General features: G+C 55.8%; 51 protein-coding genes (1 of these 51 only partly in view). 15 read left to right on the top strand and 36 right to left on the bottom strand.

The window, feature by feature from the left end:
* Positions 1-588: 588 nt before the first annotated feature.
* The 14 genes from gspD to LAO21_15425 form a co-directional block, all read right to left on the bottom strand.
* Entirely contained in the window at positions 589-2,994 is a 2,406-nt protein-coding gene (gene gspD, locus LAO21_15490) for a type II secretion system secretin GspD (GenBank protein MBZ5554119.1), read from the bottom strand.
* A 157-nt stretch (positions 2,995-3,151) separates the two neighbouring features.
* Positions 3,152-3,856 (bottom strand): hypothetical protein, encoded by a 705-nt coding sequence (locus LAO21_15485; GenBank protein MBZ5554118.1) that lies wholly within the window; start codon positions 3,854-3,856, stop codon positions 3,152-3,154.
* A 267-nt stretch (positions 3,857-4,123) separates the two neighbouring features.
* Positions 4,124-4,726, bottom strand: a complete 603-nt coding sequence (gene pilO / locus LAO21_15480) for a type 4a pilus biogenesis protein PilO (GenBank protein ID MBZ5554117.1) — start codon at positions 4,724-4,726, stop codon at positions 4,124-4,126.
* Between the two features lie 40 nt (positions 4,727-4,766).
* Positions 4,767-6,248 (bottom strand): PilN domain-containing protein, encoded by a 1,482-nt coding sequence (locus LAO21_15475; protein ID MBZ5554116.1) that lies wholly within the window; start codon positions 6,246-6,248, stop codon positions 4,767-4,769.
* Between the two features lie 3 nt (positions 6,249-6,251).
* Complete coding sequence (locus LAO21_15470) at positions 6,252-7,199, bottom strand: general secretion pathway protein GspK (GenBank protein ID MBZ5554115.1); 948 nt, start codon at positions 7,197-7,199, stop codon at positions 6,252-6,254.
* Between the two features lie 77 nt (positions 7,200-7,276).
* Positions 7,277-8,092, bottom strand: coding sequence for a prepilin-type N-terminal cleavage/methylation domain-containing protein (locus LAO21_15465; protein ID MBZ5554114.1), 816 nt, complete (start codon positions 8,090-8,092; stop codon positions 7,277-7,279).
* Positions 8,093-8,112: 20 nt separating this feature from the next.
* Positions 8,113-8,568: a prepilin-type N-terminal cleavage/methylation domain-containing protein gene (locus LAO21_15460; GenBank protein MBZ5554113.1), complete on the bottom strand. Its 456-nt coding sequence runs from the start codon at positions 8,566-8,568 to the stop codon at positions 8,113-8,115.
* A 177-nt stretch (positions 8,569-8,745) separates the two neighbouring features.
* The gene (locus LAO21_15455; GenBank protein ID MBZ5554112.1) at positions 8,746-9,264 is read right to left on the bottom strand and encodes a GspH/FimT family pseudopilin; all 519 of its coding nucleotides are present in this window, start codon (positions 9,262-9,264) and stop codon (positions 8,746-8,748) included.
* A gap of 252 nt (positions 9,265-9,516) precedes the next feature.
* Entirely contained in the window at positions 9,517-9,951 is a 435-nt protein-coding gene (gene gspG, locus LAO21_15450) for a type II secretion system major pseudopilin GspG (protein ID MBZ5554111.1), read from the bottom strand.
* An 82-nt stretch (positions 9,952-10,033) separates the two neighbouring features.
* Complete coding sequence (locus LAO21_15445; protein ID MBZ5554110.1) at positions 10,034-11,248, bottom strand: type II secretion system F family protein; 1,215 nt, start codon at positions 11,246-11,248, stop codon at positions 10,034-10,036.
* Between the two features lie 351 nt (positions 11,249-11,599).
* Positions 11,600-13,300: a type II secretion system ATPase GspE gene (gspE, locus tag LAO21_15440; protein MBZ5554109.1), complete on the bottom strand. Its 1,701-nt coding sequence runs from the start codon at positions 13,298-13,300 to the stop codon at positions 11,600-11,602.
* 174 nt (positions 13,301-13,474) lie between these two features.
* The gene (locus tag LAO21_15435; GenBank protein ID MBZ5554108.1) at positions 13,475-14,038 is read right to left on the bottom strand and encodes a hypothetical protein; all 564 of its coding nucleotides are present in this window, start codon (positions 14,036-14,038) and stop codon (positions 13,475-13,477) included.
* 60 nt (positions 14,039-14,098) lie between these two features.
* A complete protein-coding gene (locus LAO21_15430; protein MBZ5554107.1) occupies positions 14,099-14,776 on the bottom strand; it encodes a zf-HC2 domain-containing protein in 678 nt (225 codons plus the stop codon).
* 77 nt (positions 14,777-14,853) lie between these two features.
* The gene (locus tag LAO21_15425) at positions 14,854-15,471 is read right to left on the bottom strand and encodes a sigma-70 family RNA polymerase sigma factor (protein MBZ5554106.1); all 618 of its coding nucleotides are present in this window, start codon (positions 15,469-15,471) and stop codon (positions 14,854-14,856) included.
* Between the two features lie 335 nt (positions 15,472-15,806).
* Between LAO21_15425 and LAO21_15420 the strand changes: the two genes are divergently transcribed.
* The 5 genes from LAO21_15420 to rfaE1 all read left to right on the top strand — a co-directional run bounded on the left by LAO21_15420 (position 15,807) and on the right by rfaE1 (position 22,200).
* A complete protein-coding gene (locus LAO21_15420; protein MBZ5554105.1) occupies positions 15,807-17,879 on the top strand; it encodes a hypothetical protein in 2,073 nt (690 codons plus the stop codon).
* 34 nt (positions 17,880-17,913) lie between these two features.
* Positions 17,914-19,518 (top strand): glycosyltransferase family 39 protein, encoded by a 1,605-nt coding sequence (locus LAO21_15415; protein ID MBZ5554104.1) that lies wholly within the window; start codon positions 17,914-17,916, stop codon positions 19,516-19,518.
* A gap of 188 nt (positions 19,519-19,706) precedes the next feature.
* Positions 19,707-19,880 (top strand): Trm112 family protein, encoded by a 174-nt coding sequence (locus LAO21_15410; GenBank protein ID MBZ5554103.1) that lies wholly within the window; start codon positions 19,707-19,709, stop codon positions 19,878-19,880.
* Entirely contained in the window at positions 19,867-21,003 is a 1,137-nt protein-coding gene (locus LAO21_15405; protein MBZ5554102.1) for a glycosyltransferase family 9 protein, read from the top strand. The genes LAO21_15410 and LAO21_15405 overlap by 14 nt, the downstream gene beginning before the upstream one ends.
* Before the next feature lie 213 nt (positions 21,004-21,216).
* On the top strand, positions 21,217-22,200 hold the full coding sequence (rfaE1, locus tag LAO21_15400; protein ID MBZ5554101.1) for a D-glycero-beta-D-manno-heptose-7-phosphate kinase: 984 nt from the start codon (positions 21,217-21,219) through the stop codon (positions 22,198-22,200).
* 47 nt (positions 22,201-22,247) lie between these two features.
* Here the strand turns inward: rfaE1 and LAO21_15395 are convergent, their stop codons facing one another.
* The 7 genes from LAO21_15395 to LAO21_15365 all read right to left on the bottom strand — a co-directional run bounded on the left by LAO21_15395 (position 22,248) and on the right by LAO21_15365 (position 30,370).
* A complete protein-coding gene (locus LAO21_15395) occupies positions 22,248-23,030 on the bottom strand; it encodes a hypothetical protein (GenBank protein ID MBZ5554100.1) in 783 nt (260 codons plus the stop codon).
* Positions 23,027-23,527: a shikimate kinase gene (locus LAO21_15390; protein MBZ5554099.1), complete on the bottom strand. Its 501-nt coding sequence runs from the start codon at positions 23,525-23,527 to the stop codon at positions 23,027-23,029. Before LAO21_15390 ends, LAO21_15395 begins: the two co-directional genes overlap by 4 nt.
* A 106-nt stretch (positions 23,528-23,633) precedes the next feature.
* Positions 23,634-24,509 (bottom strand): DUF4097 domain-containing protein, encoded by an 876-nt coding sequence (locus LAO21_15385; GenBank protein ID MBZ5554098.1) that lies wholly within the window; start codon positions 24,507-24,509, stop codon positions 23,634-23,636.
* A 10-nt stretch (positions 24,510-24,519) separates the two neighbouring features.
* On the bottom strand, positions 24,520-25,197 hold the full coding sequence (locus tag LAO21_15380) for a zf-HC2 domain-containing protein (protein ID MBZ5554097.1): 678 nt from the start codon (positions 25,195-25,197) through the stop codon (positions 24,520-24,522).
* Positions 25,198-25,324: 127 nt separating this feature from the next.
* The gene (locus LAO21_15375) at positions 25,325-25,927 is read right to left on the bottom strand and encodes an RNA polymerase sigma factor (protein ID MBZ5554096.1); all 603 of its coding nucleotides are present in this window, start codon (positions 25,925-25,927) and stop codon (positions 25,325-25,327) included.
* 210 nt (positions 25,928-26,137) lie between these two features.
* Entirely contained in the window at positions 26,138-28,375 is a 2,238-nt protein-coding gene (locus tag LAO21_15370) for a hypothetical protein (GenBank protein ID MBZ5554095.1), read from the bottom strand.
* 72 nt (positions 28,376-28,447) lie between these two features.
* Entirely contained in the window at positions 28,448-30,370 is a 1,923-nt protein-coding gene (locus tag LAO21_15365) for a hypothetical protein (protein MBZ5554094.1), read from the bottom strand.
* Between the two features lie 485 nt (positions 30,371-30,855).
* Here LAO21_15365 and feoB point away from each other — a divergent pair, with 485 nt between their 5' ends.
* Entirely contained in the window at positions 30,856-32,898 is a 2,043-nt protein-coding gene (gene feoB, locus LAO21_15360) for a ferrous iron transport protein B (GenBank protein MBZ5554093.1), read from the top strand.
* A 220-nt stretch (positions 32,899-33,118) separates the two neighbouring features.
* On the top strand, positions 33,119-33,769 hold the full coding sequence (locus LAO21_15355; protein MBZ5554092.1) for a metal-dependent transcriptional regulator: 651 nt from the start codon (positions 33,119-33,121) through the stop codon (positions 33,767-33,769).
* Positions 33,770-34,020: 251 nt separating this feature from the next.
* Here the strand turns inward: LAO21_15355 and tatA are convergent, their stop codons facing one another.
* A complete protein-coding gene (tatA, locus tag LAO21_15350; GenBank protein MBZ5554091.1) occupies positions 34,021-34,188 on the bottom strand; it encodes a twin-arginine translocase TatA/TatE family subunit in 168 nt (55 codons plus the stop codon).
* 72 nt (positions 34,189-34,260) lie between these two features.
* A complete protein-coding gene (locus tag LAO21_15345) occupies positions 34,261-35,190 on the bottom strand; it encodes an EamA family transporter (protein ID MBZ5554090.1) in 930 nt (309 codons plus the stop codon).
* Between the two features lie 536 nt (positions 35,191-35,726).
* Here LAO21_15345 and LAO21_15340 point away from each other — a divergent pair.
* From LAO21_15340 to LAO21_15315, 6 genes are all read left to right on the top strand, one after another.
* On the top strand, positions 35,727-36,152 hold the full coding sequence (locus LAO21_15340) for a nuclear transport factor 2 family protein (GenBank protein ID MBZ5554089.1): 426 nt from the start codon (positions 35,727-35,729) through the stop codon (positions 36,150-36,152).
* A gap of 193 nt (positions 36,153-36,345) precedes the next feature.
* A complete protein-coding gene (locus tag LAO21_15335) occupies positions 36,346-37,287 on the top strand; it encodes a cysteine synthase family protein (protein ID MBZ5554088.1) in 942 nt (313 codons plus the stop codon).
* A 124-nt stretch (positions 37,288-37,411) separates the two neighbouring features.
* Entirely contained in the window at positions 37,412-37,876 is a 465-nt protein-coding gene (locus tag LAO21_15330; protein MBZ5554087.1) for a M67 family metallopeptidase, read from the top strand.
* A 47-nt stretch (positions 37,877-37,923) separates the two neighbouring features.
* On the top strand, positions 37,924-39,393 hold the full coding sequence (gene moeB, locus LAO21_15325; GenBank protein MBZ5554086.1) for a molybdopterin-synthase adenylyltransferase MoeB: 1,470 nt from the start codon (positions 37,924-37,926) through the stop codon (positions 39,391-39,393).
* A 395-nt stretch (positions 39,394-39,788) separates the two neighbouring features.
* Positions 39,789-40,760 carry a tRNA epoxyqueuosine(34) reductase QueG gene (queG, locus tag LAO21_15320; GenBank protein MBZ5554085.1) on the top strand — a complete coding sequence of 324 codons (972 nt, stop codon included), beginning with the start codon at positions 39,789-39,791 and terminating at the stop codon, positions 40,758-40,760.
* Positions 40,761-40,792: 32 nt separating this feature from the next.
* A complete protein-coding gene (locus tag LAO21_15315; protein MBZ5554084.1) occupies positions 40,793-41,233 on the top strand; it encodes a hypothetical protein in 441 nt (146 codons plus the stop codon).
* A 6-nt stretch (positions 41,234-41,239) separates the two neighbouring features.
* On the opposite strand, the gene LAO21_15310 is transcribed toward LAO21_15315, so the two are convergent.
* From LAO21_15310 to LAO21_15275, 8 genes are all read right to left on the bottom strand, one after another.
* Positions 41,240-44,359 (bottom strand): LysM peptidoglycan-binding domain-containing protein, encoded by a 3,120-nt coding sequence (locus LAO21_15310; GenBank protein MBZ5554083.1) that lies wholly within the window; start codon positions 44,357-44,359, stop codon positions 41,240-41,242.
* 9 nt (positions 44,360-44,368) lie between these two features.
* Positions 44,369-45,250 (bottom strand): DUF916 domain-containing protein, encoded by an 882-nt coding sequence (locus tag LAO21_15305; GenBank protein ID MBZ5554082.1) that lies wholly within the window; start codon positions 45,248-45,250, stop codon positions 44,369-44,371.
* Between the two features lie 720 nt (positions 45,251-45,970).
* Entirely contained in the window at positions 45,971-46,483 is a 513-nt protein-coding gene (locus LAO21_15300) for a hypothetical protein (protein ID MBZ5554081.1), read from the bottom strand.
* A 94-nt stretch (positions 46,484-46,577) separates the two neighbouring features.
* Positions 46,578-47,090: a hypothetical protein gene (locus tag LAO21_15295; GenBank protein ID MBZ5554080.1), complete on the bottom strand. Its 513-nt coding sequence runs from the start codon at positions 47,088-47,090 to the stop codon at positions 46,578-46,580.
* A 46-nt stretch (positions 47,091-47,136) separates the two neighbouring features.
* Entirely contained in the window at positions 47,137-47,655 is a 519-nt protein-coding gene (locus LAO21_15290; GenBank protein MBZ5554079.1) for a hypothetical protein, read from the bottom strand.
* Between the two features lie 618 nt (positions 47,656-48,273).
* Complete coding sequence (locus LAO21_15285; GenBank protein MBZ5554078.1) at positions 48,274-48,825, bottom strand: hypothetical protein; 552 nt, start codon at positions 48,823-48,825, stop codon at positions 48,274-48,276.
* 109 nt (positions 48,826-48,934) lie between these two features.
* The gene (locus tag LAO21_15280; GenBank protein MBZ5554077.1) at positions 48,935-49,447 is read right to left on the bottom strand and encodes a hypothetical protein; all 513 of its coding nucleotides are present in this window, start codon (positions 49,445-49,447) and stop codon (positions 48,935-48,937) included.
* 76 nt (positions 49,448-49,523) lie between these two features.
* The gene (locus LAO21_15275; protein MBZ5554076.1) at positions 49,524-50,036 is read right to left on the bottom strand and encodes a hypothetical protein; all 513 of its coding nucleotides are present in this window, start codon (positions 50,034-50,036) and stop codon (positions 49,524-49,526) included.
* A gap of 626 nt (positions 50,037-50,662) precedes the next feature.
* On the opposite strand from LAO21_15275, the gene LAO21_15270 reads away from it, so the two are divergent.
* Both LAO21_15270 and LAO21_15265 read left to right on the top strand, forming a co-directional pair.
* Complete coding sequence (locus LAO21_15270; protein ID MBZ5554075.1) at positions 50,663-51,634, top strand: hypothetical protein; 972 nt, start codon at positions 50,663-50,665, stop codon at positions 51,632-51,634.
* A gap of 151 nt (positions 51,635-51,785) precedes the next feature.
* Entirely contained in the window at positions 51,786-52,643 is an 858-nt protein-coding gene (locus LAO21_15265) for an ABC transporter substrate-binding protein (protein ID MBZ5554074.1), read from the top strand.
* 250 nt (positions 52,644-52,893) lie between these two features.
* On the opposite strand, the gene LAO21_15260 is transcribed toward LAO21_15265, so the two are convergent.
* The 5 genes from LAO21_15260 to LAO21_15240 form a co-directional block, all read right to left on the bottom strand.
* A complete protein-coding gene (locus LAO21_15260) occupies positions 52,894-53,670 on the bottom strand; it encodes a thiazole synthase (GenBank protein MBZ5554073.1) in 777 nt (258 codons plus the stop codon).
* A gap of 221 nt (positions 53,671-53,891) precedes the next feature.
* The gene (locus tag LAO21_15255; protein MBZ5554072.1) at positions 53,892-55,073 is read right to left on the bottom strand and encodes a c-type cytochrome; all 1,182 of its coding nucleotides are present in this window, start codon (positions 55,071-55,073) and stop codon (positions 53,892-53,894) included.
* 141 nt (positions 55,074-55,214) lie between these two features.
* Positions 55,215-55,982: a LytTR family DNA-binding domain-containing protein gene (locus LAO21_15250; GenBank protein ID MBZ5554071.1), complete on the bottom strand. Its 768-nt coding sequence runs from the start codon at positions 55,980-55,982 to the stop codon at positions 55,215-55,217.
* The gene (locus LAO21_15245; protein ID MBZ5554070.1) at positions 55,957-57,108 is read right to left on the bottom strand and encodes a histidine kinase; all 1,152 of its coding nucleotides are present in this window, start codon (positions 57,106-57,108) and stop codon (positions 55,957-55,959) included. Before LAO21_15245 ends, LAO21_15250 begins: the two co-directional genes overlap by 26 nt.
* Before the next feature lie 121 nt (positions 57,109-57,229).
* On the bottom strand, positions 57,230-57,671 hold the 3' portion of the coding sequence (locus LAO21_15240; GenBank protein ID MBZ5554069.1) for a GNAT family N-acetyltransferase. The gene runs 92 nt beyond the window's last position; the window shows 442 of its 534 coding nt (coding positions 93-534); its start codon lies off the right edge, out of view; the stop codon is at positions 57,230-57,232.

Here is a 57,671-nt window from a genome sequence, read left to right as displayed (position 1 = left end):
TAAGATCGGCAGACGGATTAGATTTTACTCGAAGGGATTGATTGTTTCGCCCCAAGGTTTCGGGGGTATTGCCGGGACCGTAAAAAAGTTGAATTGCGCCGCTGATTCAGGAAATCGCCCCAAAGGCTTCCCAGGAGCGTTTAAGGGGTGCTGCTTGGCGCAATCAGCGTGGTATCACGCGCCAATTTCCGACGCCTCACCTCCTCTTGAACCAGAATCTGAACTGTCGTGCGAAAGATACCATCGATTCATCGCTACCCTGAGTCACAACTTCAAGAATTTTGTCAAAAATACCCGCTATAAAGTTGGACTCATGAACAACAGTGAGGTGAAGCCTCGAAATTCCCGCCGAATGTAACATCCTTCGTTTTCAGTTGTCAAGCGCTTTTCAGTGATTTGACAGCCTTTATCCGGCGGAACGACTGGTAAACCTACATTACACAATCAATGATTGAGACGGAAAGAATCTCATTTTTTGAGATTTTATTCAGGTGAGGGCGGAGTAAATCTCTATTCACCGCAAAAAACGCAGGAGGCGCTGAGGAAGGCTTTAGGGGCGCTCTGGCGGGTCGGGGCGCCCCTGCTCTATCATGGCTGAGTGGGGGGTGGCACGGGCGGCTTCACCTTATCCCAGGCAGCGTGATGCGCTCGATTCTTGCTTTGAATCTCGCTGGTCAAATTCTTCATTTCTTCTTTAAAAGAATCTGTGACGACCTTGGCCCGGTCCAGGGTCGTTACGACATGCGGTGTGATGAAAATGATCAATTCGCTGCGCTTATTCGTCCAATTCGTGCTTCCAAAAGCGCCCCCCACGATCGGGATATCGCCCAGGAGGGGAATCCGGGTGCGGGTGAGCTCTTTATCCTCAGTGATAATCCCCGCAATGGCCATGGTTTCTCCGTCTTTGATGACGAAAGTGGTGGAGGCCGAACTGCGGTTGATGGAGGGGGATATGTTGGTGACTCCGGCCGGCGGGGGCACCGGAGAACTCACCTCCTGGGTGACTCTCAGACCGACCAGGCCGCTGGCGTTGACATGGGGGGTCACCGACAGGATGACACCGGTGTCCACATTTTGCACGGTGTTAAAGACCACGTTGGTCGACCCCGGTGAAAAGCCCGACGAACTGAGGGTGGGGATGGACACACCGACCTGGATTCGGGCCTCCATATTATCGCTGACCAGGATGGAGGGCGCCGAGAGCGTCTTGGCACGCGTCCGATTCTCGCTCGCTGTGACCTTGGCGAAAAGCTCCCGGGCACTTGCATTCATGATCACCATGGAGCCGCTGAGGATCCCTCCCGTAAAGTCGGCGAGCGGTTTAGTGCCGCCCGGGGCAGTGCCCCGCTGTTGCAGGGAATATTCAATTCCCAATGAAAAATCGTGCGACAGGTCGACGCGAAAAATTTGTGCTTCGATCAACACCTGGAGCGGGAGAATGTCGATCTGGTGGAGTGTTTGTTCAATCAAGTCATAGTCTTGTGGGGTCGCTTGAATGATCAACATGTTGTTGGTATCGTCGGAAACAATCTTGATATTGCCTTGAAAACCATAGACTTCCCTTTCCTTCTGCTGAACCCTTTCCGGCGAATTCCCCTGCGCCAGGATGGTACTGGTGGACATTCCCGCTGTGAGAGAAGGCGTTGCAACGGCCGCAGGTTCCGGCCGACCTACCCCGGGCGCTTCCTTGGTAATGACCGAACCGTACAACTCGCTCAACATACCCCGGATCACGCCTGCCTTGGCATATTGCAAATGATAAACGTAGTTCCTTATCCCTGCGATCTGAGCGGGCTGGTCGAGCTTATCAATCCACTGTTCCACCACATCGAAGGTGGCCGGGTTGGGCGCCACCACCAGAACGGCATTGAGGCGGTCGAGTGGGACGAACCGGATGGCGGAGTCCTTGTCGCTCATCGCGTAAGCTGAAAAAATACTCTTCAAATCCTCGATGATTGACCGTGCCGAGTTGTTCTTCACAGTAAACATCTGGAGCCGCTGGTTCTGAAGGGCATCCGAGTCGAAGGTCCGAATTAAATCCAGCAGTCTCGACATGTTGCGGCTGGCGTCCGTGAGAATAAGGATGTTCCCGCGATCGTGGCTGACGATTGACCCGGCGTCCGAGAGAAATTCCTTGAGGAGCTTGCTCATGTCCGCGGCGGTAACAAACTGCATAGGGACGATCTCTGTCACCATTTCATCCCCTGCTGACAGCGGCTTGTCGCCCGGGTGCTCCATTCGAATCGGAATCTGATGTACCGACTTAAGGGGCACAATCTGCCATAAGTTGCCGGTTTGGATGGCCGTAGAGCCGTTAATGCGGAGCAATGTCTGGAGGATCTGCATCAAGTCCGCACTGGAGATATCGCCCATGGTTGTAATCGTCACGGATCCTTTTACACCCGGGTCAAGGACGTAGTTGAGATGGAGCAGGTTGGCGATCACCTGGACGACCTGAATCAGATCCGCGTTGTTGAAAACCAGCGAAGCACCCGTAATGGGGGGCGAGGAGGGGGTACGGGGTGCCGTTTGTGTTGGGGTCGTAGCAGGGGCCTGGGTGGAACCGGGTGTCAATGGGGGCGATACCGACTCAGGCCTCTTTTCTCCCGGAACAGGCTGTTGAGTCCCTCCGGTCTCTGGTTTCGGCTTTGACTGCGGCGATTGAGGAGCAGCAACCGCATCCCCAACGGGGGCCTTGGGAGATTGGTCCGCCAAAGGCTGCGCAGGTGAACCGGGCGGGGTCGGCGCCGCGGGTTCAGGTTTCACCCCAGGGGGTGTCTGCTCCGGCTCACCGGTGTCCTCCACCCAAACATCCCCAAAGAGGGTGTGGACCTTCTTCATCTTTTTCTTGGGGGGCTCTTCCTTCCCCGCTTTCTTTTCTTGAGCCGCTCCCTGGGCCGGAGGTTTCTGTTCCTGTTGAGATTGTGCCATTGCCGGGGAGAAGGCCAACCAAATAAAGCCCACCCAGAGTGCCATCCTGATCAAAGATTTCATGTGCACCATGTGACTCCTATGATTTCTGCATGATTCCTTCCCACAATTCGCACCGTGCCCTAAAGACCCACCGCCCCATTCAAGACCTTAAAGGTTCAAAATTGACGTTTGAACCCAAGACTTTGAACTTTAAACCTTGAACTTTGAACTTGCTCTTTCATTTCGTGTCCTCAGAGCACACCATCCCAAACAGGGTCTTCACCCAACGTCCCTTGCATGGACCTTGGCCAGCCGGGGGTTGTGCCTGGCCTGCATTGGCCGGGCCGGACGCTCCGTTGGAGGCAGCCCCCCCTTCTGAACCACTGACGGAAACAACTTTTCCTCCAGCCCCTGCGCCAACGACCGGTGTGACCGGGGCCGGAATGTTCTTGGGCTGCTCTTCCGTCGTCGTTTCCACTGTTTCAGTTCCCCACTGCATCTCCACCTTGTTGGCGAGAATCCTGGTCAGGGTATATTCCCCGATCTTGTCTCCCACCTTAAGCGATCGGAAATCCCGGGTCCCGGGCGACGACATCATGGCCAGTTTCGCGTCCTTCAAATTGATGACGCCGAACAAAACGGGTTTGGGAGGGCGCGTCTTGACCGTGTCTTCACGGGCGATTTGATCGTTGCGATCCGGGCTGAAAAGATTCCGGCTGGCAATGACCATGTAGTTCTTCCGGAGGGCGTCGGCTGATTTCTGTTTCTCTACGGCCTGCTTCATTGCCACGCTGGGCGCCACAATCCTGGAAACCTGGTAAGCCGCGGCATTGGCCAACCACTGCCGGCGGAGACTTACCCCTATCCACACGCACAGTGCGATCAGAAGCAGGTTGAGCAGAATGATGTATTTCATCGCCAGGATCTTTTTTAGGATTGTCATTGTTCTGCGCCTTGTTGGTAGGTAATAGGTGGTAGGTAATAGGTGATAGGGAATAGGTTACAGGTTATAGGGCCCACGCGTTTGGTCTCGAGTTATGAGCGAGGTCCAACGATATTCCAAAGGAGAACCACTCGCTTAGGTCTTGACCTCCAGCTTCTTTTCCCTACCTCCATTTGCATACCCTCTCTTGCCTATCACCTACCACCTCTCACCTATTACCTATTACCTACCACCTACCACCTATTACCTACCACCTATCCCCCATCCTCACTCGTGCCGAATCACCCCGGACACCACAATGGTGGCCGCAATCTGTTTCGACTTCTTCCACCCTTCACTCATGCTGCTATAACTCCACAGCCGCAAGTCGTCGTTCAGCACAAACATGGGCATCTCTTTAGCCGCCGTCAGGAACGCCGTCACCTCGTTGACGGTCCCCACGGCATCGAGCCGAACCGAAATCTTTTCATAATCCTTGCTCAGCTCCTTCTTCGGGAGGAAATCGCTGCGGTTAATCTGGAGCTGGGACTGTTTGGCAAGGTCATTGACGAGTCCCTGCAGTTGGGCCTGAGCGGCTGCCGTGGTGCGGGCGGTCAGGAGATGACTCTCCAACTCCGCAATTCTTTTTCGGGTGGTATCGAGGGATTGTTCCCGCGACTGCCGTTGGGCGATGACTTCTTTGTACCCCTGCAGGAGCCGGGTCTTCTGGGCAATCTGCTCGGGGTACTGTTTGACCTTGTCGTAGGTTGGAAAGGCAAAAAAATACAGCGCGGCAAAAAGAACCGCTGCAAGCAGTCCCGCGCCCAGGACTCTTCTTTCGCGTGATGAAAGGCGCGCCACAAAACCTAATTTTGGAAGTGAGAGTTTCATAATTCATCTCTGATTCAGCGTGACTCTGGATAGCGAGCCGCTAGTACTCAAACTTGGCCCGGATGCGAAACATCTCCTTGCCTTGCTGGTTCTTGGTAATTCCTGAAGCCAGGGCGACATCCTTGAACAGGGGGGACTGCTCGAGCAGAGGCACGAGGGCCGTGGCGTTTTCCGCCAGGCCATTGATTTCCACCCCATCTCCCCGGAGGTTGAAGTCATTGATCCAGGCCGAGTCCGGCAGAATCTCGGAGAGTTCTCGAAGCGCCTCAAGGTTGAGTGCATCGCGTCCCTGGATCGTCTCGAGAATCGCCGCCTTCTTCTGAACTTCGCTGGTCTCGGTCTCAAGGCGCTCCACTTGTCTGACCTGGGGTTGGAGCCTCGTGATCTCCGAACTCATTTGATCGAGGAACCGCGACTGCTGAAGGTAGGGCCCCGAGACACTTGCCCCCCCCATCAGAATGGCCAATCCGCAGAGCGCATAGGTTGGCGCCCATACCCAACGGGGTTGGGCGATGTCCTCGCCCCGGCCCATCAGATCGGTGGCCAGGCCTCCCTTGCTCATCGCAAGGAATGAAGCGCCGATGGCGGGAGCCAGGGCATGAAACTCCTTGAGGTTGGCACGGGAGCGCAGACAAGCCGGAACACGCAACGGTCGCAAGGGGAGGACGGCAGGGTCCGACCGAAATCCCTTCAGGACGGACTCCGGATCCACACCTGTCACATACACGTTTTGAACGTCCTTATCCTCGATACGGAGCTCTGCCCGCAATCGTCCCAACTCGAGCAACATGTGCTCCGCGCGCGCAGGGGGTTCACTGGAGAGAAATTCAAAGCGTTTGGCACGGCGGATCTTTCCGAAAAAGACAGCGATCAGTTCAAAATCGTCCTCGCCCACGCGCAGGAGAAAGTTCTTCTCGCGCGGGGCGCCGGGATCCAGTTGCAGAAGCCTCGCCAGCCCAAACGACCCGCAAAGCACAGCCCGGGGATGTATCCCCTGCCCGGCCCAAAACTCTCGTTGATGCTCCACTTCGGCGCGGGGCGCCATGGCCAGCAGCACCTCCAGTTTTTCCTGGCCAACCGGCGCGCCCTGCATCCTGGCTCTGCCGGAGGGAGGGCGACTGAACAGCGCCAGACGTTTCATGAGGGCGGATGTTCCGGAGGGCGAGGCGTCATCCACCAACTGGTGCACATAAGCCAGGCCCGCGCGATCGATGGGCTCATAGTTCTCTACCTGGTATTCGATGATATGGGTGAGGTTGTCGAGAACCGCCTTGGGGAATTGCAGCGTTCGAAGCGCCACCCTGGCACGCGGCATCTCGACCACCGTCTGATTTTTGTCGATGCCGGCGCGCCGATAGAATTCATCGATCTGCGGCCGAAGCGCGAGAGGATCCCGCTGCGGGTCATTTTCGAGAGTCATCCATGAGGAGAGCTCGTAGCCTCGCAAGCCCTTTTTGACGGCAACAAAGTGCAGGTGCGCCCCGTCGACAGAGATGGAAACGATCTTCTTGGTTGCTAACACGGCCTAGATCTCCTCGTCTTTCCAATACACAATTCGGTAGCCCAGAGGATCATTCGTTCCAAACTTCACGATAGCCCGGATAGTTCGTTCATAATCGGAGCCTGCAGCGCGCCCGGTGGCGACCAGGGCAAATGCGGTGGATTCCTGCAGGGTGACCAGATTGCGGGCCTCGTCGTTGAACTGGATCGGTACGCGCTGCTGGCAATCCTCCACCGACTCAAAAAAGCGTTGAGCCCTGGCGTTGACGATGGCATTTGCCTCGGCAGCATTTACGCCCGGCAATGCCTGCAGGACTTCAAGGGGTGCATCATTCAGGTTGATCCCCGGGGAACCCGAATAAAGGGTCGCCAGACTCAGCAGCCCCCGGCGGTGTTCCACCGTTCCATCGGAGGCCCGCCTCCAAAACCCGTAAATGAATTCCGGCTTCATCCCTCTCAACCCGGAAAGCTCCTCGACGGAGTTGAACGGGCCGCCCTGGAAGTTTCCGCTGGGATCGGGTTTCGGCTTCCGCCATTCCTCCCATTGAGTGACCAGGTCATTGGCAAGCGTGTCGTCGACCCCAAACTGGCGCATCATGAGATTACGAAATATCGCCGCAGAACCGGCATTGAGGTCCCATTTACCGGATTCATTCTCAATCCAGCATTGAGCGGAGCCCGTCTCCAGGGTGATTGAAAGCGGCTGGGAGGACGCCCGTTCCTGCGTAAAAGCCAGTCCGGCTTCCCGCGGAGTATCCGGTTGAGATATTTTCATCATTTCAAAAATCGATTCGTTCATGGCCCCCTTCGCCAAAAAATATCCGGACACTCCGTCCTTCGTGTTGCGAATGGAACGCATGCCCAACTGCACATTGGTGGCAAAGCCAAACGCGAGCACGCTCAACGCCACGACCACCCAGAGGACAATCAGGAGGATGACACCGCGTTCAGATTTTTTTAAATGACGGTTCATTCTTAAACCCGGATTATTCACCGCAGAGACGCCGAGCGGTCCAACTGACAACTGAGAACCGACAACTGATAACTCTTCTAATCACTCTTTCCCACACTGATGGGCACGAGCAATTCGATTGAATCGCGATTGTAGGGGCTTCGACCCTCAGGCCCGCTCGGGGTCGCGGTGAACTGAACCTTGATGAACACCGCATCCGGCAACCGCCGGCGTTTGGACCCATCCCACCGATCAAAGGCAACGATCTTCCGGGTTTCAGGGTCCCCCGAACCCTGCGATGAGACCTGCTCTTCACCCCAGTATTGAAAGGTAATGTCCCCGATCCCATCGAGAAGCTTTAAGGAGCTTGCGCCCGGGGTCCCCGTCTTTGTAGCCAGATCCAGGAAATCCTCCCGCCTGAAAATGGGGGCGGCCGTCATCCAGAGCTGAAGGGCTGACGACGAGGTGACGGGTTGCGACCCAACCAATCCTATCCGGCCGCTTGAATCTCCCTCCAAACTGAGGGTGTAATGAACCACCTGCATGCTTCCCTCCGGCCGTGATACCAGAGGATAATTCGTAACGAACACAAGCTCTTTAGTCCCTCCCAGGAATGCAGGGGCGTCCTGGGCTTCCTGCACTTTGGGCTTGTTAAGTCCTGAGAAGACATTCAGCGCTCCCACGGGAAAAAGCGGATTTGCCGAGCCGATCTGCTTTTGCATCAATTCGGCTGCCACTGAAAGCCGCTGGGACCGGTCGAGGAAGTCCTCCCCCCGACGCCACGAGCTAATCCCCATGCGGAACGATGCAATCACAGCTGTCGACAGGAGCGCCGTGAGGGTCACTGCCACCATCACCTCCAGCAGGGAGAAACCGGAGGTCGGATTACGCAATTCTGGCTCGACGCGCCTCATGCTGTTCAAGACGCAAAAAGTCAGGATTTAGACGATCCCTTACGGACATTTTTTATGGATTGAAGCTGGACCTTCTTCTCCGACCCGCGGGAGTTCCAAGTCACTTCTACGCGGAGGATCATTTTTTCCATGGGAAGATTTTTGGAGGAATCCAGGGCCTCGCCTGGCAAACGAAAGGCTTGGACGGAGGTCTGCCAGGTCATGCCGTCGTCGAATCGCCCCTCATTCCGGGAGGCCTGCGCCTCGAGGGTGTTGACCCAGAGATCATTCATCACCCGGGTGGCCTGCTGCATGGCCGTAACATACTCATCGGCCCGGCCCTCGCTCCGCAACCCGTTTGAAAAGATCTCCATCATCGAGACGAACACCAGGGCGACGATCGCCGTGGCCACGATCACCTCGAGCAGAGAGAAGCCCGACTGGGAGGAAGGCGAGTTCACTTTGCGGTGGCGGCTTAATACTCTGGATTTATTCATCGATACCATGCATTTACTGGTCAATGCAAAGAATCCCACAAACTCAATCGGATATCTCTTACATCTGACTTCTGATTTCTGACTTCCGGCTTCTGATCTCTGGCTTCCGGCTTCAGACTTTCCGTACCTGTCAGCACCTAAGCCCCCGGCAGTCATCCCTGCCATAGTCAGGCTCATTCAATCAGCAATCCTGGCATCTCCGGTCAGCAAGTCGACCACGATCCTGACACTGCGTCCCCCCTCATCGCGAAGGGTGATGGAACCCGGCTCGGCAGCACCGTTGGGGAAAAAATAGAGTTCGCTGGCGTCGGCAGGACTATTCTCAGACAACACTTGGACTTGAAATATTCGGATCCCGGAAGGGAGGTCAAGCTCTTTCACTACCTGTTGAGCTGAATCGGTGACACGAAACTGGTTCTGTTCAAGGTCCGCAGCGAGACGATAGGGCTGCCGGTGCGTGACGGCGTCATACCTGGCAAGCCGGCAGAGGGCCACGGTCTCGCGCGCCATGCCTCTCAATCGCAGGTTCGAGAGGGCATTGCCGAAGGAGGGGTACACCAGGGCGCCCAGGATTGCAATCAACGTGATTACAACCAGCAACTCAAGGAGGGTAATCCCCTGTTGTGATCGAGGTCGAAAGGCTCCCTGCGCTCTCAACCTGCCGGCACGCAATACATGACCTCTGACTCCTGACATCTGTCCTCTGATTTCGTAATCTCTGTTTCGCCCCTTCAGGGCTGACGGAAAACGCTCATAATACGTACAAATTGGGCGCACAGCTGTGCGCCCCTACAGATTCCATCCGGCTTCACACCCCTGAGATCGGTGCGCCCCACATAGATAACTTGGCCCTTGTCATCCTCATCCATCCCGCCAATAAATGCGCTTCACACTGAGAACTGACAACTGGGAACTGACAACTGCTACTGGGAACTGGCAACTGCTTCCTCACTTCCAACTCACCACGTCTGCATCTTCGCCGTCGCCGCCTTCGCGGCCGTCCCGTCCATAGCTGAGGATGTCATAATCCCCGTGTTGTCCCGGCATCCTATAGGCGTAAGCATTGCCCCAGGGGTCCATCGGGATTTCCTTCTGCAGATACGGCCCTTTCCACTTGGATTCATCCAGGGAGGGAGGCCGTACGCGCAGCGACTGAATGCCCTCCTCCTGGGTGGGCAATCGACCGACGTCGAGGCGAAACTGTTCGATGGCATTTTCAAAGGTCTCAATCTGGGCCTTGGCGGTTGTTGCCTTCGCCGTGGCGACGTTTCTCCACAGTCGGGTGCCCACCAGCGTTGCAAACAGCGCGATGATCACCATGACCACCAGCAACTCCAGCAACGTGATGCCGGCTTCCCCATTCCGATTTCGCGGGCGCTGCATGTTCTCTCCTTGTTGTCTGCCACAGCCAGGCAGGTGGTCGAGACGCGCCCCCGGGTCCTCTCTATGGGTCGGGGGTCGTCCCTTAGAACTTCACCTCATTGATCGAGAGGATGGCCGTCAGGATGGAGAGCACAATCATCCCGACGATCAGACCCATGACGAGGATAATGGACGGTTCCAGAAGCGCCAACAGGTTTTTCATGGTGGAGCGAACTTCGCCATCATAAATGTCGGCAATCTGAAGCATCATGGCGTCCAGCTTCCCGGTTTCTTCCCCCACCTCGAGCAGGTGGACCATCAGCGGCGGGAACATGCGCGCCTGAAGGATGGGCTTGGCCACCCCCTCTCCCTTCTTGATGCCGGAAGCCACTCCCTCGAGTTTGGAGGCGATGGCGCGGTTGCCGATGATTTCGGTGACAACGTTCAGAGATTGCATCATGGGAACTGCGCTGTGCAGAAGGGTCCCCATCGTACGCGTGAACCGCGCCACCTCAACCTTCAACAAAAGGTCCCCCAGCACCGGCCACCGCAGAATCCACTGATCCCAGCCCATGCGGCCCGACGGGGTCGCCAGAATCCGACGCCACAGGAAGACAAGCGCCGCCACCCCCAGCAGAATGAGCCATCCAAAATGGGTGACTCCATAGCTCACATCCATGAGGATCACGGTGGGCAGGGGCAAGGCCCGGCCCATGTCGGAAAAAATCTGCGTGAACTTGGGGATCACAAAGGTCATCAAGATGACGATCGAGGTGATTCCCACGACCGTCAGCAGGGCCGGATAGATCATGGCATTGACCAGGGTGGTGCGCAGGGCTTCGCTCGCCCCTAAGAATTCCGCCAGCCGTTCACACACTTCATTCAAGAACCCGCCCACCTCGCCGGCGCGAACCATGTTTACGAAGAGTTTCGAAAACACCTTGGGATGCTCTGCCAGGGCCTCGGAAAAGGATTTTCCGCCCTTGATGTCCTTGAGCAGTTGTTGGGTCACTGACTTCAATGTCGGATTTTCGCTCAGCTCGACAAGGAGACTCAGACTGCGGTCCAGCGGCGAGCCGGATTTCAACAGGGTGGCCAGCTCCTGCGTGAACAGGAGCAAGTCCTTGTTGCGGACGCGACGGGATCGCCCGAAGGGCAGGGAGATCGAGACGGGCTTCCCCTGGGCCGCGGTCCCAATCTGGATCGGAAGATAGCCCATCTGCTGGAGCCGGAAGCTCACGGCCTTTTCGCTCTCGGCCTCGAGCGAACCCTCCATCAGCTTGCCGTCAAAGGTGGTGGCTTTGTAGAAGAATTCCATGTTATTAAGAAGCAAACTCCAAATTCCAAAGTCCAAAATCCAAATAAAATCCAAGTTCCAAAACTCAAATTCCAAGTAAAAACCAAAATGCAAACAAAAGCTCTCTTCCCTGCGCCTAGCATCTATCTAATTCTGCATGTGAACTCTATGTTCCATTTCAATTTTCAAACTAGGGAAATCCAAAACCAGGGTTCCTCAATCAGAGACCCATTTTTGCGGATTGAGAAAGAAGAATGAATCATTCCCGAGGGTCTATTTTGTAAATGGAACTCATTCTTACCTGGAATTTGGTTCTTGGAATTTGGATTTTATTTGGATTTTGGACTTTGGAATTTGGAGTTTCGGCCTCCGCTAAATTTCCTTCGTCACCCTCAAGACTTCATCCAGCGTTGTTATTCCCTGCAGGGTCTTCTGCCATCCATCTTCGCGCAGCGTAATCATGCCCAGTTCCCGCGCTTTGGCGGCAATGACGTTGGCGTCCTCTTTGGTGACGATCAGCCGCCGCAGGGCATCATCGACAAGCATTAACTCAAAGATGCCGACGCGCCCCTCGTAACCGGTATAGCCACATGTCTCGCAACCTTCCCCGCGATAGAGAGTCACCTCCCCGGAACGGGTCCCGTCGAACCCGTGTCCATGGAGGATCTTCGCGTCGATGGGATAAGGCTTCTTGCATCCCCGGCAAATCACGCGCACCAGCCGCTGGGCCAGCACGGCGAGGAGCGAGGACGCCAGCAGGTAATCTTCGACGCCCATATCGAGAAGCCGGGTGATGGAGGAGGGCGCATCGTTGGTATGCAGCGTGGAGAAAACAAGGTGTCCGGTGAGCGACGAGCGGATGGCGATTTCGGCGGTCTCCAGGTCGCGGATCTCCCCAATCATGATGACATCGGGGTCCTGGCGGACAATGGAACGCAGGCCGCTGGCGAAGGTCAACCCGATCTGAGGGTTCACCTGGATCTGGTTCACTCCATCCATCTGGTATTCCACGGGGTCTTCAATGGTGATGATCTTCTTGTCGGGCTGATTGATCCGGAGCAGGGCGGAATACAGCGTGGTCGTCTTCCCACTGCCCGTCGGTCCGGTCACCAGAAAGATACCGTGAGGGCGGGACGTGATCTGCTCCACCAGCTGAAGCTCCCGCTCGGGAAATCCAAGCGCTCTCAGATTGATCTTGGAGGAATCGGACTTGTCAAGGATGCGCATAACCACCGACTCGCCGTACATGGTCGGGAGAGTGGAAACGCGCAAATCAATCTCTTTGCCCAGCACCCGGAGCTTGATGCGTCCGTCCTGGGGCAGACGGCGTTCGGCGATGTTCAGCCGGGCCATCAGCTTGACGCGGGAAATGATGGCGGCCTTCAGCGCCTTGGGCGGAGTTTCCACATTGTAAAGAATGCCGTCGATGCGATAGCGCACCTTCACGTCTTTTTCAAAAGGCTCGATGTGGATGTCGCTGGCCCGCTGTTCCACGGCGCGGGAGATCAGCAGGTTCACGAACCGGATGACCGGGACTTCGGAGGCCATGTCTTTGAGATGTTCAATGCTTTCCTGTTCCTCCGTTATTCCGCCCGGCTCGCCTTCCATGTTCTCGATCAGCCTTCCCATGGCGTTGGTGCCGGCCCCGTAAAGCTTTTCGATGGAGTCCAGGATTTCGGCCTCCGGGGCCAGGACCGGCTTTACCCGCAAGCCGGTGAAGAGCTGAATGGATTCGATCGTGGCATGGTCCAGCGGATCCGCCATAGCGACGGTCAGCTCGTTCTCGTGATGCAGGATCGGGAGGCAATGAGTCTGTCTCATGAAGCGAGGCGAAAAATTCTCAAGATCCAGCGGCACCTCGGGGACCTGATGCGCGACCAGCAGGGGCAGATCCAGTTGCTCCCGGAGAGCCTCCAGCACATCCCTTTCGGAAACCAAACCCAGTTCGACCAGCAGCCGTCCAATTTTATCGCCCCGCTCCGCCTGGAGCTGCAAGGCCCGGTTGAGATCCTCATCCGTGATGTGGTGTTGTTCCTTCAGAATCTCACCGATGAGTTTTGTCTTGGAATTCATATCGACCATTCGGAAGTCGTTCTCTAAACGCGACGCCGCGCTCCGAGGCCCCGGTGAGGGCTCGGAGCGCAGCGTCTTGAATTCCCTTCGAGGAATTCGCCCAGGAGAAAAACCATTTACCGCCCAGACGCAAAGGCCCAGTGTCATCCGCGTCTCTGCGGTGAACATGGATCTTTAGTATTGCGACACTTCCATCTTTTTCTTCAAATCCTCGTAATTCAGCCGCCCGGCTTTGTATTCGAGGAGGTTCTTTTTTGCTGTGCGGACCGTAACAGTTTTCAATTCCAGGGGTCGCGAAAGGAAACCGGAATTGAAGAGCTGGGCCACGACCGCGATCTGTTCCTCCGGGCCGATCGAGGTCATGGAATCGCCGTGTTCAGCCAGGGTCTTTTCCATCAATTCCTTCAACTTCGGTAAGCGTTCGTTGAAAGCCTTCTTTTCCTCTTCGGGCGTGGATCGCGCCTGGGAAAACAGGTTCGGCCGCTTCACCGTTGCAATGTCGATCTCAAATGAAAAAACGGTTCCAAAGCCATCCAGATAGGCTCCCTTCGGCTTTTCCAGCACTGCAAAAGGATCCGGAAAACCCTGTTGAAGCACGGTCGAGAGGATCCCCTCGAACACTTCAATGTTTTGCTTGATTGCGGTGAGGTCCTGGCCCGGCTTACTCACCAGCGCGGAGGTACCGAGCAGGATGACCAACAGGGTCGTGCAGATCCCAATCCAAAGGTGTCTTTTCATATGAATTATCCTGACTCGACCCGCCTTGCGCTCAAAATCACCCGATCGACTTGAGAAGCGTCAGTTCCTGGTGTTGGTGGCGATCCGCTGGGCCGCATATTGGACGATTGCGTTATTGCGCTGCATTTCTTTCCACACGACGGTCTTGACCTGATCGAAAGCCCCGCCAATCTTCTGGAGATCGGCCTCGCGCTGGGACTGCAACTGCTGGGAGAGGTGGTCCAGCATGGCCGCATATTGCTGCCGTTCCTGGGCGCTCAAGGAGGCGTATTTTGCCGTGATGATGTCTTCAATCTCCGACGTGTTCGCGGAGGCGTTGAGGGCGGGGGTGGGGGTGGTCGTCGCCAATGGAGCGCTGCCACGCGGCTGACCGAACGACAGCGCAAACTGTCCATGCTCAAAACGGAAATCGGCACGAGCCAGGGACAGTGTGGCCACGAGAACCAGCAGGGCGGCCGCCGCGGCCATGGAGGCATTCACCCACTTCGGGGCTGTCAACAACCAATTCCAGAAACGCGACGTGGATGGGGAAACCGCAGGGGTAAACACCAGGGAGGTTGGAACCTCCTCATCGCGCCATCCCCTTCTTAACACATTCCCGAGCGCAACGAGGCGGTTGAGTTGGGCGTTGCAGGCCGTACACTCGGCGGCGTGTTGCTCCAGCGCAGGGCGCGAATCATCAGACAACTCACCCAGTCCCAAATCCATGAATTCTTTCTTAAAATCCTGGCAATTCATATTGCACCCCTCCAAACAATCATAATTAAGAAGCGGCGACGTGCTGTGCTGCTTTCTCTAAACCGCGCCCCAAATCCTCATGCAATCCAATCCTTCAAGGTTTCCTGCAAATTTTCCATGGCGGCATACAGCCTCGACTTCACGGTACTGACCGGGCAATCAACCACTTCCGCGATTTCCTCAAACTTCATGCCGTAATAAATCTTCAGGATGATTGCCGCCCGCTGGTCCGGGCCCAGTTGAGCGATGGCCCGTCGGACGCCGCGGGCCCGTTCCCGCTCGAACATGAGGGCATCGGAGCCGGCAGGATTCCTGGTTCCCTCCGGAGGGAGGGCGTCGAGCAGGTTGAGACCGTCCCCCACCTCCTCGTCCAGGGAGATCGTCTGCCCTTCGCGCGACCCGCGTTTCGCGCTGTAAAACAGGTTCAGGGCGATCTTGAACAGCCATCGGGAAAATTTGTCGGGATCCTGGAGCTGATGCAACTGATTGTAGGCTTTGAGGAACGCGTCCTGAGCCAAGTCGAGCGCATCTTCCCGGTGCCCGGTCAACCGCAACGCAAAGTTGTAAAGTGCCTTCTCCCACTTTTTCACCAGCCCATTGAAGGCCGCGATGTCGCCCTTTCTTGCTTGTCGAACCAGCTTGGCGTCCGAGGCACGCTCAATGGCCATTCCATCCTTCACTTTCGAAGACGACATTGGGAGTAAAAAAGTCTAAACCTTTCTAAAATTCTAGAAAACACTCACCGCCGAGAGGCCAAGGGAGCCGGAAGAAATCGAAACTTCGTCCTCGATAATGAACCCCGAACCACTATCTAACGGGACGCTGAAAGGGAATCCTGAATTTCGCGCGCGTAGGGCGGCGCAATCTCCGAATTAGTTTCTAAAAACCCGCTCGTTTCAGCGATCTCCGCACCTCCGCGGTGAGTCCCCTTATCTCTCACTATGATTGACGACATGAATTTGCGGGTGCTATGCTACGCCGCCTTTTTATTTTGACCGGATCTCTCTAAAACCACCACATACAAGGGTTCATGCGCGCACGGCTGTTTGTCCTCGCAATCCTTTTATACCTCCTTGCCACCTCCATTTTTCTCTACCCCCTGCCTTTTCATCTCGGCGACCGCATTTTCGAGAATGGCGATTCCTACCTGAATGTCTGGATTCTCAGTTGGGAGACGCATGCGCTGGCGACAAAGCCTTCCCAGTTCTTCAACGGAAACATTTTCTTTCCCGAGGCCAATGCGCTGGCGCTTTCTGAGTTGATGCTCCCTGACCTGGTGATCTTTGCCCCCATCCTCGCTATCACGCACAACCCGCTCATCGCGTACAATTCTACGCTAATTCTGACTTTTCCTCTGTCGGCAATTTGCATGCTGGCCCTGGTGTACTATCTCACACACCATTTTCCGGCCGCCTGGTTAGCCGGGTTCATCTTCGGATTCACGCCCATTCGTCTCAGCCACCTCCACCATGTGCAGTTGCTCAGCTTGATGTGGTTGCCGCTCATTCTCCTCTTCTTCGATCGGTGGCTTCACAAGACTCAGTGGCGGGATGCGATGGCCACGGCGCTTTTTTTTGTGCTGCAGTATTTGACCACGGTGTATGTGGCGCTTTACCTCATCCCGCTGCTCGGAATCTATTTTGTTGTCTATTTCCTTCTCGCAGGGAAATGGAGAGGAAAGGTGGTTCTTCAAGCCCTGGTCGCCATGGTTTTTTCCATGCTGCTGCTCGCGCCTTTCCTTCGGCATTATTACGACCTCCACCAAGAGTGGAATTTCCTTCCTCCTGAATCACTGAAGGTCTATTTCTCATCGGATTTATGGAGCAACCTGTTCGCCGTCTTTCCATCGAATGTGATTTACGGGAAGCTGCTTCATTCTCTGAGTTCCCCTCCGTATGAACGCTTTTATTTCACAGGATTTGTGACAATCCTACTGGTGGTTCTGGCTTGGGGATCGCGCCGGGATCACCATGTCAGGATATTCTTTGCGATAGCGGTGGCAGGCTACTTGGTAGCACTGGGACCCTTCCTCCAGGTTTCCGGACACGTCACCAAAGTCCCCCTTCCCTACAAATGGTTTGTCAACCCACTTCCCGGATTCTCGATGCTCCGCGTGCCGGCCCGTGCCGGGTTGATCTTGCTCGCTTCGATTTCGGTCCTGGCTGCCTACGGCTGGATCCACCTTTATGAATGGCTGAAACTCAAGTGCGGGTCGCATGGCAGAAGGATCAGTGAGACCCCTCTCTGCCTGGCGACAGCCGTGTTGCTCGGCCTGGAATTCTTGTCAATTCCGCTCCCCTTGCTCTCAGAGGTTTCGGGGACCAAAATTCCGTCCGCTTATCAGTTTTTGAAAACTTACGGCGAACCGGGAGGAATTCTGGAGATTCCAGTCGTCTTCCATGAGGACGGAGGCGAGCCCACAGTCCGCTCCTATACTTATTATGCGGCGTATCATCTGAAGCCTGTTGTCATTGGCTACAGCGGTTATTTTCCGCCTCCTTTCTATGATCTGGTGGCGACGGCCCGTCGTCTTCCTGCCGAAGATGCCTTGGATACCTTTGAGGTTGTCGGGGTGAGGACGATTGTTTTGCACTCCCAAAAAATGTCTTTGCCGGAAAACCAGGTATGGCAAGCATTCTTGAACTCAAGCACCCGTCTCAAGCGGGTCAAAGAATTTCCCGACGGAGATGAAGTGGTGGCGATTCAGCCCCACCTCAGGATTTCTCAGAATCTGGGTGACGCGCAGTGGGACCTCGTCGTGCACGTCACTCCCTCGGGGAGCAAATCACAAATCGAAGCTTTCCTTCAGACCGACGGGCTTCGTTCCCAATCCATTGATTACCTGGTAAATCCTCAGCTCCCTCATCTTCCGGATCGTCCTGATGCCCGTGTCGGCATGACTCCTGTGGCAGTAGAGTGGCTGGATTCGGAACAACGCGTCGTTTACCGCCAGAGCTTGAAATTACGACTGCCTTATGTGTTGAACCGCGTGTCGTTGCCCATCCTGCTGGAAACACCGGGGCAACCAGGGCGCTACTCGCTTCGGTTGACCCTGCTGGAGTCGCCGTCCTTGGGCATTTCAGTCAACGTCTCCATCCCATGACGAGGGTGCCGCCCAAAAAGATCGGAAAGACGATTTGAAGCCGACTCGAATCTATTCATTGCTGGCCCTCCTTTACATCGCGATCGTCGTGCTGGATTGCGTTTGGTTCGCCCTCGATGATCGTCCGCCGATATGGGACATGGCGGTTCATCTGACCACCGCTCTGGATTTTTGGGAGACCTTTAAGCACGCCTCATTCTCCTGGACCACCCTCAAATCGATCCTCCTGCTGGGGAAGTATTATCCCACCCTGTTTCCGGCCCTGATGGGGATCTTCTTCTGGGTATTTCATCCTTCTATTCACGTCGGGCCGGCGGCAAACTTTATACCGCTGGCTGTCTTGATGGCGGCAACCTACGGGGTGGGACGGAAGCTGTTCTCTCAACAGGTGGGGTTACTCGCGGCTTTTCTGGTCGCCACGTACCCGGTCATGGCGTGGCTGGCCCGGGAGGCGCTTCTTGATCTTTCGCTGGTGGCTGCTGTGGCTGTTGCCGCCTGGGCCTACCTTTCCACTGAGAATTTCTCCTCGGGCCAGCGCTCCCTGCTTTACGGGGTGACCTTCGCCCTCGGCTTTCTCACCAAACACGGGTTCATTTTCTATGCACTACCGCTGGCCCTGTTCGCACTTTATGAGATGGCTACCCGCGACGAGGCGCCCCTGCGGCGGCGCTCTGTGCGCTTCAGGAATTTTCTGATGGCCCATCTTGTGGGGATCGCAGGCGCCGCACTCTGGTATGCCCCACACTGGTCAGATGTTCGAGAGTATTTCCTCATCAATCGCCAGTTGCATTACGTCTTGCAGCAACCGGAGTTTATGACGGCCCCTTCGCTGCTCTACACCCTGGACGCCCTGACGCGGGTTCACATGCTGTTCGTCCCCTTTCTGTTCCTTCTCCTGGGTGTTTTCATTTCACTCAGGCGGTTCCCGCGCCGCGCGCTGATTTTGTACTTGGGAGGGTTCGGCAGTCTGGCTATAATGACGTTTACGCTGGTGCATCGGGAAGTCCGAATGTCGGTGGCGAGCCTGCCTTACCTGGCGATTTTAACTGCGGCGGGGCTGTTCGAGATAAGGTCGGCGGTCTGGCGCCGCGCGCTGACAGCAGTGCTCGTGGTCAGTGCCAGCATCGAATTCGGCCTCATCACCTTCGGGATCAAGGCGTGGCCGGACTCGGTCAGGATTTATGACTCACCGACCGTCCAAGTGAATCTATACGCGCAAAGCTATGAACATCTCGTCGGGCCGCCACGCCGGGAGGAGTGGAAAATCCTGCCGATTTTGAAGCGTACGAAAGAAGATGCAAGCCAGCAGGGAATCGGAGACCCGCAACTCGGGATCGTGCCCGATTTGCCACGATTCAATCATTTTGATTTCATCCTTTATTCGAGACTCGAGGCGACCCCGATCCAGATCGAACGGATTGCGCAATTTTCTCAACTGGACCCGCCTGCGAAAGTGAATTATCTGCTGATCAAGTCCGGTTCCCAGGGCGAGCCGGGAACAACACGCGGAAACGCCGAGATCAATCGAGATGTGGAAAGCGATCCTCTTCGCTTCCAAAAGGTAGCGACTTTTGATTTGCCGGATGGCTCACAGACAAGCTTGTATCGGCAGAAAAATTCTTCTGCAACTTCACGATAGAATAGTGAATCACGGCAGTCATAGAAGTGCAAACCGAACCGCAAAGGACGCCAAGAAGGCGCAAAGGGCGCCAGGACCTAGAACAGGCCATTCAAACCCTCTCGTAACTCTGCGGTCTTGGCGCCCTTTGCGGTTAATTGTTAACAAGTTACGAGCCCAAAAAAATAACAACAGGGCCAGGAGACTGCATGGTTATCAATGAAGATTTGCTTGAGATTCTAGTCTGCCCTCTCTGCAAAACCCCCGTCAAGCTGGTGCATGAGGGGACGGGACTCAAGTGTGAAACGTGTCATCGGGTCTATCCGATTCGCGACGACATCCCGGTCATGCTGATTGACGAGGCCAAAATTGAAGAGGCCTGAGAATTTATTCCGCTCTCTCGGCTTCGCGCCCAAGATGCTGCTGATTCGGCTCCGTTCCCTGGGGGACGTTGTCCTCATGACTCCCTTGTTGGAGTCCATTTATGAAGCGCGTCCCGATATCATGCTGGATGTGGTGGTGGAGCATCCTTTCAGCGAGGTGCTCTACGAAAATCCTTATATCCACCGGTTGCTTGAACTCCGATCGGCAAGGCCGGCCGCCCAAACCCAAACAAAGGCGCCGGCGACCTCCGAAACGTCCCCGCCGGCCCTGTTATCGAGGCCCCGGCTGCTCTGGCGGGTCCACCAGGCCCATTATGATGTCGTCTGGAATCTGCATGGCGGGAACACCTCGGCCTGGATCACCGCATTGAGCGGGGCCCGTTGCCGCGTTGGATGTACCGAATTCCGCCATCAGATTGCTTATAACATTCTTATCCCTCCATCGGGCGACCTGCTGGGCCGCAAGATGCACCATACCGTCGAGCGAACTCTTGCCTGGTTCGACTGGTTGCGCGGTGAATCTCGCACGGATTTCTCCGGGGCGCCGGCCTTGACGGTCCTGGCCAGCGAAGCGGCGCAGGCATCGGCCGAGGAAAAGCTGCGAGCGGTCGGGATCGATCCCCATGCCCGATACGCTGTCGTCCAGCCCACCGCCGTGTTTGCGACCAAGGAATGGATGGGTGACCGCTTTGCTGCCGTCGCCGATTTCCTGACTACCAAGGGTTACCAGGTCGTGCTCACCGGAGCCCCCGGAGAAAGGGCAAAACTGGAGGGCGTGAAATCAATGGTCCGGGTACCGGTGGGGTTGCTCTCGAACCTCTCCGTTCAGGAGCTGATTGCCGCCATCCAAGGCGCGGGTTTGTACCTGGGTAATGACAGCGGCCCGGCTCACATCGCCGCCGCGGTCGGAAAACCCACAGTGATACTCTTTGGTTCCTCCAACTCCGTGGCCTGGTCGCCCTGGAAAACGCGCAGCGAGGTGGTTCAAAATCCCTTTGACTGCAACCCCTGCGCCGGGTATTCCTGCTGGAAGTTCGGAGAGCCGGAGTGCATCAAGTCGATCACAGTAGAACAGGTCAAAGAAGCGATAAAACGGATCCTTCATGAGGGCTCAAGAAATTGATAGCCCCTGTTTAAACCTGTGCGGGACGACTCGCACCAACGCATCCGGCGGCCGATTCAATTTATTAGGAGGCCAGGAATACGGGAAGTTAAGAACCGTCGATCTGAAAAAACATGATTCTATAGGAAGAATCGTATCAAGGTCCGACCTCCGGGATTCCTGGATTCCTAATCCAATATGGTTTTGATTCCGTCTCGATCGAAGTGAGTGTATATGCTGAAAAGGTCCACGATTGAACGTATTCTCCGGCGTTTCAGCGGGCGGCGTATCGCGGTCTGGGGCGATTTGATGCTGGACGAGTTTTTGCGTGGCCGCGTCTCCCGTATCTCCCCGGAAGCGCCGGTGCCCATCGTTGAGGTCACCGAGCACACCTTTCATTTGGGCGGGGCCGGAAACGTGACTGCGAACATTTCCTCCCTGGGCGGCGCGGCCTTCCCATTCGGCGTAGTGGGGAAAGACGAGGCCGGACAGAAACTTCGCCGGGAGTTTCGAAGGATGCAAATCGATTCCAGGGGAGTGTTGACTGACCCAAACCGCCCGACCACACTCAAGACACGGGTCATCGCCGAGCATCAACAGGTGGTTCGAGCCGATCGTGAACGGAAGGAAGCAGTCGACGACAGGATCCAATCCCGGCTGTTGCGTCTCTGGGCGACCGGCGCCGGACGTTACGATGCCATCATTGTCTCCGATTATGAGAAGGGGCTCATCGCCCGCGGAGTGCTCGAAACCCTCATTTCCCAGGCAAGCCGTAAGAAGATTCCCCTGTGCCTCGATCCCAAGGTCTCGCACGCTCCCTTTTACCGGGGGGCGACGTTGATCACTCCAAACCATCACGAGGCGGAGCGACTGAGCGGGGTGACCATTCATGACGACCGGGCGGCCGAACGGGCGGGGAAAAGGCTTTTGCAGCAGTTCGAAGCCCAGGCCCTTCTGATTACCCGTGGAGAGCATGGGATGACGTTGTGTGAAGCCAATGGAAGGGTAACTCACATTCCGGCCCGGGCGCGCGAGGTATTCGACGTGACCGGCGCCGGCGACACGGTGATCTCGACCCTCGCCCTGGCACTCGCGGCCGGGGCTTCCATGGTTGAGGCGGCGTTCCTCGCCAACGCCGCCGCCAGCATTGTGGTAGGGAAATTGGGAACTGCGACGGTTTCACTGGAGGAATTGAGAAGGGCGGCTTTGTTACCCTGAGGCATCGACGCTCCCCGATCCGCCGCGACCACACGGAGAGGAGCGTTTCATCCTTTTTGGAGGACCACCACGACCTTAGAGGACGGGACTTCCATTTTAACCAGGCGGTGCTGGTTGCCTTCCACATACAAGTCCAGCTTCAGATCATTGGTATCCACGAGCAAATGTTGCACTGCCATGCTCTTCCCCCCGACATCAACGTTCTCATCGCCTTTGTAAATGATGTGAAGCACCCCTCCGATAGATTCCTGGGGGATGAAGGCGGGAAATTCCTGCAAGCCGCCTTTCTCGTAGTCATACCGCTCGGCCAGTAAGGCATAATGGTGAAAGATATTGTCGTCCAGAAGCGCGACACCCGGAGCCAGTTGGTAGTCGCGCTTTTCGGTCCCTACACTGGTGCTGAAGTCGGCTGTTGCCTTGCCGTCTTGAAATGTCATTTTGATGGAAGAGGTATTTCCCTCAAATTTCTGCACCATGCTATAGCGAATCGGATCAAAGTTCGGCTTCAAGTTCAATTCCGTGTCGATGTAATACTGCACCGGCTTTTCATCGCGTGTAATGGTGAGGTGGATTTTTCCCCGGGCGACAAATTCATTCCCCGCGGGCTCCACACCAAATTCTTCCGTTCCCTTCAGCTGATCTTCAACGTAAATATTGAAGGCTCCCTTCTGAATCCCCGTGAGCTGGGGGTCTGACGGGGCCTTGCGGGGGGCGGGCCCCTTTCCTTCTTTGGAAGGCGCCGGGGGTTGACCGTAGGCGGCACAAATCATCAGACAAAAAATGAGCGGAACACTGAAGCCATGGATGACCCGGCGTACACATCGATTCATATTTTCTCCAGAAGGTTGACAATCTTTCGCGCCACGTCTTCCGGGGGCGCATCGGAGACTTCCACCCGATAGTCGGCACAGCGATAAAAAGGGAGACGGGCATAAAACAGGTCCGTGAGTTTGACGGGATCCCGCAAAAACAGGGGGCGATGCTGAAAGGCCTCACACCGGGCTCTCAGAAGCTCGAGAGGGCAATCCAGAAAAAAAGACACCCCCTGATTTCTGACAAATTCAATGTTCCGCGGGAAAGTAAACGTCCCCCCTCCCAGCGCCACCACCTTGGGCGTGGTCAAATCCAGCATCGTCAGGACCCGATTTTCAATCTCGCGAAAATACGGTTCCCCCCGCTCCTCAAATATTCTGGAGATTTCCATCTTTTCCCGGGTTTCGATCTGCTCGTCGAGATCCACAAAACCGCAGGTACGGAGCGTGGCCAGCGCACGACCCACCGTGGTCTTTCCACAACCCATAAATCCTACTAAAAAGAGGTTCTTCATGAATAGCCAAGGGGCCCATGATGTCCACGGACGAGTGACCGCTCGCGGCATTTTCCTGCCGGGCATCGCGTCCATGCTCTCGGTGGAGGAAATGGTCTGTCAATATCTACTTTTTTCGGATTCTGATTTTACCAGAGAAGGAGGAAAGATGCACGGAAGCAGCGCCGTCGTTATAGATGCCGAGCAGCGACTGTCTCATGACGGTAGGGTTGAAGTTTGTATGGGGCTTCGACTTCAAGGGAATCTCACTTTGCACGCTGCCCTTGACGCTGCGCGCGTCCAATTCAAAAGAGGAATCGGCGGGTGTGGCGATATCGATGAATCCGCTGTAATTGGAGAGGGTATATCGTCCGTTGTCGTAAAAATTGCCTTCAAACGAGATATTGCCTGACGTGGTGGAGCCGTCCACGGACTGGCTGGAGAGGTCGGTGAATTGGAGATCGCCGCTGATGGAGTTCGCCTCGATGCGGCCGGAACTGCGGGCAACGCTCATGTTGCCGCTGACGGAGCGCAGAATCATCGACCCATGGATGTCGTTGAGCTCGATCGAGGAATTCAACGCGTCAATGCTCACTCCTCCATTGACCCCATCCACCTTGACCCGCCCCCCCACGTTGTGAATTTCGAGTGAGGTTTTCTCCGGCACCTCGAGAACATAGTCTACCGTTCGCTCCTGCGGTTTCATGTTCTTGTCGAACAGGTGGGTATCGAACCGCAGCCGATTCCCCATCGCCTCGGTGTCGACTTCGACACTGGAGGAGCGCTTGGTGGCGACCACATGGACTTCATTTCGAGGGGTCCCGCGGACGGTAACGAGGCCGTTGTCGTTGGTGACGATCACCGTGGGAGTTGCCCCGACCGGAAAGCGCTTTTCAAACCGGTCATTCCCGGCGGCCGAAAGGGGGGAGACATCCCCAATGCAAAACACCAAAGCACAGCTGAAGGCCGCTAACAACACAGGCCGCACAACTTCAGATTTCATTTTCAGAGAGTTAAAAAACATCAGAGTGTACGATGGATGCGAGCAAGTCGACCTTTTTGCGATAAGCCTCTAACAAATAACGTTGAGCCAGGGCGTTCGAGGGATCATTTTTTACGGTTTCACGGCACTTGTCAATGTAATAGTCGATGGTCGCCAGGTTGTCCTCCAAAACTGACTTCAGCGAAGGATCCATCTGGGCCATCCTTGTCTCGGTGATCCTTTGAAGCGAATCGATGGCTTCGAGATAGTGCTGTTCAGCGGCTCGCACTTCATTGGCGGCCTGGATTTCCGCAGTCGAATCGCGGGATGGACCCTGGGGGGGGATCTGGATCCCCCGATAGGTCATGATACTGGCCACCATAACAAGAACCGCCAGGAACGCCGTGGCCATGGCAATCTTTGGCCCCTCCAGCAAGCGAATCCACTCCATCCGGAACCAAGGGGCCCCCGAGGGTGAGCGCATCAGACCCTCAGATTCACACTGGGCTCGCAGTTTCATCCACAGACGGTCGCTCGGCTCGAAGGGGGGGAGTTGTTGTGCCTCCACCACGATCGTTTTAAGGTCATTGAAAACCCCCGCACACCGGGAACAGCCCCCCCGGTGCCGCTCCGCCTCGATAACCTCGGCAGGGGACATATCTCCATCAATTTGGGCTGAAATCAACAGCTGGAATTCCTGACAATCCATTTCCTTTCCCTTCCCCCTAACCCTTTCTTGCACTCATTTCCTTCGATGCATAATCCGGCGCAAGTGATGCCGACCTTTTTTACAAAATTTTGCATTCCAAACAGATAGCGCCCCTCGTCCCCGAAATTCACTCCTGCGGTAATGGCTGTGGATTGCCCACCACCAGGTCCCTCAACCGCATTCGGGCCTTATGGAGCTGGGATTTCGAGTTGCCGATCGAACAACCCAGCATTTTGGCGATCTCGTTGTGCTCGTATCCTTCGATGTCATGGAGGATAAAAATGGTCCGATATCCAGCGGGGAGGCGGGAAATGGCACGCTCCAGGTTGACCCGATCGATGGAACCTGTCAACCGCAGGTCCACGTCCTCCAACTCGCGAGGGGGGCCAGTCTCCTCCGCCCCCTCGACTGTTTCATCGATCGAGACTTGATCGGGCGCCTTCTTCCTAAGATGCATCAAAACCACGTTCACCGTAAGCCGGTGTAACCAGGTGGAGAAAGCGGACTCGCCCCGGAAAGTCTGGATCTTGCGATACAGCTGCATGAAGGCCTCTTGCGCCAGGTCTTCGGCCTCCGCCGTGGAGCCAGTCATTCGCAGGCAAAGAGAATAAACCCGCTTTTTGTGCAGATGGTAGAGGGTTTCAAACGCAGCCCCATCGCCCTTTTGGGCACGTTTGATGGCTTCCCGTTCCGAAGCCTCAGGTGCAGGAGATGGGTTCTGTTTTTGCAAGCGTGATTTCTTCCCCCCCGCGCGGGATTAACGTGGCCACGAGGGTAAAAGGATCCGGCCGGTATTAAAGAAGTTCCCGCGGCACGGGCAGCATCCTCACAAACATTTTGCAGGGTGCTCTCTAGGATTCTATCCTGAAAAAAAGTCTTTCCTGATCAGAACCACACGCCGGGTTGAGGTTCTCTGCCATTATACACCACAGTCACCTCATTACTTCTTTGTTATGTTTACTATAGCCTTCTGCAACCCGGAACTTCCACTGGCATTGTAAACCCGCAGAGTGACCACATGCTCACCCACTGAAAGGGTGTCCACCCGGATCGTGAACTCCTCGAACTTGGAATCGACTATTCCATCGTCCGATTCGATCATTTGCCATTTCCCTCCATCCAGTGAGAATTCGGCACGGCGCAAATTGGATCCCACATCCGTGGCGCGAAAATGGACGGTGGCCTTGTCGCCTTCAGCCGACTTCTCTGTAATCTCCACGTTGGGTGGCGTGTTGTCGATCTGAAAAACGTCGCTCTCCATCTCGGCAGTGAGGGCGCTTTGGAGAGGGTTGGAAGGAGCATCGCTCGCCACGACACGAATGCGGTACTTTCCATCCGGCAAAGTTTCCGGATCCAAGGTATAAGAGGTTTCCCTCATTTCCTTTTTTAGCAGCTTCCAGTTGGATTCATGGGTCCCACGAATATAGACGGCGTATTCCAACGTATCGTGGTTCTTGTCCTCGGCCTGCCAGTTGATGGTGACCCTGTTTCGAGAAGGACCCGGGGTCGGGTAGGCCGTTACCGTGACGCTGGGCTGGGAGTCGCCAGATACGCCTTTCGACTCCCCTTCTGAACCTCCGATCGTACCGGTCGATTCCCCGCCAGAACGCCGGGAAGGATTCAATCCCTGTGGTGTGACGGTCAACGCAGTGATCTCCGGTCGGACGTTTTGAGGCAAATAAGCCACCGTCACCGAATCGACCCATGGAGAGACCTTGGGATTTCCCTTCAGCTCAGCCTTCCACTGGATGAACCGCGCCGAAGGGCTGGTGATTTGTTCGCCTTCCGAACGAGCATACGCTGTGGACCAATCACTCCAGGTTGAATCGGGCCGGTCGGAATTTCCGGACCGGGTAAAAAACTGGATCGAGGATCCCGAGGGCGCTTCGCCCTGCCAGGAAATCACCCCCCATTTGGAGACGAACTGCGTATCCTTCACCGGGGATTCAACGACGCCCTGCAAAGGGGAATTCGATCCAAATTCATACAGCTTCCCGGAATTGCTGGTTGCGACGAGGACATCCTGTCCCCGCAGCCCCAGCTGCGTGGCTTGCGCCTCGTTGGCCTCCGCAAGGAGCGTGTATTTGCGGTCCAGAGAAAGCTCATAGAGCCGTCCCTTCGTGTCGGTGGAAAATAGAATATGGTCCTTCCGGTAAAGCAAATCGAAAACGCTCTCCTCGGGCGAACTCCAGAGAGTCTCCACCGTGAGGTCGGGCGCAATGCGATAGATCGCGCTCCGCAGGCCGCCGCTCAGCCCTGCCGTAAATACGGGCGATGCGAACTGAGGCTCCAAATGCGCCTCAGTCGCCCCCTGGCCGGGTGAGTCGGTTACTGTCACGGTGATACCGCCCGCGGGAGAGGCCTCTTGCGGAATGGCAGGCTGCGGGGCGCCCGCGGTCCCCAAACGGCGAGGGACCTTTTCGTTGAGACACCCGATATAGATGGAGCCGTCAGCAGCCAATTCAATGGAGTGGATTTCCTGAAGCGGGGAGTCGTAGAGGACGAATCCCTTTCCCGCCGGTGAAATTCGGAAGAGGATGCCCTCGGGGAATGTGCCGGCCAACAGCTGATTTTTCCCTTCCATTTTCAGCACCATGACATGGGTCTGTTTGGTTTCGTAGAAGAGGCTGCCTTTCCCGGCGGGATCAACCTTGTAGACCTTTCCCTGGTCCCCCGTGCCCACGAAGAGGTTTCCTTGCGAGTCGATCGCCAGCGCCCAAATGTACTTGGAATGCGGATTAAAGAATTCGCTGGCATTGCCTTCATGAGTTACCTTGTATACCTTTCCGTCGGGAGAGGTTCCCACATAGAGATTGTTTTCCGGATCAACTGCCAGTGCAAAGACATCAAGTTCTTTGGCCGTGTAAAATAACTTTCCGTCGTTCTTGGAATCTACTCTGAAAACCTTCCCGCCGTGTCCTGTCCCCAGGTAAAGATTTCCACGCGCGTCGTTGACCATCGACCAGACCAGCACCTGGTCGGTCGAGAAGATCGGCTTCAGTTCGGGCGACAGGGTAACGCGCCCCTCGTGCGCGATGGAACAACCGACCACCTTGCCTTGCTGAAAATCACGAAAGGTTGATTGCTCCCAAAACTGGGGCCCCACAGAAAACACCGGGCTGGAGCACGCCAGGATCAATATCAGGATCAGGAAATCTGTTGCGAGCACTTTTCGCATGGGTTCTCCTTGGGGTTCACTTAGCCGGGGCCGTCCTTCGCGGGCTATCACACGGGCAGTATATTTCGATGATCATTTGACCACGGACAGGGTGATCGACCGCTGCCCGGCAAGCAGCAGGTTGAGCGGTGGTCCCTCCACGGTCGCGAGCGGCGAACTCCGCAGAGTCGTCTGGTTGGCGCCGGAAGTCCGGTCGGAGAGCATCAGGGCAGCAAGTGACGGCGGTACGGCGGGGAAGGCTTCGCCGTAAATGGCGAATGACTGTTCGGGCCGCATCACGCGGACATAAAGCCGGTTGTTTTGACGCGCTTGGTTGATGATCCTGACCAGTTGAGAGAGGTCCTTGGGAAGGTACGTCGGCCGGGTCTCCCGACTCTCCAGCATCGAGAGAACCCCTCCATCCATCACAGTAACCATCAAGGGACCGGGCGGGGTTTGTTCCGGGATGGTGATGGGGATACGCACCAGAATCTCTTCCCCGTCCGTCCGGCGCAGGACGGCACTCACCTCAGCCCGGTCTCCCGCTTCCACCTCCCGGCGGTCGCTCCAGATCCGCTCCAGAACCGCCTGTCGTTTCTCATCCCAGGACGTTACATCGACCGTGATGGAATCGATCTGGACATCCTTCAGCCCACTCTGAAGCAGGAAGTTGACAGGGTTCGCCACCGAGAGGGAGGCGATGACTGAAGAATTGGCGTCCCCGGAGACGAAGCTTTCTACCCTCACCTCCTGCTTCCCCTTGAGCGCAATCGTGCCTTGCACCTCAAGCGTGGATTCGCCCAGGGCCCGCTCGCTGGAGGTGAGCGCCGAGAAAACCGTGAAGTTGACGAGGAAGGGGGTGAGGAAACGGTCGTTGACGGTTTCAAATCGAAAGGTCTTTTGAATATTGCGGCTCGAACGCAGGTGGATGGTCACCGGGATCATCCGCGGGGCTACCCCCACCTCTCCGAAAATGCCACTGACGCGATCTTCCTTGATCGTCCCGATCAGCTCGGTGGGAACTGAAAGCTCGGTCGAGTTCATCAGGCTCGGAAGAACGGTGATAAGCCGGGTCTTGGTCATTGGCAAATCGGTAGGCCCGCTGTGCAGAAAGGGATGGCCGAAGGCAAAAATCCTGTTTCCTTCGCGATAGGTGACCTTACCGGCCGCCGTGGCGCCGAAAATGCCGCGGACCAGCTGCGCCCCCACGCCCGATCCGGGACCGATGTCGGAGGCTTCCGCCAGGGTATCGTTGGGCACATCCGGCCCTCCCATCGCCCCTCCCATCACAGGCGCCAGACCCATCGCGCGGAATTGGGGAAGGAAATAGTCAATGGCCGCCCTCGGAAAACCGGAAAGCATCAGAGGAGTGTCAATGGGTTTCAATTCGGCCGGATTGGGAAGTCCATTCTCAGTGGTCCTTCCCGCCCATTCCCCCACCGGAATGTTCACGGGGGAGGAGGGAACGAGACCCCAAAGCTGTTGGGTAATCGATTGGGATGAACCGTCGGAAGGCCCCTCGGCGTAAGACGAAGTGCCGGCCGTGCCCTTGTCCGGCCGCAAGGGGCTGCTGTCGGTCATGTTGACCATGTTTTCAATGGGCGTTATCGCTGCAATGGCTTCCTTTGAAAAAGGGAAGGAATAGGCCACGGCACCCAGCAACTTTCCATCGACGAAGACCGGGCTGCCGCTCATTCCCGCAAAAACTCCCGTCTCGGCGAGGGGTCCGCCTGAAAGCCTGGCAAAAATGGCACTCTGCTTGGGGAGGAAGTTATCGACCACCCCGAGGATCTCGACCTGGAAATCGGAAACAGCATCCCCTTTGAACACCGTATGTCCCACCCCCATCATGCCCGGACGGAGGTCTTTCAACTTGAAAAACCTCGAGTCAGACGCGGGGGGAACGGCAGGGGTCTTCAGGGCCGGCGGTTCCTGGGCCGTGGAGGAATTCAAAGGAGTAAGCGCCAGAACAAGCCCGAGCCACCCCACCCTCAGTAACCAAGATCGATTCTTCATATTCTCCTAGCCCGACCCAACCGGAAAAAGACTGGAATCCCAGTGGTCGGCCTTTTTCTCAAAGGATCCTCAGAGACCCAAGAAAACTCAATCCCCCGGGAGATTCCCGGGGAAAGAGGTTCTCATGTCATCGAATTTCAATTCGGAGCCGTTTCCAGACCGATTCCGCGCGACCCTATCGGTCGCCCACCTCAGACAACAGACCCATGAGTTTAGTTTAAAGGGGCGTTTGAGTCAAATGGGCCTTCCCTTGAAAAGACGTGAACGAGAGGAAAAAGCCACAATCTATTCGCAAAGAAAAGTGCAACCGTTCCCGTCCGCCTCCGGGTCCATGCCCGCGCCCCTTCAACCGCTCTCCCCCTTCGCCTCACCCGGCGACGACCTCCCGTCAAATGGGGGTTGACAATTCCGCGGACGCCCCATAAAATGAAAATGAATTTCATTATCAAGTGCATGTTTTCACAACTTGAAATGAAGCCCTCGTAATGAATTTGACCCGTCCCGCCGATAAGGAGGTGGGCGTTTCGATGTCACACAGTTTGCCGAGGCCAACAGGTATGGAGAATGCTCGCGCGGAATCACCCCCGCGACGGAAGATCGCGCTGGTGGGGAACCCCAATGTGGGGAAATCCGTTCTTTTCGGAAAACTCACCGGCCAATACGTGGTGGTCTCCAATTATCCCGGGACCACCGTGGAGGTGTCGCGGGGCAACGCCACGATTTATCGCGAGACCTTTGAAATCATCGATACCCCGGGCGTAAACAGTCTTGTCCCTCAGTCGGAAGACGAACGGGTCACCCGGGACATCCTGTTGGCCGAGAAGCCGGACCTCATCATCCAGGTGGCGGATGCCAAGAACCTGCGCCGTTCCCTGCTGATTACCCTCCAGCTGGCCGAGCTGCAGTGTCCCCTCGTCATTGACCTGAACATGATGGACGAGTGCCGCACCCGGGGCATTGTTATTGACCACAAGGCCATGGGCGCGCTCTTTGGGGTTCCGGTGGTGGAGACCGTGGCCACGACCGGCGAGGGGTTCCGAAGGCTCTTTGACGCCCTCAAGAATGCACAAGTGCCGCGGGATCCGCATCAGGGGGATTCGGATGCTCTCCTGGAGCAGGTCAGGGTCCTGCTGAACCATTCCTCCCCGTTGCCTGCGCGCCTGACCGTCGAATGGCTGGCCTCGTCGGACCAATCCCTGCGTCGTCCCATCGAATGCCTGGTGCCCCCGGAGAAGCTGCAAAAACTGGAAATGCAGCTTCAGGAATTTCGAGAACGGAATCACCAATTCCCTGCGGCCATGATTAACCGGGAGCGCGTCGCCTTTCTGGACCGGCATGTCGAGTCCTTGCGCCACATGGTGCCCTTCGACCGAAAAATCTTCTACGAGAAACTAGGGAAATGGACGCGCGAGCCTCTGACCGGGGTGCCCATCCTGGTCCTGGTGCTCTTTCTCATGTATGAATTTGTCGGGGTGCTGGGCGCCCAGAAGGCGGTTGACTTTCTAGAAAAGACCCTCTTTGGGCAATACGTGATCCCCGCAGCCAGGATCCTCTTTGATCGCATCATGCCGATCGCCTTCTTTCATGATTTATTTGTCGGCCCCTATGGGTTGATTTCCATGGCCCTCCCGTATGCCATCGCCATTGTCTTGCCGATTGTGGGGACCTTCTTTCTGGCCTTTGGATTCCTGGAGGACAGCGGCTATCTTCCCCGGCTCTCCATTCTCTCGGACCGGATCTTTCGGGCCATGGGACTGAACGGCAAGGCGGTGCTGCCTCTCATTCTCGGCCTGGGTTGCGACACGATGGCGACCGTGACGACCCGGGTCCTCGCCACGAAGAAGGAGCGCATCATTGCCACCCTGCTCCTGGCCCTGGGAATTCCCTGCTCAGCCCAGCTCGGAGTCATCCTTGGAATTACCGCCGGCGTTTCGAAACTGGCCCTGTTTACGATCTTCGCTTCCGTCACCCTGCAGGTTTTCGTGGTCGGCTTTCTGTCGTCGAAAATTGTGAAAGGGCAACGCAGCGATTTCATTTTCGAAATCCCCCCCATCCGCGTCCCTCAGTTGAAGAACATCGGATTTAAGACCTGGATGCGGATGAAATGGTACCTGCGCGAAGCGGTGCCGCTCTTCATGCTCGGAACTTTTATCCTCTTCCTGCTCGACCAGTTGCGCGTCTTGAAGCACATTATTCATGCGGTCGAGCCGGTCGTGGTCCGAATGTTGGGCCTGCCGGCCGAAACCGCGACAGCGTTCATTCTCGGATTTCTGCGCCGTGATTACGGGGCCGCCGGACTTTATCGTCTCACGGAAGCAGGAAAGCTGGACCACATCCAGATCGTGATTGCGCTCGTGACGATGACGCTCTTTGTTCCCTGCACAGCCCAGTTCTTCATGATGATCAAGGAACATGGCTGGAAACGGGCCCTTTATATCGCCCTCGTGATCACTCCCATTGCCCTGGGGACGGGAGCCACGCTCAACTGGCTTCTGCACCTTGCTCCGCAATTCAGCAAGTTGTTATAGAATGGGAGGGCCCGGCAAGGATTGCGAATCTCCGATTTCGGATTGCGGAGTTTAGATTGCGGATTTCGGAGTTCGGATTGCGGATTGAGGACAGCAGATTGTGGAATGGGCAAAACTGAGGCCGGATTGCAGAGGGGCGATTGCGGTTTTGGAATTGCGAATTGTGCTCTGAGGAATCCGGAGCTGAGATTTCAAATTTCCATATTCAGGTCATTGACTCATGATCACCCAGCAGATGGAAGAGGTTTTGGAAGCCGTCTGGACGGCGAAAGAGCAGGGGGGGACGACTTGGAAGCAAGTAGCCTCCATGGCGAAAGTCTCACTTACCTTCGAACTGATGAAATCGCTGCTGGACGGGCATCTGGTCGAGCAAAAAGACGAGCAATTGGATTTGACGGCGGACGGCAGAGTGCTCGCTCGCGAAATCATCCGTCGACACCGGCTGGCCGAGCGTCTGGTCATGGATGTCCTCGGGGTGGATATTCAGGAGGCCGAAGACAATGCCTGTGAGTTTGAACACTCCCTCGCCGTCGGAGTGGCGGATTCGATCTGCACCTTGCTGGGTCACCCCACACGATGCCCCCATGGCCGGGATATTCCGGAAGGAAAATGCTGCACTCAGGCGCGCTCGGATGTGAAGCCGCTGGTGCTCCCCCTGACCGCCCTGGACATCGGCGGAACCGGCCGAATCGCGTACATCAACACACGCAATTTTCCACGGCTCCAGAAGCTATCGGCGTTCGGCATCTCTCCCGGCGTGACCGTCAAGCTCTTTCAGAAATCCCCCTCCGTCGTTTTGCAGTGCGAAGAGACCCAGGTGGCACTCGAACCTGAGATCGCCCGCGACATCTATGTTCGTCAGCAGGAGTAAGTCCCGCCTTCAACCTTCCTCCCAAAGATGAATCAAACATGATTGACCGATTCCGTCCCTTCTCCCAGGCAAAAAAAAATCCGGTGAGAATGACACTCACCGGCACTTGATCTATTCGTCTTCGGGAATGGTTCTCCCTCATCTACCGAGCGGAGGGCAATTCCCCTTACATATCTCTCTCTGCAGAAAACATGGAGGCTGGAATAGGCAACTCTTTCAAATGATTGGTCACAATCGGGGAGGAAGACAACTTATTTCTTTTCAGTCGGGCTCTCATCGCCCTTCTTCATCGCGTCCTTGAAATTCTTGATTCCTTCGCCAATCCCTTTGCCGATCTCTGGGATCTTCCTGCCCCCAAAAATCAATATGACGATGAGGAGAATCAGCAGTAATTCCGGCAGACCCAGCTTTCCTGGCATATCGCCCTCCAGTTCAATCAACTCATTGTAAGTGAACCCACCATCGAAGTCAAACGCTAAACCTGAATGAGCTTAAGAGCCCGCTGAATCCCCTTCCCCGCTCTTGACACGCTCCACAGCTCCCGCCGGGCTGGCTCGATTTGAAATGAAAATTCCCCCAAGGACCATCGCCGCCCCCACCGCCAGATTCCTCGACAACCGTTCATGAAGAAACCACGAGCCGAGCAGCAAAGCCAGGATGGGATAAATAAAGGTCACGAAAGACATCTGGGTTGCCTTCAAATGTTTCAGCAAGTAAAAATACATCGTAAACGCCACCACGGAACCAAAGACCGCGAGATAAAGGAGGGCGGAAATATTCTTTCCGGACCAGCGAATCGCCTGCCCCTGCTCCAACAGGCGGGACGTCAGGAGCAGGAGAACTGCTCCCAGAACCATGGAATAGAAATTCAAGACGAGGGTGTTTAACTCCGACCCGTATTTCTTAAGATAGACCAGGGAAATACTGGAGGCCAGGGTGGCCACGAACATGGCGAGCATCCCCCGAAGAGAACCCATGGAAGACTGGATCTCGTCGGCATAGATGACGACAATTCCGGCAAACCCGAACCCAATCCCTAGAATCTTTTTCAAGCTCAATGATTCCAAGTCAAACCAGTAATGGGCGAGCAGGGCCACAAAGAACGGAAAGACACAAAACAGCACCGAGGCCAGTCCGCTGGAAATGGTAAGTTCCGACCAGTAGACACATCCGTAAGAGAGGCCGAAATTCATCACCCCCACCATCGCGATCAACCGGAGACTGGCCCCATTCAATCTCAAGGATAGCTTTTGCGATACGATCAGAACCAGGAATAGCAAGCCCGCCACGGCGAAGCGGAACCCGGCTCCCACCAGCGGCGGAACCCCGTCCAGGCCCAGCTTGATCGCCAGCCAGGTCGATCCCCAGATGAAACAGATCGTGGCGTACATCAGGTAAATAGATATCTTTCCAGGCCGCATAGCTTTATGTTCCCAGCATTGAATCGTATCTGAAAAAGACCGTGGAACCAACCACGCTTCGCTGATTTTCGATCGGGGAGGGCTTAATTCCCTTAAGTCTCCCTGTTGAAGTTCGTCCTTCCGAACCAAAAGGTTTCAAAGGACCTTTCGACGGCAGTAGGCCCCTCCCTCAGAACCATTCGCCGGCAGTCAGCTGCAAGATTGTCATGCCGACATGAAGAACCGCCAGCCCGGCGTTCGAGAAAGACAATTGCAAAGACCTTGTACTTTAACTAAAATCTAAGGTTCTGCATAATGGAGGAAAGCAGCTTGAGTCATCGGGGCAGGGGGAGAGGGGCGTGCGCCGGCCGCAAGTCCCGGGGTGCAGTTCGAAACTCGGAACGCAATTCTGCAGGAATCTTTGTCTGACCCTATCAAGATCCTTGAGGGAAGGATATCCGTCGCCTCGCGATTTCCCCGTTAAACCCGCTTTCAGCCCGGGTCGGTGGAGTGGAAGGATCAATTTTCTTACGCCCGCCGAAAAAAAGGGAGCACTCTTGACAAGCGACAACGAATTACAGGTTCTCGAGGTGAATAAGCGATTTTACGGCGCGCTCGAAGCGCTGGACCTCTCTCAAATGTCCGAAGTCTGGCTGCACGAGGACTGGGTCAAGTGTGTCCACCCCGGCTGGGGCCTGATTGTCGGCTGGGACAACATTTCCGAAAGCTGGGAGCGCATTTTCCGTCACACTCGTGAAATCCGCATTCAACTGAGCTTCGTCACCGTGAGAATTGAGGGTATTCTGGCCTGGGTGTGCTGTCTTGAGAATATAACCAACCGCTTCGGCGAGGGCGTGGAAACCGCTCAAGCCTTTTCCACGAACCTCTTTATGCACCGGGACGAGGGCTGGCTGTTGATTCACCATCACGCCTCACTTACCCCGCCATCGAACGTTCAACCCTCCAAGACAACGATTCAGTGAGCCGCAGTGTTTACGAATGCCCCTCTGTCGGCTTACAAATTATTACACGGGGTTCTGCGGAGTGGCATGTTATAATGTCCGTTTTCAGAAGTGAGCATGCGGGCTACCCCTGTCCGGGGTGCCCCGAAGGCCCTGGCGGGACGAGGAGACAGGTGTTCATTCCCCGTTTCTTCCCGGAGGATTCTCGGGAGCTATGACGCGAGTGACTGATCTTGAAAAACCGGTGACACAGGCCGACCTGCTCTCGAGAATCGGAGCGACCCCCCTCATCCGCCTGACGCGCGTCGCCGGTGAATTGCCCTCAGCGGTGGAGATCTATGGGAAGGCGGAGTGGTTTAACCCGGGAGGCTCGGTGAAGGATCGCCCCGCCCTGAACATGATCCTCGAAGGGGAGCGGAGCGGGAGACTGAAGCCGGGAAAAATCCTCCTGGATGCGACTTCAGGAAACACCGGGATCGCCTACGCCATGATTTGCGCCGTCAAAGGGTACCGGGTCCGATTGTGCCTGCCGCAGAATGCGAGCGAAGAACGAAAACGGATCCTCAAGGCCTATGGGGCAGAACTGGTTCTGACCAGCCCCCAAGAGGGTTCCGATGGCGCCATCCGGATGGCAAGGAAACTTTTTGCGCAAAGTCCGGATCTATATTTCTATCCGGATCAATACGACAACGAGGCTAATTGGCGGGCGCATTACAAGACCACGGGCAACGAAATCTGGGAACAGACGGACCATCGCGTCACTCACTTTGTCGCGGGGCTCGGAACCAGCGGGACTTTCGTCGGAACCAGCCGTCGTCTGAAGGAGTTCGACCCCGCCATCCAGTGTATCTCGTTCCAACCGGATTCACCCTTTCATGGGCTGGAGGGGTTGAAGCACATGGCCACGGCTATTGTGCCCCGAATTTATGACCGCAGCCTGGCGGATGGGGAGTTGCAGATCTCAACCGAAGCAGCCTATCGTATGGTGAAGCGGGCCGCTCGCGAAGAGGGCATGTTTATCGGGATCTCTTCCGGGGCCGCGATTGTGGCTTCTTTGGAAGTGGCTAAGCGCGTCTCAGAAGGGGTCATCGTGACCATCCTCTGCGATGGCGGTGACAAGTACCTGAGCGAAAGGTTTTGGGACGAGGATATTTGAAGGTAACGCACCGCCCGGGCGCGACGACGAACCCGGGTTGATTCAAGGGACAAACTGAGCCGAGGCTGATGCGACGCCTCAACGGGTGATGTTCAGGTGTGGAATCCTTATTGAGTGGACCGGAATGACTCTCAAGGTAAAAGCGGAACAACTCGAGGGCATCAGACAGCATGCTCGTGAGACCTATCCCAATGAGTGTTGTGGCGCCCTGGTAGGGCTCGCTGACGGGAATGGGGACAAGGAAGTGAGAGAAATCGTCCGTCTGCCCAACAGTTTTGAAAGGGAGACCGCTGCGGCCTTGGGTATTGATGAGGATGAGCGGGGACTGCGCAATCGGTATGTGATTGATCCGCGAGACTTGTTCGAAACAGAAAAGCGGGCCCGTTCACGTTCCCTCTCAATCATAGGGTTCTATCATTCCCATCCGGATCACCCCGCCGCTCCCTCGAAGTATGATTTGCGCGTGGCAAGCAGCGGGTACTCCTATGTGATCGTCTCGGTAGACCAGGGTCAGCCGAAAGAGGTCACGTGTTGGGAAACTGATGTCGCGCGAGAAAGATTTGAGTCTGAGAGATTGATGGAGATTTGAGAGAGAAGCGATCAGCTGACAGCTGTTCGCTAACTGGAGATAAACCTATGGCAGTAAAGATTCTGATCCCCACCCCCCTTCGCCCGTATGCGGGTAAGAAGGACTCGGTGGAGGTGGACGCTCCGACGGTAAGTGACGCCTTGCGTTCTTTAACAACACAATACGGCGACTTGAAGAAACATTTGTACACCGACGACGGGAAGCTGCGCAGCTTCATCAACATCTATGTGAACGACGATGATATCCGGTACCTTCAAAAAGAGGCGACGCCGCTTAACGGGGGCGAGACAATTTCCATCATCCCGTCGATTGCGGGGGGTTCTTCCGCGGTGGCGGACGCCATCGCCGAGTCTGCCAGGCAGATGAAATTGTCGAACGATGAAATCTTGCGTTACAGCCGGCATTTGATCATTCCCGAGGTCGGAATGGAAGGCCAGCTGAAGCTCAAGGCCGCGAAAGTCCTCACCATCGGCGCCGGGGGCTTGGGAGCCCCATTGGGAATGTACCTGGCGGCCGCCGGGGTCGGGACCCTCGGGATCGTCGACTTTGATGTCGTCGACTTCACTAACCTCCAGCGCCAGGTCATCCATTCGACGGCAGATGTCGGGCGGCCCAAGCTGCTGTCCGCCAAGGAGCGGCTCCAGGGGATAAACCCGGAGATCAAAATCGTGGGGTATGAAATCAAACTCTCCAGCGAAAATGCCCTCGATCTTTTCAAGGATTACGACATCATCGTCGATGGAACCGATAACTTTCCAACACGCTATCTGGTGAATGATGCCTGCATCCTGCTTGGGAAACCCAATGTTTACGGCTCCATTTTCCGTTTCGAGGGTCAGGCGTCCATTTTTGGAATGCCGGATGCGCCCTGCTACCGCTGTTTGTATCCCGAACCGCCTCCGCCGGGACTGGTACCGAGCTGTGCCGAAGGCGGCGTTCTAGGGGTTCTCCCGGGGATCATCGGATGCATTCAAGCCAATGAAACGATCAAGTTGATTCTGGGAAAAGGAGACACTCTTGCCGGGCGACTGCTGTTGTTCGACGCGCTGAAGATGAAGTTCCGCGAGTTGAAGTTGCGCCAGGATCCGGAGTGCCCCATGTGCGGAAAGAATCGCTCCATCCACCGTTTGATCGATTACGAACAATTCTGTGGAATTCCACAACAAAAAGCAAAGGACCAGGAAATGTCTGCACACTCTGACTTTGAAATCGACGCACCCACCCTGAAGCAAATGATCGACCGCAATGACCCGGTGTTCATCCTCGATGTCCGGGAGCCCCATGAATTCCAGATCTGCCGAATCCCCAACTCTCACCTCATACCCCTGGGAGACCTTCCCGTGCGCATCAACGAGCTGGATTCAGCCCATCTGATCGTGGCGCACTGCAAAAGCGGGATAAGGAGCGCCAAGGCGTGTGATTTTCTCCGCAAGTCGGGATTTGCCAAGGTGAAGAATCTCAAGGGAGGCATCCTGGCTTGGAGTGACCAGGTCGATCCAACCGTACCGAAGTATTAAATGGGTTTTTGGCTGAAGGGCGACGTCCTCCGGGGGACGCTTCCGGTCACGGAAGCTCTCTCGGACCTTTCCGGTGCGCCACAGAATTCGCTGATTTTTTTGAAAACCTCTAATATCCTCCCGTGAGCATTTCGCAACAAATAAAGACCCGGGCAAGAGAGCTTGGTTTCTTCAAATGCGGCATCACACGGGCGGAGCCCATCGATGCGCTCTCGCAGCAGCGATTTCTCAAATGGCTGGAAGACGGGTTTCAAGGCGGGATGAAGTACATGAGCCGCGCGCCGGAGAGGCGCATCGATCCGCGGGTTGTCCTGGAAAATGCCCGGTCGGTCCTTTCCGTCCTCATCAACTACTATTCCCCGGAAAACAACAGAGGCGACAGCGACACCGGCGTCATTTCGCGCTATGCGTGGGGGCGAGACTACCACCTCACTGTAAAACAGAAGCTGAGCGAACTTGAAACGTTTGTCTCGTCCCTTCTCCCCCGTGCCTCATTTCTGTCCTATGTAGACACCGGTCCAGTACTCGACAAATGGTGGGCCGAGCGCGCCGGGATCGGATGGATCGGCAAGAACGCAAATTTGATCACCACGGAGATCGGCTCCTGGATTTTTGTGGGAGAGATACTCTCGACGCACTCGTTTGAGGAGAGCGCTTACGATCCGCCGTTCCAACACCCAGCCATCGGTCCCTCCAGGGTGGGCAGAAGGGCAGAACCCAGATCAGACTCTGCCCGGCAGCAGCGGTCTCAGGCAGACAGCACCAAGAAAACCTTCTGTGGGACCTGCACACGGTGTCTGGAAGCCTGTCCAACACGCGCCATTGTCGCCCCCTTCGTGGTTGATTCCCGAAGGTGTATTTCTTACCTGACCATCGAACTGCGGGGCCCCATTCCCCGCGAGTTTCGTCGTCTCGTCGGTAACCGCATCTTCGGTTGTGACGACTGCCAGGAAGTGTGCCCTTGGAACCGGTTCGCCGTGCCGACTGCGGATCCGCACTTCCGACCCGCCGCCGGCAATCTCACCCCGCGGCTGGCAGAGCTCTTGACCCTGACCCAGGAAGAATTCAACCGCCGTTTCAAAGAGAGCCCCATCCAGCGTGCCCGATATGCAGGCTTCCTGCGCAATGTCGCCGTCGCCCTTGGAAACAGCCATTCGGCCGAAGCGGTTCCGGTTCTTGCTCGGGCGCTCTCTCATCCAGAGCCCCTGGTCCGGCAACACGCCGTTTGGGCCCTGAGCGAAATCGGCACCGTCGAAGGAATCGAGGCGGTGCGGGTTCAACAACAAAGAGAAGACGACCCGGACGTTATTGAAGAAATCGTGTGGGCCTTGAAGCGCTCGGGAGAGTCTCCAGAGGCCACCCCTTAGATTCTTGAAATCCCTTTGATCTGGAGGTCAACATGAGGAAGACATGCTTCACAGTACTTTTGGTGATGCTCGTGGCTCTCCCAGCCTTTGGGCAAGATCCGGAACAGGCCATCCAGGAGAAAACGAAGAAGTTTACCGGGGCCATTGTGGCCAAGGATCTCTCGATTCTCGATGAAATTTTCGATAAGGATCCCAGCAACATCTATTACGACATCAATGAAGGACCCCTGGTGGGATTTCCGCGCCTCAAGCGCGTATGGACGGCGGCCGTGACGAACTTCACGATTTCGGCCTTTGATTTCAATCCGGATATGAAGATCTGGGTGAATGGCGATCAAGCCGTGCAGGTCGGAAGCTGGAAGCAAACCCAGGTCACTAAAGATGGAAAGAGCCTTTCTCTTTTCGTTCGGGAATGGAAAGGCTGTAGATGGGAAAACGGATATCGCCGATCCGTCAATCAGAGAAGCAGGTGATCTTCTTCAGTGCGAGGGGGGATCGTTCCCGGTGCCGGGCGAGGGCGCGGGGGCAGCGGAAGAGTCGGCGGAGGACGCTCCCAGAGTACTCGAGGTGTTCACATTCTTATCAGGAGCCACCGCCTTCGCCAATTCGGGGTCGACAGGGATCGTTATTTTCTGTCCGACACGAAGAATCTTGGAAGCGGCCAGTTGCGCCTTGTTCGCTTCATAGATCAGGTTCCACTTGGTCTCGGTCTTGTAATATCGCATGGAGAGACTTCCGAGTGTTTCTCCCGGCTGGACCACGTGAACCCTTGCGGGGCCATGACCTGTCGTCCTATTCAGTCTCGAGACCGGCTCCGGCTCCACCGGGATCTTCAACTCCTGGCCGGGCTGCAATTTCTTGGAGGCGCCGATCTGATCCTTGTTGGCATTGAAGATCAGCGTCCATTTCGTTTTCGTCTGGTAGTACTTCAGCGCCAGAATCTCGAGGGTTTCCCCGGTCCGGACCTTATGGATCACGATCCCGTTTTGCGCTGATTTCGACCACCGATCGATGTCTTCGAGAGTGGGTCCATTGCCGCCCGCGAGCGCCGAAACACTTGAGGTCGCTTTCCCAGTGCGATTCTCTGCGGGCGACTTTCCATTCTGTGCCACTTCAGACCGGACTCGTTTTCTCGCCCCGGAGTTGACGACGGCGGTTGTGTCAGGCTCCGCCTTCGGAGGTTGCGGCATGGTCTGGGACGCCACCAGGAGACGGCGATTCGGGCGAGGATTGAGCTTGACCACAAACTTTAGGTTGGAGAGCTTCTCGCCGGGTGCAATTCGAACCACTTGCACTTCCTCGGAATCGACTGAAGAGAACTCGGGCAGCGTGCCGCGATCGATGCGGACGCGGTACTCACCGCTCGGGATGTTGCTGAACTCGAACTCTCCGTCCCCATCGGTAAAGGTTACCTTGTAAGTCTCATTCAGGAGGATGATGATACTCGTCCCCGGCAGTTCAGGGACTTTGCTTTCTCCAATTTCCTTACGAAGACCATTGGAGTCCATCCCGTTCACGAGGACGACCTTTCCCGAAACCTTTCCGAGTTCCAACAGCGGAAACTGAACATCGGCGGTCGCGCGTTTCGCGACGTTGACAGCCACCCGGGTATTGGCCCCGGCGTCGAAGGTCGCCGGCAGGGTGAGCAGATCCAACTCCACGGTGTGCTTTCCGACCGGGACATTCTTGAATTCAAACCGGCCCTGCTCATCCACCGAAGCTTTCACCCGCTTGTCAAGAACGACCGTAACGTTGGAAACGCCCGTTTCCTTGTTGTCCTTCAGACTGTTCCGGTCGAGGTCGTTAAAGACCAGTCCCGCGATGTTTCCAAAATCATGAGGTCGGCCCGCCAGCGCCGAAGCGCCTGATTCTCTGAGCAGGATTTCCTGAGGGCGCTCTCCCCACCGGAAGGTCTTCTGGATCCTAAAGGTGAACTGGTACCGGTTGAGCTGCTGGTTGAGCAGGAGGTTCTGGAGGTCGCTGACATTGTCGGGAGACAGCGTGTAGAAGTCCAGGAGGTTGATCTTGTTGCTGGAGCGGTTGTACTGGCCGTTCACCGAAAACTGGACTCCGTGGGGGAGCGCCCAACTCACGCCGCTGTTTAATGAAGTGTTGTTGAAGCTCGAGGTCCGCACCACGGCCACATCCTGGTTCCAGTTCAGCTCCGAATAGAACGACAAAGTGGGTCGCACGTTCCAGGTGAATCCGGCGCTTCCCACCAGGCTCAAGTGTTTGTTGTCCTCCACCTGCTGCTGCGCCTCGCGCAGCGTGCCACCGGAGACCCAGAGGTTGGTCCCGTTCTTCCACGTCCTGCGCACCTCGAACTCCACCCGCTGGCGCAAGCTGTGCTGGAAAGCGGTGGTGAAATCAAGGTCGCGGCTGTCCATGTAACGCGCCAGGAACCGCCAGGCTCGAAACTGTTGAAGGAACTCGAGGTCCAGGGTGTGGCTGTGAGTGGAAACAAAATTGGGACTGAACGCGCTGGATTCGACCCCGGCGTTCCCTACACGAATATTAAGGGTGCTGTGAGGGAGCAAAACATACCGAGCCCCGATGAACTGGTTGTTGACTTGAAGTCCGGTCTGGGTGTGAGAATCGAGCAGATTGGTGTGGAAACGATTGAACGCCCCGTACAAAGACAGCTTGTGATTCACCTGATAATCCGCGGAGCTGAAGAGTCCTTCGCGATCTCCCAGATTGAAGAAGTTGAGCGGAAGATAATTGGGCCCCATCCTCTGCCAGGTGACTTCCGCACTGCCCCGCACGCCCTTGATCTTGGTGCCAAACAGATAGGAGAGATCCATTCCGTCGCGATGCTCGGTGTCGGGGGAGCCGGAAAATTTGGAAAGCGAAGATTCTCCCAGAAATTGAACATGGGGATTCAGCTGGTACAGCACATCCAACGTCGCCATGGTATCGGACTGAGGAATCATTTGGTCGGTGGAGTTCTCCGGGGCGCTGGTGTGGACCAGACTGGCACCGATCTTCAATTTCGACGAGGGAGTGAACACCCCACGGGCTCCCATGATACTTTCTTCGCTCAGACGCAGCGACTCGCCGAAAAACCCATTCATCGCGGCGGTGCGCCCTCCAAAAACCGTAAACGACACGTGGTCGGTCGAGGTGGTCACTCGCCCACCGCGCAGATAGGCAAACGGGTTAAACAGGGAATTCAACCCAAAGTCGATGTTGTAAGCGGCGAAGGGCTGGTCCCCTGCCGCAATATCAAACTTCCATTCTCCAAGATGATAGTCCGACAATTCAAGCATTCCCCGGCTGGGACGGAGAGAGTCGTTGGTGTTGGCCACGTCGAAAGAGGTTTTCAGCAGGCCCCAATTCGGAATGAACTGGTAGGTGTCCACCCTCAGATCCGCATTCGTATATCCTGGAATCGCCAGGGAGAAGAGCGGGTTGTTGAGGATACTGGAAGTCGCGCCGGTGGCATTGTTATTGAACTGGAACTGGACTGTGGCGCCGCCGGCCTCTTCACCTCGAAGGACCTGAGCCGGGGCCAAAAGGAGGCACACCATAACCGCGGCGCAAATGAATCCTGGCGTCCGGCGCCGCGACTGTGATGAGGTCTTTCCGTTGGTCGTCATTGTAAGAATTTACTTTTTCACTTCCGGCTGACTTGAAGGATTCGGCTCCACTCGGGTCTCTGCTTCGAGCAGTTCTTTCAGTCCAATGTCCAGGCTGCTGACAATCGTAAATCCGTCGGTGGGAAGGATTCCTTTGACCGGGACGAAAACGTCCCGTTCCGACTGGGGGAGGACCACGGAGTCATTGATCGGCAGGGTCTCAATCACCTTTCCCTGTTTGTCGATGATCTTGCTTTCTCCCTTGAATCGGAAATGAGAGGAACCGCTGTTCTTCAAAGTGATCTGGACTCCCACCTGGCCCGTGTCTTTCTGGTCAATCACCACCTGCTGAGCGGTGATGGTTCCCTGCGGCGTGGTCTTTCCCACGCGGTCGTAAATAATGGCGCCAACCCGGGCGTTCAAGTAAGCGGCATGCGCGTCTTGTCCCGGCGCAATATTGGGAACCGACTCAATCATGATGGCTGTGTGATATCCACCGTCGGGGGTATCCTTGGGAACCGTGAACGTGTAACGGATGATCTGATGACCGTGAGGAGGCACGACGAATTCTGCGGGATTCACCACAATCCATTCGCTCATCGAGAACTCGGGAGACTTGCCCTTTTTCACGAAGGTGGGGTTTCCATCGCGTGTGAGATACCAATCCGCCACCGTGACGCGCATATGAATGTTTTCTGCCGAGTCATTGTCGACCGTGATCCCGTCGGTCTTGGTCTGTCCCGCCTGAACCTCATGCTCCGCGCGGATCGGGAAGACCCCGATGGCGACATCCGCACGAAGGGTGATTCCTGATCCGAAGATCATAGCGGCCACCAGCAGTAGCCCTGACAGCCCGGCCACCGAGGCCCCTTGCCGTCCCCCTCTGCTTTTCTTTGTTTCTCTTCCTTGCATCTTTCCTTCCTTATCCCTGCTTGAACTTCCCTGGATCCCCTTGATTTCTTTATTCAACTCGACTTACCTCTTTCCACTTCCGATCCTGCCACTTTCACTACGCTGCATTGTCCGAAAAAAGTGTCTCAAAACTTTAACATCCACTGGAGGTTGCAGAATTTTTTGCAGCAGAGCGTGCGGCGCTGGTAGGAAGCGAGATTTCAAAACCCACCTGGCAACGAAAAGGTCTATCCTGAAGCGAAAAGTCTTATCTGGGACGCCCGCTTCGCCTCAGCTCAATCGAGGGACCCGGCCACGGCCGGTTACAATCCTTTGGATGGCGGGACATTAACCCAATGCAGACCATCCTATATGCATATGCAAACCACCCTCCAATCGAACATCTCTTTCTTTTTGAGCACATTAAGGGAATTCCGTGAGATTCCATCATTGACAATTTGTGGCTCTTCCCTCTGGTAATTTGTTAACCCCCTGAAGGTGAACCAAGAAAACCGTGAAAAAGAAACCTTGCCGATCAAGCTCTGGGTCAGACAAACGAGGCGACAGGGGGTGAGGGGAGTGGGCGGAAAATCATCACAGAACGGTTCATCGCTTGGGCCGGCCGAATCATTTCTCTGCGCTTGCTCTTCAACAATCGAACGGAGGACATACGCGAACTTCAAAGGCCTCACCCTCACGGATACCCGCATTTCTCAGGGCCCCGGGGCAGAGGGGAGGTGTTTATGGCGATGCGGTGACCACAGTAATCGTCTGAGTGTATGAGCCTGTGATGTAACCCCACTGGTTCTTCAGCAGAAAATTGGTATTGCAATTGAAACCGTTCGTAGGAGTGTTCCCGCGCCCTCGAATCACATCCTGTGCGGCCGTCGAGCTCATGGTCCCTGCCACGCAGCTGCAACCTTGCAGACAGGAATTCCCGGTTAGCGTTGCAGTCCAAGTGATGTTGGCGATGGGAATCGTGCTCGTGCCAACACTATTCCTCAGATCGCCATTGGCCAAAAAGTGAACCGACCAATTCGTGTTAGTCGCATAACTCGTCGTCACTTTTATCGCCACTGAGGAGTTGGCTGGAATCTGGGCCGTCGTGGTTGGATTGGCATCAGGAAAACTGATGGTGGACGGAGTTATCGTGAGCGTGAAATTAACTGCAGCGTAAGACGGCGAACCCCACATGCAGACCGCCGCCAGAACCGCGATCCCCATCAAAATTTTTGTTTCCGTCTTTTTTAGCATCGCTTGACCTATCTTTCCTTCGAAAAAACCGGGACAGCGGGGGAGGTCATCACCATCCCGCTGTCCGCACATCACCGAACCCGCAGCAGGAGAACTAGGGGGCGGTCAGCGTATACGTAACGTTGGCCGTATAGCTCCCGGTATTGTAAGCCCAGGTATTCGCCAGGACAAAATTAAATGAGCCGGTGAACGAACCGCTGCCATTGGCAAAGGTCGCCGCGCTCTGGGCGGTCGTTTTGTTCATCGCCCCGGCGATGAATGGCGCGCCGGTCGCGGTCCAACTCACTGCACTGATCGGAATGGTATCCGAACCCGAAGTCAGATCGGTAGGGGAAGCAACCGTCAATGTCGCTGCGGTCGCTTTTCCCGTGCGTACCCTGGCGGTCACCGAGACGGGGTTGTCGGCGGCAACGGAAGCTACCGACGTCGGACTGTTATCAGCGAAGTTGATCGTCGTGGGCGAAAGCACCAGCTCGGCGCGAGCCGAAATGGTGGCATTGATGGTCAGCGTCTTGCTGTCGGATGCAGCGAAAGCTGCAGTGCTCAGGATGAGCGCGGCGCCGGCAATTACTGTAATCGTTATCAGGGTCTTCCAAAAGTTCTTCATGTTGGTCTCCATAAGGATTATTTGTTCAAGTTTTGAAAGCTAAAATCTATGGAGCGGTCAGGGTGTAGGTCACCGTCGCCGCATAACTCCCTGTGTTGTAGGTCCAGCTGTTGACCAGGGTAAAAGTGTAAACTCCGTTGTACGACCCGCTCCCGTTTGCAAAATTGGCCGCACTCTGCGCCGTGGTCTTGTTCAAGGTTCCGGCAATGAATGGACCCGCCGAAGCGGTCCAACTGACATTGCTCGCGGGGATGGAGTCAGTCCCCGACATCAGGTCTCCACTCACTGCCGCCAGGAGCGTCGCTTTGCTGTTTGCCGCTGTCCGCACGTTGGCCGTCACGGCCACCGTGGAGTTAGCGGTGATGGTTGGCGTGCCAGTGGGACTTGAATCCACAAAATTGATCGTTGAAGGGGATAGTGTCAACTCCGCACGAGCGGATACCGTAGCATTGATGGTTAAGGTTTGTGTGGCCGCAAAAAGTGTGGAGCCGGTCATCATGGCTGCCACCCCCATCACAGCAAGAATTGTAAAGATCTTCCTGGCGGGACTCGAATTGGTTTTCATGTTTTCCTCTTGTTTGAATGAAATTTGTTTTTTCTCGGACTCATCAAGGGGCTTAACACTGGACTTGCTGATCACCGCTTGCTTTGTCGAATTTTGCTCTGTCAAGTCCACTGTTAAACCCCTCTCGATAATCACAGTCATGTTTTACAACTTTCATATGACAAAAATGTGACGGTAGGGAGATTCCTTGGGGATGGATAGGGCCGGAGAGTAGACCCTTCAAGAGACCCTGATTTCATTGGGGTCCGACGATCTAAGCCTTTCTAACTAAAGGTCATAAATTAACATTTTTGTGACATTTCAGAACTTGAAAGGAAAGGGAGGAGTTGTAACTTCTGAGGAAGGGATGTCAAAATTGTGACGATTTTGGGCCAAGCGACGAGGTGCTAGAGATCACTTTAGGGATGGTTTAAATGGCAGCACTCATCATCAAAATGAAGACATCTTAGCCCCCCAAGTAAGGGACTGGGAAAAGCGCGTTTAGATTAAGTCAATATGGGGTTGTCGAATGGCGACAAGGAATAAGGATCAGAGAGGACCGGGATCCCCCACAGAAAACCGCGAGACACCCAATCCAATCGGATCTCTCGAACCCAAGGACAACTCCGGGGAATCCGTTTACGGATTTGCCGCGGTGACCGTGAGCGATTGGGAATAGGACCCCGTGTTGTAACTCCAGTCATTCACGAGTGTGAAGTTAACATTGCAGGTATAACTACCAAATCCAAGGAACCCGGTATAGCCACTCCCGTTGAGGATATGTTGCGGGCTCGATTTACTGGCTGTCCCCCCCATGCAAGTACATCCCCCGGAGCAGCTGCCGCTGGCCCGCGAAGCGGTCCAGCGCATATTGGAAATTGGAATCACGCTTCTCCCGTCGGAGTTTAAGAGATCGCCGCCAGCCAGGCTTGTGACCGACCAGGTCCCATTGCCCCAGGAAGCGGTGACTTGCACCTGCACGATCGCGCTCGCCGAGATACTGGGGAAGTTAGTAGGATTTTGATCCGCGAAACTAATCGAACTGGGATTCACGTTCAGAGACAAGGTCTGGGCTTGGGAAAGTGGACTCGCAATCAGCAGGGCGATCGCGATCACCATTCCCGCGATCGTCTGCTGCTTGAACCTGCCCATCCCCTTTGGTTCTGGCTTGTTCTGCCTATCGGGTCTCATGGGCGTCTTCCTCTCAGGCGCGCATCTCTTAAGAGTGATAGATGGAGCAGCGGGAGCGTTTCTGCAATCGTCCCGCTGCTGTCTCTATCGAAGCCAGCCGCAGCCGCCTTTATGGGGCGGTCAATGTATAGGTAACCGTTGCTGTGTAAGCGCCGGTATTGTAGGTCCAGCTATTGGCCAGGAAAAAATTGAACGTCCCGCCGAACAATCCACTGCCGTTAGCGAAGGTCGCGGCACTTTGCGGCGTTGCCTTGTTCATGGTCCCGGCGATAAAAGGCGCGCCGGAGGCGGTCCAACTGACATTGCTGATCGGAATGGTGTCCGTGCCTGCGGTCAAATCTGCAGCGGAGGTAACTGTTAGCGTTGCTGCAGTCGCTCTCCCAGTACGGATCCTCGCGGTCACAGCCACGGGGTTATCTGCAGGAACGGAAGCGGTCGTGGTCGGACTCGCGTCTGCAAAGTTGATCGTCGTCGGCGCCAGCACTAACTCGGCCCGGGCCGCAACGGTCGCGTTGATTGTGAGGGTGGCTGGGCTCGATGCGGCAAAAACTGAGGAGCTGATGAACAGGACCATCAACGCCACCGCCCCGAAGCTCAACAAGGTCTTATAAGATTGTTTCATGATGTCCTCCGAGATTCGTTTGGTTAAGATCATTCCGATTCAAATCCGGCCGCCGGTAAAACCTGGAAGATATCTTTTATGGAGCGGTCAATGTATAAGTCACTGTCGCGGCATAAGCGCCGACGTTATAATTCCAGCTATTGGCCAACGTGAAAGTGTATGTCCCGCTATAAGAACCGCTGCCTGCGCTGAACGTCGCACCACTTTGCGCGGAGGTATGGCTCATGGTCCCCGCAATAAACGGCAACGCTGACGCTGTCCAAGTGACGGCTGTAATCGGAATGGTATCCGTCCCTGAGGTGAGATCGGTGCCAGCCAGAGCCGTCAGAGTTGCTGTCGATGCTTTTGCAGTGCGCACATTCGCCGTCACGGTGACCGGGGAATTGGCCGTGATGCTCGGCGTGGTCGCCGGACTGGCGTCGGCAAAACTGATCGTCGCCGGAGCCAGCGTTAATTCCGCCCGGGCGGCCACCGTGGCATTGATGGTCAGGGTTTGAGTGACGTTTGCGGCGAAGGTCGAAGTTCCCATCAAGAGGACCAGTGCCACAACTGCAGTGCAAGTCAAAAGAGCTTTCCAATTGTTTTTCATTTCATTTTCCTTTCCCAGTTTATGGGTCACTGGTAGACCGGATTTATGAGAGGAACTATGAATCAACCTTCTTGTTGATCCCGTCTTCATTTGCTTCTGCCGCTTCATCGTCATTCCCTTTCGCATCGTACATGTCATTTTTTACATCAGACACTTAACAAAAATATTTCAAAGGTGTGTCAGAATTGTGACGAGCCCCATAGGTCTTGTTTCCGGGACCAGAGATGAGCACACGTTGATTCCTCCAATAAAATCAACAGAGACTCATTGGCAAATGGGGTGCCAAAAGACCAAGTCATACAATTTGTGACGATTGACGAACGGCGGGGATCTTTTGCGGTTAACGGTTTTCGTTATTCATAACGGTAATTGTCAAATTTGTAACGGAAAGAATATTTACGCCGGGGAGAGTTTTTCCGCGTTATCCTCTTCCAAGAAGGGATTCGAATCCGGTACATCAAGCGCAGTACATGATATCCAATGCGGGAAGCTTTTTTGTTGTAGGATGGTGATGGTGGCAGGCTCGTGCTAGTAAGTCGTTTTTTAGAAGTCATGCAGGGCGAGGCGACTCATCCTCCTCTACTCATGCACTCAAACCGAACTCAACTGTATTTGAAGGATGGCCCATGAAGTTTCTCTTCTATCATAGCGGGATCAATCCATCGCACACCATGGTGGTTGATGGCGTTGAGGAATGTCGTGTTAATCTCAGTCATTGGCCCAACAACCAGACTCCTGAACATCTGAAGGCCGACACCTCCACAGAGATTGCGCTTAATCTCGCCGTCGACCCTTACGCTGATCGCCTTTTCGAGAACATCGAATTTGTCAGCAATAATCATTTCGACACCGACGGACTGCTGTCCTGCTGGACCGCGATGCATCCTCATGCGGCGCTTCCTCACAAGGAGTTCTTGATCCGCGCTGCTGAAGCGGGAGATTTCGGCTGGTTTACCACTCCCGCGGCCGTTCAGTTCGATCTGGTCGTTTCCGCCTTTGAAGATCCTCAACGTTCCCCTTTAAGGGCACATTTTATAAAGCTCGATGAAACGCAGAAGTACCAACTGATTTATGAAACCCTGCTGGGCGAACTCCCGGGTCTTTTTAATACCTTTCAGACTCGTTACCGGGAACTGTATGAGGAGGAATTTGCCAGGCTCGCCGCGGCGCGAAGCGCCCTGGCGGGGGGAGCGGCCACCCTTCATGAGTACCCGGAGGCCGGCCTCTCGGTGATGGAAGCGCGTGAAGTATTTCCATTGACGTCGCGCTTCAATGCGTGCCGGCACGACCGGCTATTAACCTTTCTGGAAGGTGAGGACGGGTTGCGCTGCGAGTTCTTTTATCATATCGTCACCTGGTTTGAAACCAAGACCCTCTCCAAGCGACCGCGAATTGACCTGGCACCCCTTGTGAACCGATTGAATGGAAGGGAGGACCGGACCGACGCGCGATGGCGATTCGACTCCCTCGCCGTCCTTTACCCCCGTCTTGCCCTGACTGACGACCAGGGAATCCTGCTTCCCTCCCGCCTTTCCAAGGAACTCATCCTCAGTCAATTTCTGGAATTCTTTGAGAACGCAGAGAGCCCTCCGCGTTAGAGAAGACCCTGCTCAAACAAGACTGGCCCACAGACTCCATAGTTTTCTCAAATGGCAAACTATTCGTTATAATGCATTCCTCTCTTTTTCATTCTGGACATTGTTCTTTGCACCAGCGAGGTCGGTTCGCATTTCCATTCCTGAGGTCGTTATGACGAAACCTTCACCTTCGAGCAACCCGGTCGATATCCACATCGCGCACAGCCCGGATTCCGATGATGCCTTCATGTTCTATGCACTCGCCACCGACAAGCTTCCCACCGGAAATCTGAGGTTTCATCACACCCTGGGCGATATCGAAACCCTGAACTCGAAAGCCCTGGAGGGCATCTACGAAGTCACCGCCATCTCCTTTTCGGCATACCCGCATATTGCAGACCGTTACGCCTTGCTGCCACACGGTTCTTCAATGGGCGAGCGATACGGGCCTTTGGTCGTCGCCAGCAAGGCTTTCCCGCCCGAGGACATCAAGGGAAAACGCATCGCCATTCCCGGCCTGATGACAACCGCGTTCCTCGCTCTAAAGCTTTACGAACCCGATTTTGAGCACGTGGTCGTCCCGTTCGACAAGATCATTGATGCCGTCAAGCATGGATTGGTGGAGGGGGGCCTGCTCATCCACGAAGGTCAGCTCACCCACGCCCGGGAAGGGCTTCACAAGATCCTGGATCTGGGCGAATGGTGGTACGACCGCCACCAACTTCCCCTCCCCCTGGGCGGCAACGCCATTCGAAAAGATTTGGGTTTGGAAACGATTCGGGAGGTTTCCCGCTTGCTGAAAGCCTCGATTCAGTACGCGCTCGACCACCGCGATGAGGCCTTGACTTATGCCATGCAGTTCGCCCGGGATATGAGTAAGGAGCTGGCGGATAAGTTCGTGGGGATGTATGTGAACGACCTGACTCTCGACTATGGCAAGGACGGCCGGCGGGCCGTTCAGTTGCTCCTCAACGAGGGCTTCAAAAAGAAGATCCTCCCCAAGCGTGTCCGCGTGGAGTTTGTGGGGTGAGAAAATCAGTTGTCAGTTCTCAGTTCCCAGTTGCCAGTGAGCAGAAGGGTCGATTTATTTGACAATCCTCTGTTGCTTGCGGACCCCCTGGTTAAGGCCTTCCGATGCATGACCCATCAGAAATCTAGAAAACCAAGAGCGGTCAGATGACTGGTCATTGCAGTCATCTATTCTCTGAGCTGTTAAATCTGAGAACTGACAACTGAGCACTGGCAACTGGGCACTGGCAACTGAGAACCGACAACTTCCCTTACCGCACCACACCCGCCAGCGGGCTGGAGGCCGTCGCATACAGCTTCTTCTCGATCCGACCTGCCAGATAGGCCTGTCGGCCGGCGATCACCCCATGTTTCATCGCCTCGGCCATCAGGACTGCATCCTGGGCGCAGGCAATTCCCGTATTCATCAGCACGGCATCCGCACCGAGTTCCATGGCAAGGGCCGCGTCGCTCGCCGTTCCGACGCCGGCGTCCACGATAAGAGGCACCCCGCTAATCATCTCGCGCATGATCCGGATGTTGGTGGGGTTTTGGATGCCCATGCCACTGCCGATGGGCGCGCCGAGCGGCATGACCGCGGAAGCCCCCGCGTCGATAAGCCGCTTGGCGATGATGAGATCGTCGTTGGTGTAAGGCAGGACCACAAACCCTTCCTTCACCAGAATTCGGGTCGCCTCAATCAGCCCCATCACATCGGGGAACAGGGTCTTCTCGTCGCCGATGACTTCCAGTTTCACCCAGTGGGAAAGGCCTGCTTCCCGCCCCAGGCGCGCCGTTCGAACCGCTTCGTCCACGGTGTAGCACCCGGCCGTGTTCGGAAGAATGAACATCCGGTCGCGGTCGATATAGTCGAGCAGCGACTCCTTGGAACGGTCACTCAGATTCACGCGGCGCACGGCCACCGTGACCATATCGGCCCCGCTGGCTTCGTGGGCGCGCTTCATTTCCGGAAAACTCCGGTATTTCCCCGTGCCCACAATGAGGCGCGAGTGAAATGTCTTTCCTGCAATCACCAGGTCGTCATTCATGAGAAGTCTCCTTGGACCAATCCCAACAAGAGCTACGCCTTTGCGCTTTGACTCGTTCGATCGAACGGGAATTCAACCTCCATCATAAATCCCACCTGTGCAAAATGCAATTTACATATCCCGCCCCTCGGCGGTGCTTTCCCCGCGGTGAGCCGCTCATTCACGGCCGATTTTGTCAGGCGTCCCTTTTGAGCGGCTCCGAGATGCAACGCCAGCTCTTCCTACTCGGATGAGCCCGTTTTCTTCTCGACAGCCGGCTGATCAAACTTGCCGTCGTCGAGGGGCTGGTTGAATTTGATTTCAGTGAGTTTCTCGGTCTGAACGAGGGTCGGCCCGGTCGTCCGGACTGTAAACGGCTGTTTGATCCCCTCTACATCCCGGTAATCTTCATAATCGGTTTGGCTGGGGAGCAGGCCGAGCGGGGTTTCATTGAAGATGATCCTCCGGAGCAGGAGCCCGCTCTGGACGTCAAAAAGCATTTTCTCCTGAACCCCATCGACTCCCGTGGCTTCCATCACGTAAGCTTCGTGGCCGTCGATCGTTTCCTTCTCGCGCAGTGATCTCTTGGGATACAGCTCTTTGAAGCGGGTCTCTTCATTGAACTCCGCTCTTCGCTTGAGTTGCGCCAGGTCCGATCCGGTGAGCGGGTGGACTGTTTCATTGCTCTTGACCCAACCAACCCGTCCGTTGAATCCCCGATAAATCGTCCCGTTCGGAGTGGTGAGCGTCCACAGCACCTTATTGGGAGCTACGGCGGAGACCTCCATCGGCAGCAATTTTCCATTGGAAAACTGTATTGATCCCTGAAGCACCGTCGTCTTGATCTTCGCCAAGGCGTCCGCACCCCCCAGGGCCCGGACATAATTGTCGATGACCTGATCTGTCGTCGGCAGGGATTCCGGCGGGTTCGAGTTGGCCGCCCTCGGATTCCACGACACCAGAATGCCCCCCTTGAGAGGAGGAATGGGCAAAGGCCGCGATCTCCCCTGGTGACAGCTGGTGCAGTTAACCACGAGCTTTCCTTCAAAATTTGCGCCATTGATTTCGCGCATCATCAGGATCATTTTGCGAGCGGTCTGCTTGGTCTTCTTGTCGTCCTTTTCCATCGGCCAATTGCCGCGCTCGGCGGTGACATGGCAATAATCGCAACCCACCCCCAGGGAAGCTGAGATGAATTGCATGGCCCCGATCAACTGGGATGCGGGCAGGTCCTTGAACACCTGGATGTTTTTATACTGCTGTGCCGCCGTCTTCTCCTGCGACGCTGCGGGCTTGTCCTGCTCTGCCATCGACCCGGAACCCCGAGGCAGGGCCAGGCCGGGACCATGGGGGCCCGGTTTCATGGATAGCACGGTGGCGAGCACAACAAGACTGAACGACCGAACGAGATGGGTCTTGGTCATCGCGACGAGTGTCCCCTTTCAAGCGTGTAATGAGATATGACGGGAATCTACCATCTAGGCCCGCGGGCGGCAACCGATTTGGGATGGATTGCTGATTATCGGGGATCGTCGAGCGGAAGAGTGTGATGAACACCAGGAGCTTCAACGCCCCTTCCGCAAATGTTCATCCAGTCTCCCGCGATAGGCACGACTCAGCGTCAACTGACGCCCGCCGTGCAGAACGACGGCATATTCCCCATGAAACAGCGGGCGGAATTCCTTGACCCGCTCGATGTTGGCGATGGTGGACCGATGAATGCGCAGGAATTGACTGGGATCGAGCTGACGTTCGAACCGTCCCATGGTCTCGCGAAGAAGATGGGATTCCTTCCCGACGTGAAGCCGGAGATAGTTCCCCGCCGACTCAACCCAGTCGATTTCGTCTGCCTTCAGGAAGAAAATCCGGCCGGCGTCTTTCACAACCAGCCGGTCCAGAAATTTCCGGGTCCCCTTCACCTCCTCCAGCAACTCCATTAAGCGGTCATTGAGATCCCCATTCCTCTGCCGCTCGATCTGGGTGCGCGCGCGCTGAAGAGACTTCTGAAAGCGGGGCCGGTCAAACGGCTTCAAAAGGTAGTCGAGCGCGTGCACCTCGAAGGCCTTCAGCGCATATTGATCATAGGCCGTCACGAAAATCACCACGGGCATGTGCCGCGGGCCGACCGCTTCCAAGACGTCCAACCCGTTCAGTCCGGGCATCTGAACATCCAGGAAAAGCAAGTCGGGTGCGAGTTCCAAAATCTTCTGGACGGCGTCACGGCCATTGGCGCATTCCCCGGCAATCTCGAACTCCGGTTGGCCCCGGAGCAAGTCGCGGATCCTTTCGCGGGCCAGCACTTCATCATCAACGATCAGGACTCGAATCCTCATCAGGATGCACCTTTTGTCCGCCCTGGGACTCCGCGCGGAATGGAATCATCAACCTCACCACGAGCCCGCCGTTGGATGAGTTGAAGAGGTCGAACTGGTGCGCGGCGCCATAGAGTTGCTGCAACCGCGTCCGGGTGTTTCCCAGACCGATCCCCTCCTTCACGTTCTCGCCCACCTCTCCGGTGAGTCCGGATCCATCGTCACGCACTTCGAGCCGCAGCCGGCCGTCTTCCCGTCTCGCCCGAACTTCAACCCGGCCGGTCGATGAACGCTGTGCGATTCCATGCCGAATGGCGTTTTCAACCAGGGGTTGTAGAATCAGGTTGGGAACCATCGCATCCAGGGTCAGCGGGTCTACCTCCAACCGCACCTCCAGCCGGTCCTGAAAGCGTTGTTGTTCAATATCGAGGTATCGCTCGAGAAATTCCAGCTCCTGTCTTAAAGGGACCTCTTGCACGCCGACATTATCCAGGGTCAGCCGCAACAGATCGCTGAGACGTGCGATCATGCGGTCGGCCACTTCCGGGTCCTTGTGAACCAGTGCCGAAATGGCATGCAGGGTATTGAACAGGAAATGAGGATGGAGTTGCATTTTGAGCGCCTGGAGTTGGGCCTGGGCCAGCTGGCCCTCCAGACGCGAGGCCTTCAGCTCTCCTTCCCGGTACCGGCGGTAGTAATCCAAGGCATGGACCGCAAACAGGATCATCCAATAGATGAAAAAATCATTGCTGAAGTATAAGGAAAAAAGTGAATTGAAAAGTCGGCTGAAGAACAGGAAGGGCTTCCCCGAGGCAGCGTCCACCGTGGAGAAAACGAGGATCGGAAGCGCTTGATGCAAAAAGGAGAAAATTATTCCGGCCGCAAGATGCGTCGCAAGATTCCGAAGCAACCGCTTTCGTTCGATCCGGAAATGTCGGGCCAGCCAGGTGATGAACGGGGAAAGGACCGCCCACGAGTACCAGATGACCAGGGCGCCCGGGAGAATTCGGGCAAACCGGGTGGGATGATTGGAACGCGCGTAGATGAGAAAGGTTTGTCCGGCATAGAAGACGCCCAGGAAGGTCCACCCGAGAAGAATCAGGGTCCATTTCACCCAGCGGCGCCGTCCGATCGTTTCACTGTTCATTCAATGTTGGTCCGCTGCCGCGTCCGCCGTCGATGACCCGGAGGGGTGCCATCAAGCCCCTCCACTCGACCGTCTGAGTGCGGTCATCTTCGAGGCGGAGGCTTATCGATCATCCCGCGGTTCATCTCGTTTTTGCATAGCAATAACAATCCCGCGGCTCGTCGCTTCGGTTCGGAAGCATGATCCATCGGCGCAGGATGCCTTCCCGGGACATCCCTGCCTTTTCCAGCACACGGGCTGAGGGCTGATTCTCCAAATCACACACCGCCCAGACTCGATAAATACCATCCTGCTTCAGGCCCCACTCGATGATCGGCCTGATCGCTTCAGCCGTATACCCGTTTCCCCAAAAAAGCTTCGCCAGCGCGTACCCCAAATTTATGGCGTGTCCTTCAACTCGGATCTCCACCGTCCCCAGCAGCCGGTCGTCCTCTTTCCGTATGATAGCCCATGGATAGGCCGAGCCCTCCTTCCACGCGATACAGCATCGTCTCAGAAATTCCCGGGTCTCATCGATGTGCCGGTGGGGCCGCCACACAAGGTATCGCGTCACTTCGGGATCC

Source organism: Terriglobia bacterium, from assembly GCA_020073085.1.
Taxonomy (GTDB): domain Bacteria; phylum Acidobacteriota; class Terriglobia; order JAIQFV01; family JAIQFV01; genus JAIQFV01.
This window is presented reverse-complemented; position numbering and strand designations above follow the sequence as displayed.

Excerpts from the sequence above, each read along its gene's own strand:
- gspD (MBZ5554119.1), bottom strand. The coding sequence starts at position 2,994 with ATGAAATCTTTGATCAGGATGGCACTCTGGGTGGGCTTTATTTGGTTG.
- LAO21_15485 (MBZ5554118.1), bottom strand. The coding sequence starts at position 3,856 with ATGACAATCCTAAAAAAGATCCTGGCGATGAAATACATCATTCTGCTC.
- pilO (MBZ5554117.1), bottom strand. The coding sequence starts at position 4,726 with ATGAAACTCTCACTTCCAAAATTAGGTTTTGTGGCGCGCCTTTCATCA.
- LAO21_15470 (MBZ5554115.1), bottom strand. The coding sequence starts at position 7,199 with ATGAACCGTCATTTAAAAAAATCTGAACGCGGTGTCATCCTCCTGATT.
- LAO21_15465 (MBZ5554114.1), bottom strand. The coding sequence starts at position 8,092 with ATGAGGCGCGTCGAGCCAGAATTGCGTAATCCGACCTCCGGTTTCTCC.
- LAO21_15460 (MBZ5554113.1), bottom strand. The coding sequence starts at position 8,568 with ATGAATAAATCCAGAGTATTAAGCCGCCACCGCAAAGTGAACTCGCCT.
- LAO21_15455 (MBZ5554112.1), bottom strand. The coding sequence starts at position 9,264 with ATGTCAGGAGTCAGAGGTCATGTATTGCGTGCCGGCAGGTTGAGAGCG.
- gspG (MBZ5554111.1), bottom strand. The coding sequence starts at position 9,951 with ATGCAGCGCCCGCGAAATCGGAATGGGGAAGCCGGCATCACGTTGCTG.
- LAO21_15445 (MBZ5554110.1), bottom strand. The coding sequence starts at position 11,248 with ATGGAATTCTTCTACAAAGCCACCACCTTTGACGGCAAGCTGATGGAG.
- gspE (MBZ5554109.1), bottom strand. The coding sequence starts at position 13,300 with ATGAATTCCAAGACAAAACTCATCGGTGAGATTCTGAAGGAACAACAC.
- LAO21_15435 (MBZ5554108.1), bottom strand. The coding sequence starts at position 14,038 with ATGAAAAGACACCTTTGGATTGGGATCTGCACGACCCTGTTGGTCATC.
- LAO21_15430 (MBZ5554107.1), bottom strand. The coding sequence starts at position 14,776 with ATGAATTGCCAGGATTTTAAGAAAGAATTCATGGATTTGGGACTGGGT.
- LAO21_15425 (MBZ5554106.1), bottom strand. The coding sequence starts at position 15,471 with ATGTCGTCTTCGAAAGTGAAGGATGGAATGGCCATTGAGCGTGCCTCG.
- LAO21_15420 (MBZ5554105.1), top strand. The coding sequence starts at position 15,807 with ATGCGCGCACGGCTGTTTGTCCTCGCAATCCTTTTATACCTCCTTGCC.
- LAO21_15410 (MBZ5554103.1), top strand. The coding sequence starts at position 19,707 with ATGGTTATCAATGAAGATTTGCTTGAGATTCTAGTCTGCCCTCTCTGC.
- rfaE1 (MBZ5554101.1), top strand. The coding sequence starts at position 21,217 with ATGCTGAAAAGGTCCACGATTGAACGTATTCTCCGGCGTTTCAGCGGG.
- LAO21_15395 (MBZ5554100.1), bottom strand. The coding sequence starts at position 23,030 with ATGAATCGATGTGTACGCCGGGTCATCCATGGCTTCAGTGTTCCGCTC.
- LAO21_15390 (MBZ5554099.1), bottom strand. The coding sequence starts at position 23,527 with ATGAAGAACCTCTTTTTAGTAGGATTTATGGGTTGTGGAAAGACCACG.
- LAO21_15385 (MBZ5554098.1), bottom strand. The coding sequence starts at position 24,509 with ATGAAATCTGAAGTTGTGCGGCCTGTGTTGTTAGCGGCCTTCAGCTGT.
- LAO21_15380 (MBZ5554097.1), bottom strand. The coding sequence starts at position 25,197 with ATGGATTGTCAGGAATTCCAGCTGTTGATTTCAGCCCAAATTGATGGA.
- LAO21_15370 (MBZ5554095.1), bottom strand. The coding sequence starts at position 28,375 with ATGCGAAAAGTGCTCGCAACAGATTTCCTGATCCTGATATTGATCCTG.
- LAO21_15365 (MBZ5554094.1), bottom strand. The coding sequence starts at position 30,370 with ATGAAGAATCGATCTTGGTTACTGAGGGTGGGGTGGCTCGGGCTTGTT.
- feoB (MBZ5554093.1), top strand. The coding sequence starts at position 30,856 with ATGAATTTGACCCGTCCCGCCGATAAGGAGGTGGGCGTTTCGATGTCA.
- LAO21_15355 (MBZ5554092.1), top strand. The coding sequence starts at position 33,119 with ATGATCACCCAGCAGATGGAAGAGGTTTTGGAAGCCGTCTGGACGGCG.
- tatA (MBZ5554091.1), bottom strand. The coding sequence starts at position 34,188 with ATGCCAGGAAAGCTGGGTCTGCCGGAATTACTGCTGATTCTCCTCATC.
- LAO21_15345 (MBZ5554090.1), bottom strand. The coding sequence starts at position 35,190 with ATGCGGCCTGGAAAGATATCTATTTACCTGATGTACGCCACGATCTGT.
- LAO21_15335 (MBZ5554088.1), top strand. The coding sequence starts at position 36,346 with ATGACGCGAGTGACTGATCTTGAAAAACCGGTGACACAGGCCGACCTG.
- LAO21_15330 (MBZ5554087.1), top strand. The coding sequence starts at position 37,412 with ATGACTCTCAAGGTAAAAGCGGAACAACTCGAGGGCATCAGACAGCAT.
- moeB (MBZ5554086.1), top strand. The coding sequence starts at position 37,924 with ATGGCAGTAAAGATTCTGATCCCCACCCCCCTTCGCCCGTATGCGGGT.
- LAO21_15315 (MBZ5554084.1), top strand. The coding sequence starts at position 40,793 with ATGAGGAAGACATGCTTCACAGTACTTTTGGTGATGCTCGTGGCTCTC.
- LAO21_15310 (MBZ5554083.1), bottom strand. The coding sequence starts at position 44,359 with ATGACGACCAACGGAAAGACCTCATCACAGTCGCGGCGCCGGACGCCA.
- LAO21_15305 (MBZ5554082.1), bottom strand. The coding sequence starts at position 45,250 with ATGCAAGGAAGAGAAACAAAGAAAAGCAGAGGGGGACGGCAAGGGGCC.
- LAO21_15300 (MBZ5554081.1), bottom strand. The coding sequence starts at position 46,483 with ATGCTAAAAAAGACGGAAACAAAAATTTTGATGGGGATCGCGGTTCTG.
- LAO21_15295 (MBZ5554080.1), bottom strand. The coding sequence starts at position 47,090 with ATGAAGAACTTTTGGAAGACCCTGATAACGATTACAGTAATTGCCGGC.
- LAO21_15290 (MBZ5554079.1), bottom strand. The coding sequence starts at position 47,655 with ATGAAAACCAATTCGAGTCCCGCCAGGAAGATCTTTACAATTCTTGCT.
- LAO21_15285 (MBZ5554078.1), bottom strand. The coding sequence starts at position 48,825 with ATGAGACCCGATAGGCAGAACAAGCCAGAACCAAAGGGGATGGGCAGG.
- LAO21_15280 (MBZ5554077.1), bottom strand. The coding sequence starts at position 49,447 with ATGAAACAATCTTATAAGACCTTGTTGAGCTTCGGGGCGGTGGCGTTG.
- LAO21_15275 (MBZ5554076.1), bottom strand. The coding sequence starts at position 50,036 with ATGAAAAACAATTGGAAAGCTCTTTTGACTTGCACTGCAGTTGTGGCA.
- LAO21_15270 (MBZ5554075.1), top strand. The coding sequence starts at position 50,663 with ATGAAGTTTCTCTTCTATCATAGCGGGATCAATCCATCGCACACCATG.
- LAO21_15265 (MBZ5554074.1), top strand. The coding sequence starts at position 51,786 with ATGACGAAACCTTCACCTTCGAGCAACCCGGTCGATATCCACATCGCG.
- LAO21_15260 (MBZ5554073.1), bottom strand. The coding sequence starts at position 53,670 with ATGAATGACGACCTGGTGATTGCAGGAAAGACATTTCACTCGCGCCTC.
- LAO21_15255 (MBZ5554072.1), bottom strand. The coding sequence starts at position 55,073 with ATGACCAAGACCCATCTCGTTCGGTCGTTCAGTCTTGTTGTGCTCGCC.
- LAO21_15250 (MBZ5554071.1), bottom strand. The coding sequence starts at position 55,982 with ATGAGGATTCGAGTCCTGATCGTTGATGATGAAGTGCTGGCCCGCGAA.
- LAO21_15245 (MBZ5554070.1), bottom strand. The coding sequence starts at position 57,108 with ATGAACAGTGAAACGATCGGACGGCGCCGCTGGGTGAAATGGACCCTG.